This window comes from Kitasatospora sp. NPDC028055, from assembly GCF_040637885.1.
Taxonomy (GTDB): Bacteria; Actinomycetota; Actinomycetes; order Streptomycetales; family Streptomycetaceae; genus Kitasatospora.
This window is the reverse complement of the sequence record NZ_JBEZXE010000057.1, coordinates 1-47,029: the sequence shown is the minus strand read 5'-3', so window position 1 is coordinate 47,029 and position 47,029 is coordinate 1. Positions and strand designations below refer to the sequence as shown.

Below are 47,029 nucleotides of genomic sequence, written 5' to 3'. Positions count from 1 at the left end.
AGCACGACCCACCCCCACAGTCAGCCAACCCACCCAAATCAACAGGCACTTACTGTCCCACAACCACCCCAACCGACTTCGCCAGCAGAGTCGCCTGGCCGACTTCTCGTGCGCTTGTGGGGTGGCTGGGGTGCTGCTGCCTCCGCAGCTGTGCGTCGCACAGGAGGTCGGTCTGGCCGACTTTTCGTGTAGCAGCGCCCGGCTGTGAGGAGGTGGGGCCGCTATTCGGTCTCCTGTGCGGGGGCCGAGCGGTACGCGCTGGTCGCCGGAAGTCGGCCTGGCCGACTTCTCGAGCGCGGCGGTGGTGCCGTTCGGGCAGGGGGCCTGCCTGGGAGGCAGGGCGGGGTGCGTAGCAGAGCGCCGCGCCGCGCGGGAGTCGCCCGGTCGACTTCCCGCGCGGCGGTGTCACCGGTCAGGCCACCTCTTGGCGGCGCCAGCGGCGGTAGGCGGGTTCGAGGCCGGAGAGGATGGTGTCGAAGCGGCGGGTGCTGGTGGTGGAGTCGACCTGGAGGCGGCTGATCTGGAGGGGGTGGGAGGGGAGTCGGGGGCCGAGGCGGTGGTCGGAGAGGAAGCCGAGCTGGTAGCCGAGCTCCTGCAGGACGGTTTCAGCACGGGGGTCGTGGCCGCCGTCGGGGTAGGCGAAGGCGGTGGGGGGTTCGCCGAGCCAGTGGGTGAGGGCTTCGTGGGCGCCGGTGATCTCGGCGCGGACGGTGGCGTCGTCGCAGCGGCCGAGGCACGGGTGCCCCTGGGTGTGGTTGCCGATGGCGACCCCGCCGTCCCGCAGGGCGAGCAGGTCGGCCGGGGTGAGCTGTTCCTGGCGGGGCGGTCGGCGGTCGGCGCTGACCCGCAGTTCGTGCAGGCTGCGGCGCCGGTCCGGGTCGGGCATGGCCTTGAGCCGGGGGAGCAGCTGGGAGGGGTGGCCGCAGTCGAGTGAGCGGGCGCGGCCGCCGTGGCGGGCGAGGAAGTCGGCCTCGTGCCACCAGAACGGGCGCTCGGTGCCGATGAGTTCGGAGATGACGAAGGCGGTGGCGGGGATGCCACGGGCGTCGAGGGCGGGCAGGGCGTGGGTGAGGACGCTCCGGTCGGCGTCGTCGAAGGTGACCAGGACGCTGCGCGGCGGCAGCGGCCGCCGCTCGGTGACGGCCTGGAGGACGGCCTGCAGCGAGACCGGGGTGGCGAGCCGCCGGAGCCGGTCGAGCTGGGCGCCGAAGGAGCGGTGGTCCGTCACCCCGTGGTAGGCGAGGACGGCGAGTCGCTGGGCGGCCCGGGCCCGGAACAGCGGTTGTACGGGGGCGAACCGCAGCCATTCGCCCCGTGCGTCCTGCTGTTCCTTCGCGGAGTGCTTCGCGTCGACCTGCTCGGTCTCCAGGTGTTGGGTGTCGAGGCGTTTGGCGGCGAGCCGGGTCGAGTCGAGCAGGGTCGGGTCGAGCCGGCCCGCGTCGAACCGGGTCGGGTCGAGCAGGGTGGGCTCGACCCGGGTCTTCTCGATCCGCACCGTTTCGAGCCGGCCCGCGTCGAGCCGGCCCGCGTCGAGGCACTTGGTCTCGACGGCCGGTCGGGGTCGGCCGGCGCCGTGGTGGTCGGACGCGCAGCCGGTGGTGGGTGGGAGGGGGCGCAGGCCAGGCCGGGGCCTGGCGCGCGCTGTGGCGGTCGATGGGGTGGACTGGGTCTGCGGCAACGGTTCCCCCTTGGTCGCCGAGTGGCGTGGCGGTACCGCCGGAGGACGGAGCCCGGCCTCCGGCTCCAGGGGGCGGCGGCTCCGCTCCCTGGGTATTCCGGTTCGCGGTGGGGGTTCTCGCCCGTCCCGTGAACGGCTCCTGGATCACTCGATGCCATTGAGACCCCTGCACCGGACGGATGGTTGTACCGGGGGGACGAGGATTTTTCGTGGACTGATTGTGGAGCCCGTACACGCGTCAGCAGGCTTGGAGCACCTCCGGACGGGCGGTCGCGGAGGGTGTGCCGGCCTTCACTCCCTGCGGGCTGCCTCGGGGGCCCGCCCGGGGTACCTTGGGCTCATGGCAGATGCGGACCGTGATCACTTCCACCTGCACGGGGCGACCCGGTGGAACCGTGCGTGCAGCGGCGGAGCCCTGGTCACCCACCGGATTCCGCTGGCGGTGGCGGGTGTGGCCTGTCTGGTGCTGGGCATCGTGGTGGCCGTGATCGTTCCGGACAGTGACGGTCCGGCGTGGGCGATGGCGGTGGCCGGCTGCTTGGCGGCAGGGGTCCTGCTGCTCGGCCGGATCGCCTTCGGGGTGGTCCGGCGACGGGGTGCCGCGCTCTGACGGAGCCCTCGGGGTCACTCCGTCGGACGCCCGGTCGAACGGTCCGGTGCGGGCCGATCAACTTTTCAACAGATGTATCAACAGATAAAGCGAATTTGATCAGAACGACCGAATTTCACCTCATCAGACAATCCCGCACCCGCTTCTCCCGTAATTCCGGATGACGGTCCCCTTCCCCCCTCTCCGGTGAATGCGTTTCCCGCGGCCCCGAGCGCCCCGACCGTCCCGGGTGGCCGGTGGCGGTGACCGCCGGAGGCCCGCGCGGCGGGCTGGATAGGCTGCGTCGCATGGCGATCCCTCCCTTCCTCCTCGAACTCCGCTCCCTCGTGGGCCACCGTCCGCTCTGGCTGAGCGCCGTCGCCGCCGTCGTCGTGGACGACCGGGGACGGGTGCTGCTCGCCCGCCGGGCCGACGACGGCCGGTGGGCGTCGGTCGGCGGCATCCTCGACCCCGGCGAGCAGCCCGCCGACGGTGTGGTGCGCGAGTGCCTGGAGGAGACCGGCGTGGAGGTGGTGCCCGAGCTGCTCGCCTCGACCACGGTCAGCCGTCCGGTCCACTACCCGAACGGCGATGTGACCCAGTACCTGGAGCTGACCTTCCGCTGCCGGGCGGTCGGCGGCGAGGCCCGGGTGAACGACGACGAGTCGCTGGAGGTGGGCTGGTTCGGGCTGGACGAGCTGCCGCCGATGCTCGACTTCGAGCACGACCGGCTGCGCCACGCGCTGGAGTGCCGGGGCCCGGCGGTGTTCAGCTGGGAGGGCCGGGAGCACCCGTAGCGGGCCCGGCGGGTTTCAGCGCCTTTGCGACGGGCCTCAGCCCTTAAGGCGGACCTCAACCCGTGTGACGGGCCTCAGCCCTTGTGCTGCCGGTAGGCCTCCTCCGCGGCGTCCAGCACCGCGGCCAGGTCCCCGCCCGCCGTGGCGGTCGCGGTGGCGGCCACCGCGCCCTCCACGAACGGCGCGTTCGCGAAGCGGACCGGGAACGGCAGGCCGTGCTCGTCGGCGTCCGAGAGCAGCGCCCGCACGGTGGTGACGGCTCCGCCCAGGTCGGCGAGCACCACCACGCCGTGGCCCTGGTCGACCCGCCGGGTGGCGGCGGCCACCAGGACCGCGCTGATGCCCGGTCCGTCCGCCGGGTCGCCGCCCGTCGCGGCGACCGGCGCGGGGGAGTCGGATCCGGTCAGCGCGAGCGCCAGGGAGCGTACGGCGGTGGCCAGTTCCTGGCTGTGCGAGACCAGCACGATCCCGACCCGGCCGTGCGTGGCGGGCCGCGCCGGGGTGGGGCGGGGCAGCGGGGTGGGCGAGGGCGGGGTGCGGGGGGCCGGCGGGTGGGCCGAGGGAGCGTCGGAGATGGGGATGACGTCGGCGCGGGTGCCGTCCCGGCGGCTCATCGGCTGCTCCCTGGGTCGAGGTGGCGGGCGGGGTGGTGGGCGGGGCGCGGGCGGGACCGTACGCGCCCTGGCAGCACTCTGGCAGCTGCCCGCGGCCCGGTCCGGCGGGACACGCCCCACCGGGCCCCGACCGCTCCTCCGCCGGCCCTCCGCCCCGCGCGGCGGGAGACGTGGCGCGGACGAGACGCGGACGTGGCGCAGGCGCGGCGCCGGCGTCGGGGGCGACCTCGCCAACCCGCTGACCGGGGCCGCTGGCTGTGGTTAGGCTGGCGCTGGAATGCCGTCGGGAGGAGATCGGTCAGTGGCAGTCAACAGCGGTACGGACACGGACACCGGGGCGAACACCGGGACGGTCGGCGCCGAGCCGGAGCTCGCGCGGAACGGGAAGCCGAAGGTGGACTTCACCGGGGCCGAGTGGCTGTGCAGCAGCCAGGGCGTCGGGGACGTCCAGATCGCGTTCGTGGACGGGTACATCGGGATGCGGGACGGTCGTCAGGAGGACGGGCCGGTCCTGGTCTTCACCCCGGCCGAGTGGCGGGCCTTCGTACTCGGCGCCCGCGACGGGGAGTTCGACCTCACCTGATCGTCCGCGCCGTCCGGGCGCACCCGCGGAGCGGTCCGAGCTGCAGGAAGAGGTGCGGCGTCCGGGTCCGCTCCGTCGGTGTGTCCGGGCCAGCCGGGTCGGCGTCCGGGCCATCCGGGCCAGCCGGGTCGGCCTGGGACGGCCTGGTCGGCCCGGGTCGGTCGGGTCGCTGATTCCGGTACCGAACATACCGAACATCACAACTGACGATCTTTTGAGCGTGCCCCGTCAGAATTTCTGTTGACTGTTAGACAAACGCAGCTCAGAGTATGAGCACAGGCAGACGCCGTGCCCACCGCCCCCACGCGGCCAGACACGGCGCCTGCTGTTGCGGCCCGGCAGCACTGCCAGGCCATACCTCCCAGTCATCCCCTGCGCACCGGGGTGCGTCGGCCGGTCCCGGCCCACGAGGGGCCGGCAGTCGCCGGGAGGCTGGCGCCACCGCCGAGAGCGACTCGGCTGACGGCACCGTTTGCTCGGGACCCGCACGCCCCCACGCGGCGGCGTCCCGAGCAGATCCACGGGAGCGACGGGCCGGGGCCCCGCGGATCTGGCTCTTGTTGCACGGAACTGCGATGGAACTGTTGGCTTGTGTGTTTGTGCTGTGTGCGACGACGAAGCTGGGTGCTCGGCAGTTCGGCACGACAGGTGCACAGTGAGGGATACGCGTGTAGGGCCGCGTTGCGACATGCCGTCCCCCCGGAGGGTGAAACCCAGAACGGCTGTCGTGCTGAACCGAACGTAGCCCGGACGGTTGCTCAGAGTCAACATTGGTCTCTGAGCGTCGACCTCCCGCCCGTCCCCCGTCGGTGCCCCACCCGCCTCGCGAGTGTGGTGTGCCGGACACGTACGATGTTCCCATGTCTTTTCTCCGCCGTCGCTCCGGACAGCCCGCCGGCCCGGACTTCGACGTGCTCGCGATGGACCCGGGTGACTGGCCCGGCGACTTCGGTGCGGCCATGATGACCGGCCCGGACGGCTCCTGCCAGGGGATTTTCCTGCGCTACGACCTGTTCGGCGGCAGAGGCCCGGCGATGTTCATCGGCAACCTCCCCGAGGGGTCGCCCGCCCGGGACACCGGCGACGAGGTGCCCTTCGAGGTGCGGCAGCTGCTCGCGGCGCTGGAGAATGACGAGCCGGTCGAGTTCACCTCGGCCGAGGACTTCCCGGTGATGCTCGGGGACGACCTGCTGATCGTGAAGAAGGTCAAGGTCAGCGAGGAGCGCGTGTTCTGCGCCCAGTTCGGCCGCAGTGACGGGGTGCTGGTCACCATCGCGTCCTGGGACCGACCGATTTCGGACGACCTGTATCAGCTGTTGAAGCCGCTGCCGGCCGACATGTTCCAGCAGGGCTGACCGACACCGCCCCCGGCCTGCCCGCGGCCCGGTCGGGGCCCGGGGTCGGGGCCCGGCCAGGGCTCGGACGCTGCTTGACGGTATCGATCACCGGTTCGTACAGTCGCGAACATGCCGTGCCGTCTCCCGCTGTTGACCCGTCGCAGGCATCTGGACCTGTGCCGGACCGCCGGCGGGGTGTGTCCGGGCCACTGAGGGGGGATCTCGCCCCCGTGGCGGCGGGCGGCCGACCGGATTGGGTCGGCGCCGAGACCGGGGGGTGGGCCGCGGGCCGGCCTCCGGGGCCGCCGGCCCGTCCGCGCGCCCGTACGGCGTGCCGTCCGCACCCGCTGAGCCCATGCTGCCGCCCGGAGGCACCAGTCCCATGACGACCATCGCCGCCGACGATCGTTCACCGAACGATCGTCCCCGAACCGAGCCGTCGGATTCCGGCCATCCCGCACCCTCCGCCCCGCCCGCGCGTCCGGCGGCCCCCGCCCGCCCCGCCCGGCCGGCGGCACCCGTCCCGCCCGCACCCGCCGCACCTGCCGCATCCGGTGCCGCCTCCGGTGCCGCGTCCGGACCGGCGACGGCCACCGGCGCCGCCGCGGCCACCGAGTCCGACCGCTCGGCGGTCGAGGCCGCCCTGGCCGGCCTGCCCCGGGTGGTCGACCTGCTCGCCGCCCGCGCCGAGGAGCACGACCGCGACGCGACCTTCCCGTACCAGGGCATCGAGGCCGTCCACGAGGCCGGGCTGCTCACCCTGACGGTCTCCCAGCGGTACGGCGGACCGGGCGGGACGCTCGCCGACACCGTCCGGGTGCTGGCCCAACTCGGGCGCGGGGACGCCTCGGTGGCCGTGGTCACCGCCTTCACCCTGCTCCAGCACGCCGAGCAGGCCCGCCGCGCGAGCTGGCCGGCGGCCGGCTACCGGCGGCTGCTGACCGAGTCCCGGCGCGGGCCCGCGCTGGTCAACACGCTGCGGGCGGAGCCCGGCGGCCGGTCGGACGAGCCGCTCGGGACGGTGGCCCGACGGGACGACGAGGGCTGGCTGCTGACCGGTCGCAAGACGTACTGCACCGGCGCCGAGGCGCTGGCCTGGATGGCCGTCACCGCGCGGACCGACGAACCCGAGCCGCGGGTCGGCACCTTCCTGGTCCGGGGTGAGAGCGAGGGCCTGGAGATCGACCCCACCTGGGACCAGCTCGGCCTGCGGGCCAGCGCCAGCCACGACGTCGTCCTCGACGCGGTGCGGGTCCCGTTCGAACTGGGGCTCGGGCTGCGCACGCCCGACCGGGAGGACGCGCAGGAGGCCGAACTCGCCCGCGCCTGGCACGATCTGGCCCTCGCAGCGGTGGCGGTCGGGGTCGCCCGGGCCGCCGAGGCCTGGCTGGTCCGCTTCCTGAACCAGCGCACTCCGGCCAATCTCACCGAGCCGCTCGGCACCCTGCCGCGCTACCGCGCCGCCCTCGGCGAGATCGACGCCCAGCTGATCGGTGCCGAGGAGCTGCTGCACGGGCTGGCCCCCCGGGTGGACCGGGGCGAGCCGGACGCCGTGGCCCGGACCGGGCCGGCCCACCTGCTGGCCACCCGGGCCGCCACCGCGGCCGTCCAGCAGGCCGTCGCGCTCACCGGCAACCCGGGACTGAGCCGGCGTCACCCGCTGGAGCGCTACCTGCGGGACGTGCTCAGCAGCCGGGTGCACCTGGCGTCCGAGGAGGCCGTGCTGGACGCCGCCGGCCTGGCCGCCCTGGCGCACGGCGCCAGGGCGTAGCGTCACCGGCCGCGGCGCGGTGCGCCAGGGCCGGTGACGGGGGGCAGCGGAGCCGGCAGGGCCGGCGGGGCTTCGACGGAGGCGTCAGCGGGTGCCGACCGCCGCCCGGACCGCGCGGCGGGCCAGCGCGGCGTCGTCGTAGAGCCGGCGGATCATGATCCGCTGCTCCTCGCCGGCGCCCGGCACGTCGTACAGCCGGAGCTCCCGCATCAGCACCAGCACCAGGTTCACCAGGAACGCGTCCCGGGCCAGGGTGCCGCCGCTCTGGGCGAGTTGGCTGATCTGGCGGCGGGCGGCGGTGTCGCCGGAGAGCACGCTCCAGAGCACCGCCAGGTCGTAGCCCGGCAGGTACCAGCCGGCCTGCTCCCAGTCGACCAGCACCGGCCCGGACGGCGCCAGCAGCATGTTGCTGAGCAGCGCGTCGCCGTGGCACAGCTGCAGCGGGGTGTTGCCCAGCCCGTGCAGCAGGCCGCGCAGGTCGCCGGCGTCCCGGTCGGTGAGCTGGCCCACCGAGTGGTAGCGGGAGATCTCCAACTGGTAGTCCAGGCGCGGCTGGAACACGTCGCTCGGCGGCCGCCAGAGGTTCAGCGTCCGGACGGCGCCGAGCAGGGCGCGGACCTCGCCCGGGGTGGGCGCGTTGACCGGGTGGCGCTCCCGGGCGGCCGGGCGGCCGGGGACCCGCTCCATGACCAGCACGCACCGGTCGTGGTCGGCCGCGACCAGCCGGGGCAGCCGCACCGGCGGGCGGTGCCGGACGAACGCCCGGTAGACCGCGACCTCGTGGTGGAAGTCGGCCACCAGCTGCTCGAAGTACTCACTCCGCACCGCCTGCGGCGCCAGGCACTTGGCGACCACCGGCGCCCGCCCGATGGTGCCCGCCACCAGGATGTGGCGGCTGCCCTCGCGCAGGACCTGGCGCGGGGTGAACGCCGGACATATCCGCGCGATGCTCCCCAGCGCGGCCCGTACCGAGGGGGTCTGCAGCGCCGCCGGGTCGATCCGCTCGGGCCCGACCGGCTGGCCGGGCCGCCGGGTGCGCAGCACCTGGCCGTCGGCCTGCCGGGCCAGCGGGAGGCGGTGGCCGGCCGCCGGCGGGGCGGCCTCGGGGGTGCGCAGTCCCAGCGCCGTGCGGCCGACCGGGACCCGGGCGTCCGCGGCCCGGCCCTCGGTGCCCCGCGGGGCCACCGGACGGCTCGCCGGGGGCACCTGCCTGGGCCCCGGACGGCCGGTGGCTGCGGTGGGGGGGCGCAGCGCGGTGCGGCTCGCGGTCGGCGTGGGGGTCGTCGCTGAGGAGTACATGGGCTGAGGGTGGTCCCTTCCGGTCCGTCTGCGGGTTCGCCCCGCGGGGCGGGGAGGGCTGGTGCCGCGTGCTTCCTGGCGTGACGGCGGCCCTGCTTCGGTCGGTGGGTGGTGCGCGGGCGCCGGGCACGGACGAGGGGTCGGAAACCCCTGTTCGACGGCGTCCCGGTCGTCCGCACCCTGGGGAATGCGGTCGCCCGGACTGCCGTGGCCGTGCCCGGCGCCCCCGCGCCACCCGGCCGCGCCACCCCCTCGGGTGATGACCGGGAGCGTCCCGTGCCACGGTCGGGGGACCGCCCCGACGCTGGTGGGACGCCGCCCGACCCGAGGGGCGGGGTGGCGCATCCCTACAACACACCCGTCGGGCACTGGCTTAGTAGTCTGGCGGGCCCTGGCGAACGGTGGCGAATGCTCGCCTGGCACTTGCCGGAGCCTCTAGCCTCGGAGGTGCCGAGGAACCTGGGGGCTTCATTTGAGCAGGGAACCCAACACCCGACTCGCCGATCTGTTCGTCCTGACCGGATGGTCCAAGGGCGAACTGGCCCGGCTGGTCAACCGTCGGGGTGCCGCGATGGGTCAGCAGCAGCTGTCCACCGACACGTCGAGGGTACGGCGGTGGATCGAGCAGGGGGAGATCCCGCGCGATCCGGTGCCGAGGGTGCTGGCGGCCGTGTTCACGGAGCGGCTCGGACGTGTCGTCACCACTGAGGACCTCGGTCTGGAACGACACCGGCCCACCAGGTCCGGAGCGGAGCCGTCCGCAGCAGTCCCGTGGTCGCCGGATCGAACAGCCGCGGTCCTCACCGAGTTCACGGGAATGGACCTCATGCTGAACCGACGTGGATTGGTGGGCGCCGGAGCCGCGCTCACGGCCGGGGCGGTCGTCGCCGACTCCCTCAAGGGCTGGCTGGGCGGGGACGCGGTCGCGTACGCGGCCTCCCTGCCGGGCCCGCGCCAGGTGGTCACCGGGGGCGGCGCGCGCCCGGTGGTCGACGTGTACGACGCGGGCCCGGTCGGGCTCGACGAGGTGGAGTCGCTGGAGCGCTCCGTGCAGGTGTTCCGGGCCTGGGACGCCGCGCGCGGCGGCGGGCTCCAGCGCAAGGCGGTGGTCGGCCAACTCAACGAGGTCGGCGGCCTGTTGACGCACCGGCACGCGCCGGTGGTGGCGCAGCGGCTGTGGCTGGTCGCGGCCGACCTGGCGGTGCTGGCCGGCTGGATGTCGCACGACGTGGGCCTGGAGCCCACCGCCCAGAAGTACTTCATGATGGCGGCCGAGGCCGCCAAGGAGGCCGGCGACCGGCCGCGGGCCGGCGAGGCGATCTCCCGGGCGGCCCGGCAGATGGTGCACCTCGGCCGGGCCGACGACGCGATCGAACTGATGTCGGCGGCCAAGGCGGGCGGCGGCCTGCTGCTGCCCAGAACGCAGGCGATGTTCAACACCGTCGAGGCCTGGGCGCACGCCTCGATCGGGCACTCCCAGGACACCTACCGGCTGCTCGGCGAGGCGGAGGACCTCTTCACCGAGGACGCGCCGGCGCCGCCGCCGACCTGGATGCAGGTCTTCGACGAGGCCGAACTGCGCGGCATGCAGGCGCTGGTGCTGCGCACCCTGGCCGAGCACGACCCGGCGGCGGCCCCGCCGGCGCGGCGGCACGCGGAGCGGGTGATCACCCTGCGGGAGGGCACCGGGCAGCTGCGTTCGGCGCTGTTCGACCGGATCACCCTGGCCTCGGTGCACTGGATCACCGGGGAGCCGGACGCGGCGGAGTTCCAGGCCAAGATGGTGATGAACCTGATCGGCCAGAACTCCTCGCACCGCACCTGGGACCGGCTGCGCGAGATGTACCGGCTGACCGCCCGGTACCGGGGGCTGCCGGTGGTGGACGAGCTGCGGGCCCAGCTGGGGCGGGAGTTGCGGGCGGCGGACGCGAAGAACCGGCCGCGGCCGTCGTGAGACGGGCGGCCGGTCCGGGGGCGAAGCGGGGCGGAGCCGGTCGGGAAGGGCCCGGGGTTCAGGTCGGCAGGGCCGGCCCGGACGGCGCGGGCCGGGCGGAGTCCGGGCGGGACGGGCCCGGGGTTCAGGTCGGCAGGGCCGGCCCGGACGGCGCGGGCCGGGCGGAGTCCGGGCGGGACGGGCCCGGGGTTCAGGTCGGCGGGGCCGGCCGGAGCAGCATCCGCAGCGCGGTGACGGTGCCGTCGGCGTCGAGCACGGGCTCGCCCGCGCACTCGACGTGGTCGTGCCGTCCGCCGGGGCGGCGGATCCGCAGGGTGCCGGCGGCCGGACGGCCGTGCACCAGGGCGTCGGTCATCATCCGGCGCAGCAGCGGCCGGTCCGCCTCGGGGAGGCGGTCGGGCAGCCGGTCCAGGCTGAGCGGGCCGTGGCCCGGGTCGCAGCCGAGGAGGAGGTAGGTCGCCTGGTCCCAGCGGACTCCGTCGGTCAGCAGGTCCCACTCGGCCGAGCCGACGGGCCGGTCCTCGCCGGTGCCGCCGCCGAGGTAGGGCCCGGACGGCTCCTGCGCCGTGCCGTCCACTCTGCCGTCCGTTCCGCTGTCGGAGCCGTCGTCGGCGCCGCCGTCCGCGCCCGCCCGGGCGCCGTCCACCGTGGCGGTGTCCGGCGGGCGGGCGGTGCCTAAGGGCATGTTCATGACGGGTCCATCGCTCGGTGTGTCCCCCCGTGTGCGGGGCGTCGTGGTGGTGAGAAGACTGTCGCACAGCGGCCCGGGCGGTGTGGGCGGTTTGGACAGAACGCAGGCAAAATTCCCCTGGCATATGCCACTGTGGCAGTGGCCTCTGTCGCCCTGTGTGCGGAAGGGGATCCGAGGCGGTAACCTTCGGTGATTCCGGCGCCCGGGCGCCCACCGCAGTACCGACCAGAGACCCCGGCGACGGAAATCCCGTTGCCACTACGACCGCCGCAACGGATGCTGACCTCATGTTCGAGCCAGTGATAGCACCTAGCGCCAGCCTCCTTGGCCTCCTGCAACGAGGCCGTGGTGACGGGCAGCTCCATGCGCTGGCTGCCGACCGTGCCGAGGCCATCGCCGCGCTGGAGGAATGCGTCACCAGGGATCCGCGGGCCGACTGGCAGGTCGAGAGCCGCTCCCTCTACTACGCCCGCCTCTACATGGAGCTGGAGGCCTCCCTCGAGGGCATCGAGGACCACCTCCACTCCGCCGAGGACCTCGTCAGCGACGACGAGAGCCGCACCGGCCTCGCCCTCTCCGTCCTGGGCCACCTCGCCGCCTACGGCCGGCGCGACGCGCTGCTGATGCTGCGCGAGTACGCCGCCACGGGCGCCAACTGGGCCTGGGCCCTCGACGAACTCGCCCTGCGCGACGACGACCGGGGCCTGCTGCTGCTCGGGACGGCCGTGCTGGACCGGTTCCCGCCGGGCCCGGAGGGCGACGCCGAGCTGCGCGACTTCATCCGCAACGCCTACGAACCCAGGCCCTGGCGGCTCTGGGCGGCCTACCACCCGAGAGTGGCCGCCGCCGCCGAGCAGTCACCCTTCGACCTCTGGCAGCGCCAGCTCAACCGCGGCGGCGTCACCCCGGGCTGGTCCACCGCCGACGTCCTGGCCTGGGCCGATCAGGGCCAGCTGGGCGACCTCGGCGCCGGCGCCTTCCTGAGCCGCCCCGAGCCGGTGCGTACCGACGAGGACCGCTCCGGCCCCGACGCCGTGGACCGCCGGGCCGCCGCGGCCGCCCGCTGTCTGACCGCCGTGGTCCGCCCCGAGGACCGTCCGGTCCTGCTGGAGGCCGCCCGTGGCGGCCTGCCCGGCGCCCGGCGGGCCGCCCTGCGCTACCTGGTCGACCAGCGCGACCCGGCCGCCCTCGAACTGATCGAGGCCGCCGCAGCTGACGTGGACGACCGGATCGTCCGGGCCGCGTTGGAGCTGCTCGGCCGGATGCGCGGCCCCGAGGTGCTGGCGCAGGCCCGCCGCTGGGCCGATCCGGCCAGCGGGGGCGCCGACAGCGCGCTCGGCGAGACCGCCGTGCGCCTGCTCGCCGACGCGGGCGAGCCGGCCGACGCACCGCTGGTGGTCGCCGGTCTGCGCCGCTGGATCTCCGTGCACGGGGTAAGCGGTACAGGGCTGGGGTCCCTGGTCGACGGTGCGGGGCGGCTGGCCGCCGCCGACGCCGTCCCGGTCCTGCGCCACGTCTACGGGGAGGCCGCCTCCTCCGAACTGCGCGGCCGCGCCGCCCGGGCGCTCGCCGTGACCGATGTGCACTTCCCCGAGGGGCCCGCCGTCGAGTGCCTCTGGGACTGCGAGGAGTCCACCCGCGAGCTCGCCGCGCGCCATGTCGCCACCACCGGCGACGCGCGTGTGCTGGAGCGACTGCGCAGGCTCGCCGCCGACCCGGCCGAGGAGGCCGAGGTCCACGCCGCCGTACGCGGCCGGCTGACCGCCCGGGAGCCCGGGCGGTAGGTCGGCATCGGGTGGGCCGGGGCACCGTGTCGGTGCCCCGGCCCGCCGTCCTTCCCGGGCCGTTCCGGCCCCTGGTGGAACGGCGTTCTACTTGACCGGGCCCGCGTCCGGGGCCAGCACGCCGCCCGCCACCAGGCCGATGATCAGAACGCCGAGCAGTACCCGGTAGACCACGAACGGCAGGAAACTGTTGTTCGAGATGTACTTGAGGAACCAGGCGATCGCCGCGTAGCCGACCGCGAAGGCGATCAGGGTGGCCAGGATCGTCGGACCCCAGGCCGGCGCCGGGCCCTCGCCGATCTTGAACAGCTCCAGCGTCCCCGAGGCGAGCACCGCCGGGATCGCGAGCAGGAACGAGTAGCGGGCCGCCGCCTCCCGGCTGTAGCCGAGCAGCAGGCCCGCGCTGATCGTGCCGCCGGAGCGGGAGACCCCGGGGATCAGCGCCAGCGCCTGGGCGAAGCCGTAGGCGGCCGCGTGCGGCAGGGTCAGGTCGGTGATCGGACGGGCGTGGCGGACGGCGCGGGTGCGGTCCGCGAGGGCCAGCACGAGGCCGAACACGATCAGCGTGGTGCCGATGATCCGCAGGTCGCGCAGGTGGGTCTCGATGGAGTCCTGGAACAGCTTGCCGAGGACGCCGATCGGCAGCGTCCCGATGATCACGAACCAGCCCATCCGGGCGTCCGGGTCGGAGCGCAGCGCCGGGCGGACCAGCGACAGCGCCCAGGTGCGGACGATCGAGGCGATGTCCCGGCGGAAGTAGATCAGCACGGCGGCCTCGGTGCCGAGCTGGGTGACGGCGGTGAAGGCGGCGCCCGGGTCGTCCCAGCCCAACAGAGCCGAGAACACCCGTAGATGGGCGCTGGAGGAGACGGGCAGGAACTCGGTGAGCCCCTGGATCAGGCCGAGAACGGCCCCGTGGAACCAGTCGATCACCGAACACCCGCCGGGGGTATCGGGCGGGCGTGGCGGGGGTGCGGCATGGGCGGGTCCTCGCGGGTCGGTGCGGGCGTGCGGACGACCGCGACCCGCGCGACCCCGGGCCGCGCACGGGCCCGGCGCGCGGCCGATGGTACGGGGTGAAGGTGACAGTTCTTTGTTCACCCTTTAATCAGGCTTTGCGCATCGGGGTGGCGTCGGGTTCCGCACCCGGGCCCGCGCCGGGCTAGTCGGCCGGCCGGGCCCGGACCCAGGTGCGGTCCTCCGTCAGGTACGTCTCGACCCGCAGCCCCGCGTCCGCCAGGGCCTCCTCGAAGGCCGCCGTCGAGAGCGGGCGGGACAGGAAGGTGTGGGTCCAGGTGCCGTCCGGGAAGACGTACTCCGCCCGGACCGAATTCACCCCGGCACCGACCGGTGTCGCCGAGACGATCCGGACCACCCCGTCCGTCCCGGCGATCCGGCTCTCCCGCGGCACGTTCCGGTGCCAGTCCTCGCCTTCGCGCTGCACCAGCACGCAGCCGTCCCCGGCGACGTGGCGGCGGCAGGTCTCCAGCAGGCCCTGGCGGACGGCCGGATCGCCGGCGTGCACCAGGAAGGAGGCGAGCAGCACGACGTCGAAGCGCTCGCCGAGGTCCAGCCGTTCGATCGGGCTGCGCACCGTACGGACCTGCGGGCTCACCCGGGCGAGCATCTCGGCGGACTCGTCCACCGCCGTCACGGTGAAGCCGCGCTCGACCAGCGGGTGGGTCATCCGGCCGACGCCGCAACCCAGTTCGAGGATCCGGGCGCCGGGTGGGGCGGCCGCCTCGATCACGTCCGGGGCGTCACCCACCGGGAGGCGGGTCCACACCTCCACCGCGCAGCCGTCCGGGGTGATCGCGCCCGCGCCCGTGCCGTCGTAGCCCTCGCGCCGCCCGTCCTGCTGGTGCGCGTTGCCGGTCTCGTGCAAGTCGTTGCCCATGGGGTCATCGGAACACGCGCGGGGTGGGGAGGGAAGGCGGTTCCGATGGCTTTCGGTCAACCCGTCGGGAGCTCCAGCTCGGCCAGGGTGGCGCGCAGCCAGGCGAGTTCGGCCTCGGTGGTGGCCCGGGCGGTCAGCAGCAGGCCGCGCCGGAACGGGTCGGTGAACTCCTCGGCGCTGCGCGGGCGGTCGCCCTCGTAGAAGAAGCTGGCCGGCTCGGACAGGAAGGCCAGTCGGCGGCGGAGCACGGCGGCCTGGGCGGCCGGGTCGTCGAGGTGGCGTAGGAAGGAGACCACGGTGGTCCAGCGGTTGCCGTCGCTGATGTCGAGCGGCTCGGGCTCGCGCAGCCGGTCGAGCAGCGCGGCGCGGCCGGCTCCGGTCAGGTGGAGGGTGTGCCGGGGCGCGGCGGCGCTGCCGGGCTCGGTCTCGCGCACCAGCAGGCCGTCGGCCTCCAGTCGCTTGATCGCGGGGTAGAGCGAGCCGTCGCTGATCGGGCGGATGTGACCAGCGAGCGCGGCGAGGTGGCGGCGCAGTTCGTAGCCGTGCAGCGGGCGGTCGTACAGGAAGCCGAGGATCGCGAGCTTGAGCATGAGGTCACTCTCCCAGATCCGTGTCTCGGTGCGCCGGTATATCGGTTCCGGTATACCTCGCTTTCGAGGTATGGTCTGGCCTCGACAGTACCGAGCCGCAGCACCGAACCGCAGCCATCGAGCGACCCGACCCAGGAGCGTGTGCACGTGCGCGAGACCCCCGTCACCCCGAACGGCGACCGCATCCGCTGGGTCGAGCTGCCCGGCGCCGAGCCCGCCCGGCTCTACCTGCACGGCCTCGGCGCCAGCTCGCCGGTCTACTTCGCGGCCGCCGCCGCCCACCCGCTGCTCGCCGGGCGCCGCGCGCTGCTGCTCGACCTGCTCGGCTTCGGGATCAGCGACCGGCCCGCCGACTTCGGCTACACCCTGGAGCAGCACGCCGACGCGGTCGCCAAGGCCGTCGCGGCGGCCGGGCTCCGGCAGGTCGAGGTGGTCGCCCACAGCATGGGCGGCGCGATCGCGATCGTCCTGGCGCACCGCCACCCCGGGCTGGTCTCCCGGCTGGTCCTGGTGGACGCCAACCTCGACCCGGTCGCGCCCGATCGCGAGCGGATCGGCAGCAGCGGGATCGCCGGCTACACCGAGGCCGAGTTCCTGGCCGGCGGCCGGGCGGAGGTCGCCGGTCGGGTCGGCCCGTTCTGGTGGTCCACCATGCGGCTGGCCGGGCCCGAGGCCCTCCACCGCAGCGCCGTGCACCTCGCCCGGGGCAGCGAGCCGGCCATGCGCGCCCTGCTGCTCGGACTCGACCTCCCGCGCACCTTCCTCCACCCGGCGGCGGACGCCCCCGCGGACGCCGACGGCCTGCGCGCGGCAGGGGTCCGGGTGGTGGAGGTGCCGGACTGCGGGCACAACATCATGCTCGACAACCCGGACGGCTTCGCGGCGGCCGCCGCCACCGCGCTCGGGGAGTCGGCGCAGGCTCCCAACTAGGCTGGACGGCACCGTCGGAGAGGAGCCCGTACCATGTCCGTCCTCGTCCCGCCCGCACTGGCCGCCTCACTGGCCGAGTACCTCGGTGCGCGGGGGCGCGCCTGGGCGGCCCGACTCCCCTCCCTGGCAGCCGAGTTGACCGAGCACTGGGAGCTGCGCCCGGACGGGCCGGTGGCCCACGGCGTGGTCGCGCTGGTGCTGCCGGTGCGCCGCGCCGACGGTACGCCCGCGGCGCTCAAGCTCCAGCCGGTGGACGAGGAGACGGTGGGCGAGCCGCTCGCCCTCCGGGCCTGGGGCGGTCGCGGCGCCGTCCGGCTGCTCGACCACCAACCGGCCACCGGCGCCATGCTGTTGGAGCGCCTGGACCCGTCCCGCTCGCTGCTGACGGTGGCCGACGACCTCGCGGCGGTACGGGTGATCGCCGATCTGCTACGGGAGTTGACGTTCCATCAGGCACCGCCCGGCCTGCGCACCTTGGCCGATCTCGCGGACGGCCTGCTGCTGCGCGCCCCGGCCGCGGCCGCCGCCCACACCGACCCGGACGAGCGGCGCCTGCTCGCCGACTGCGCGGCCGCCCTCCGTGCCGTCCGCGCCGAGCCGGGCGACCGGCTGCTGCACTGGGACCTCCACTACGGCAACGTCCTCGCCCCGCTGCCGGGCGCCGACCGGGCGCCCTGGCTGGCCATCGACCCCAAGCCGCTGGCCGGGCACCCCGGCTTCGAACTGCTGCCCGCGCTGCGCAACCGCTGGGCGGACGTCACGGCCGACGGCAGTCCGGCCCGGGCGCTGCGGCGCCGCTTCGACCTGCTGGTGGAGGCGCTGGAGGTGGACCGGGAGGTGGCGGCCGCCTGGACGCTCGCCCGGGTGCTGCAGTACGCGGTCTGGGCGGTCGAGGAGGGGGAGACGGCGCTCGACCCGGCCCAACGCGTCATCGCGGAGCTGTTGTCGGGCCGGGGCTGACGGGCGCCCGGCGCCTCCTCCGGGCGTGGGCTCGGCCCCGCTCGGCCCCCGCTCCGCTCCGCCCGCCCCGCCGCTACGCCCGTACCGCCGTGAACCGGACCCGCACCCCCGGCGCCAGCAGGGCCGCCGGTTCCCGGGCCGGATCCCAGAGCGCCAGCGCCGTCCGCCCGATCAGCTGCCAGCCGCCGGGTGACGGGCTCGGGTAGACGCCGGTGTACGTGCCGGCCAGGGCCACCGAGCCGGTCGGGACGGCGCTGCGCGGGGTGGCCCGGCGCGGCACCCCGTACTGCGGCGGCAGTCCGGTGAGGTAGCCGAAGCCGGGGGCGAAGCCGCAGAAGGCGACCACGTACTCGGGCTCGGTGTGGATCCGTACGGCCGCCTCGGCGGAGACGCCCCAGAGCGCCGCGACCTCCGCGAGGTCGGCGCCGTCGTACACGGTCGGGACCTCCACCAGCGGCCCGTCCGCCGCGGTGGCCGCCGCCGGACGGGCGGTGCGCAGCAGCGCGGCCACCGCGGCGACGTCCGCGACCTCGTCCAGCAGGACGGTGCGGGCGGCGGGCACGATCTCGCCGACCTCGCCGAGCTCCCCGCCGGCCTGCCGGTCGCGCAGCCAGCCGTACAGCGCGGCGACCTCGGCCGTCCCCGGGAGCTCGACCAGCAGCGCCCGCTCGCCGACCCGCCGCACCGCCGGGCCCTCGCCGGGCGGTTCCCCGCTGAGCCCCCCGCCGAGTCCGGCGCCAAGCTCCCCGCTGAGCCGCCCCCCGGCGCCGCCCGTCATGTGAACGCCTCGACCCGCACCCCGGCCGAGGCCAGCGCCCCGCGGATCCGCCAGGCGAGCTGGGCGGCGCCGGGGGTGTCGCCGTGGACGCACAGCGAGCGGGCCTCGACGGCGATCCGGTCGCCGCCGACGGCCTCCACCGCGCCGTCCCGGGCGATCCCGACCGCCCGGGTGATGACCGTCTCGGGGTCGTGCACCACCGCGTCGGGTTCGCGGCGCGGGACGAGGGTGCCGGCCCAGGTGTAGGCGCGGTCGGCGAAGGCCTCGGCGACCACCGGCAGTCCGACCCCCTCGGCGACGGCGAGCAGCCGGGAGCCGGGCAGTCCCAGGACGGGCAGCGGCCCGTCGCAGACCGCGCCGGCCCGCAGCACCCCGGCCACCACGGCCTCGGCCTGTTCGGAGTCGGAGACCACCCGGTTGTAGAGCGCGCCGTGCGGTTTGACGTAGGAGACCCGGGAGCCGGCCGCCCGGGCGAAGACCTGGAGGGCGCCGATCTGGTAGGCGATCTCGTCGGCGAGTTCCTCCGGCGGGACGTCCATGGCGCGGCGGCCGAAGCCCGCGAGGTCCCGGTAGGAGACCTGGGCGCCGATCCGGACGCCGCGTTCGGCGGCCAGGGCGCAGACCCGGCGCATCGTCGACGGGTCCCCGGCGTGGAAGCCGCAGGCGACGTTGGCGCTGGTCACCACGGAGAGCAGGGCCTCGTCGTCGGTCAGGGTCCACCGCCCGAACCCCTCGCCGAGGTCCGCATTGAGATCGATCACCGCATCGGCCACGCCCGTCCGCCTTCCAGCAGCTGTTGAGCCAGATGGTAGGGCCTGGCGGTGAAGCCCGTTGTCCGTCACCCGGATGGGCGGCGGGCCGACCGGCGCGCAGCCTTCACGTGCGCGCCCTGGAGCGGCGCCCCGGCGCGGTGGACTCAGTTCGCGGCAAGGCGCTGCTGGAAGGAACGTTCCAGCGGGCGCAGGGCGCGGAGCACGATCAGCAGCGGAATGACACCGAAGACGCCGAACGACATGTCGATGAATCGCCACGCCAGCGGGATCCCGCGCAGCGGTCCGCAGATCACCGGCTCCGGACGCACCGGCTCCCGGCCGCCCCCCCGGACGCACCCCCCCCGGACGCACCGGTGCCCGGGCGCCGAAGCGGCACCCGGGCACCGGGAGGGGGAGCGGCTACGCCGTGTACGTGAACGTCATCGGCGCGCTGGTGCCGCCCGCCGTGGTGACCGTGACGTCCACCGGCCCGGGCCCGCCGGCCGGCGGCGCGTACGCCGTGCAGTACTGCGGCCCGCAGGAGACGCGGGCGGCGGGCACCCCGCCGAACCGCACCGCGCCGTACGTCAGGTTGCGGCCCGCGATGGACACCGAGGTGCCGCCGGCCACCGGCCCGGCGGCCGGGCCGAGGTACGTGACCGTCGGCGCGGGCGGCGCCGGCGGGGCGGCACCGGTGTAGTCGAAGGCCACCGGGGCCGCGGCCGTGCCGCCCGGGGTGACCACGCTGACCGGGGCGCTGCCGGATCCGCCCGGGGTGGTCACCGTGCAGGCGGTGTCGGTGCAGCTGCCCGGCGCCGGGACGCCGCCGACCAGCACCATGCCGTGGGCCAGGTTGCCGCCGCTGACGGTGATCGGGGTGCCGCCCGCGCCCGGGCCGGTGGCGGTGTCCAGGCCGGTCACGGACGGCGCGTCCGGGACGACCGGCGCGGGGGTGCTGCCGTCCAGCGTCGCGATCGCGACGTGGCCGGTCGGGTCGGTGTCGTTCGGGTTGCCGATGGTGGCGACCAGTTGGCCGGACGCCTTGGACGGGTCGCCGTACACCTTCAGCTTCATGAACTCGGAGAACCCGACCCGCCGGGAGCCCACCAGGACGGCGTCCAGGTGGCGGCCGTCCGGCGAGACGGTCTCGGTGAAGGTGTAGTCGTACGGCGTGGAGTAGAACATCGCGCCGTCGGTGGTGAGGCCCTGCGGCAGGTCGAGGGTGATGTGGGTCGGCCCGGTGAGGTCGGCCGTGCCGGCCGAGGTCCAGCCGACCGAGAACTGGCCCGGCCCGGGCGGGGCGGTGCGCGGCAGGTAGCCGTTCAGCGAGACCGTCACGTGCTGGGCCGAGGGGCCGGGCGTACCGGTCGGCGCGGCGGCGGTGGCGGCCGTGGCGGCGGTGGCGCCTGCGACGAGGGTGGTCACGGACAGCGCGGTGGCGAGGCCGGCTTTCGCCAGTCGGGTGATCATGGGTCGATCATCACCGAACCATCGCGCTGACCTCACGCTTTTCTCGCATGCTCGTTCGAGAATGGCGGGATTCCGTCGAAATCCCGTTCCGATCCGGCCCCGTGCACCGCCGCCCAGCTGCCGCTCCGCCCGTCCACAAGGTCCGTTTCGGTCGATGTCGGTGCGAACCTCTAATCTTGTCCACCGTGACCGCCATCGCTGACCCGCCCACCGAGCCCGGCCTCCGCCCGGCCGCCGGCGCCGCCGTGCCCGCACCGCGGCCCGCGCCCGGCCCCGCCGCCGACGAGGGCCTGGCCCGCCGGCTCAAGGCGCTGGCCTGCACCGCCCCGCTGCACGACCTGGACAGCCGCAAGGTCAACCTGGCCGGCGAGTACGGCGGCTACGCGATGGCCGAGGTCGGCCTCGCCGCGATCGACCTGGTCACCCTGCACATGGACTTCGACACCGGGGCCGACCGCGAGATAGTGCTCGCCCGGATGCTGCCCCGGGTCGCCGCCCAGGCCCCGCGCCGGCCCGCCCCCGAGCACGAGCGGGTCGCCCGCTGGGTGCTGGAGTCGCTGATCAACGTCGGCAGCGTGGACCGCGGCTTCCGCGCCGTCTACGGCACCTTCGGCGCCGACGGCGAGTACGTCCGCCGGGACTACGACTTCAAGCTGATCGAGGAGGTCCCCGGCCCCGACGGCGGCGTCTACCTGCGCACCACCGACGAGGCGGTCAACGTCCTGGTCGGCGCCCTCGACACCGACGTCACCTCGGCCCAGATCGCCGCCGAGGTCAAGCTGGAGGTGCTGATCCGCCGCGGCCGCCTGGCCGACGCCCAGCTCGCCGCCGAGCAGGCCCGCTACCGCACCGTCCAGTACGCCGAGACGCTGCGCCGCGCCCTCGACGCCACCCGCCGCAACGTCCGCGCGGTCGACTGGATGCAGGCCGTCCCGGACCTCATCGACGAGGCGCTGGACCACATCGCCGACCGCTACCGGCACGAGAACGCGATTCTCACCAACATCCGCAAGGCCCGCGACGAGGCCGAGGACCAGGAGCACAAGCGCCGCGCCGCCGAGCTGGTCGACATCGTCAAGGACTGCATCCGCCGCCACACCCAGCTCCAGACCCGGCTGCTGGAGGCCGGGCCGCTGTTCCGCGCCGAGCAGGACCGGCAGGCCTTCGCCACCCCCGGCGCCCGCAGCGGCATCGACCTGTACGGCCAGCTGCTCGCCCCCGTGCTGCGGCTGCCGGTGGAGCAGGCCGTCCGGCCCACCGGCGCCTTCTTCGCCCGCGGCGCCGGACTGCGCACGCCCGTCTCGGTCCGGGTCACCGACCTGGTCGACCTGCTGCTCACCCCGCCGGTCGAGCGCGAACACCTCGGCGCCGAACTGCCCGACCCGGACCTCGTCGCCACCCCGGACGACAGCCGCTTCTCCGAGGCCCAGCTGGAAGCCGCCCAGGAACTCCTCGACCTGCCCCCGGACGCCCCCCGCCGGCTCTCCGGCCTGCTCGCCGACGCCCGCAAGCAGGACCCGGAACTCCCGTACCTGGTCGCTCTGCTGGCCGTGCACGCGGCCAGCCCGCCGGTCGGCACCGCCTACCGCCAGGGCGAGGAGCGGCTGCTGTTCGCCGTGGACGACGGCACCCCGCTGCGCGACCGGGAGTTCGGCGGCGCCGACCTGATCGTCGGCAGCGCCCTGCTCGACGCGGTCGGCATGGCCGCCGACCGCAAGGACGCCGGCTGACGGCCCGGCCGCGACACCCCCAGGCACCCACGTTGACGACCCACCACCACCGCGCCACCCCAGAGGAGCACCGCCCGTGACGACCCACCACGACACGTCCTGGGCGGCCGAGACCGAACCCGCGGCTCCCGCGCCGATCACCCCGGCCGACGTCGCCGACGCCGCCCGGCTGGTCTCCTTCGGCCTCCAGGCCAAGCTGCTCCCCGCCCGCGACGCCGAGTACGCCGAACTCGTCCGCCGCCACCGCGAGGACCCGCCGTTCGCCCGCCTCGCCGACGCCGTCGCCACCGGCATGGGCCTGGTCGTCCTGGAGGTCTCGCCGCGGGCCGGGATGGCCGTCGCCGCCGCCGAGGAGTCGCTGTTCGCCGTCCGGATGGGCGACTACTCCCGCCGCGCCGCCTCCGAGTCCACCGACCGCTTCCTGCACGGACTGGCCCACCTCGCCGTCGCCGCGATGGCCTTCCCCCGCCCCGAGGACCTCGCCGACGACGGCTACCTCGGCCGGATCACCGTCAACGGCGTCGACTCCTTCGTCCGCCAGGCCTGCCGCCGCCTGGAGGAGCAGGCCGACGCCGAGGGCGCCAACACCGACCCGGCCAGCGACGCCCCCGGCCTGGAGGCCGCCTGGCGGGTCTGGGCCCGGCGCACCGCCACCGGCGCCACCAAGGACGCCCGCCGGCTCTCCGGCTCCACCATCGGCATCGTGGCCAAGGCGGTGATGTTCCTGGTCGACTCCGGCTTCCTGCAGAAGGTCTCCGACGACTCCGGCGGCACCTACCGCACCACCGCCCGCTACCAGCTCCAGGTCCGCGACCTGGCCGGCAGCGCCGCGATGGCCGAACTGCTCGACCTCGGCATCGTCCCGGTCTCCGACGGCACCGCCAGCCTGCTGCCGCCGGACACCTCCGACGAGCTGGTCGCCGACGCCGGCCTGCCGTTCCACTCGCTCTGATCGTTCTGACAACCCCATAGACGCACGGAGAACCGCCGCACATGTACGAGCTCAACCGGGTCCGCCTCTACTCGATCGGACCGGCCGGCGCCCGCTACGCCGACACGGTGCTCGACCTGCGCGGCGTCGGCGAGCCCGTCGCCGACCCGGCCCCCCAGCAGATCGGCCTGTTCGGCGAGGACACCGACGGCCCGGTCCGCCGCCCCGCCCCGGCCGGCGTGCTCTTCCTGGAGAACGGCGGCGGCAAGTCCGTCCTGCTCAAGCTGATCTTCTCGGTGATGCTCCCCGGCCACCGCAACACCCTCGGCGGCGCCAGCTCCGGCGTGCTGCGCAAGTTCCTGCTCGCCGACGACTGCGGCCACGTCGCCCTGGAGTGGCAGCACACCGTCACCGGCGAACTGATCGTGGTCGGCAAGGTCAGCGAGTGGCGCGGCCGCCAGGTCTCCTCCGACCCGCGCAAGTTCGCCGAGACCTGGTACTCCTTCCGCCCCGGCCCCGGCCTCACCCTCGACTCGCTCCCCGTCGCCGAACGGGTCAGCCTGGCCGGCGACCAGAAGGCCCGCGGCCGCCGCCGCACCATGAAGGGCTTCCGCGACGCCCTCACCGAGGCCGGCAAGGCCCACCCCCACCTCGACCTGGTCTTCGAGGACGGCCACGACCGCTGGACCGAACACCTCGGCGAACTCGGCCTCGACCCCGAACTCTTCCGCTACCAGCGCGAGATGAACGCCGACGAGGGCGAGGCGGCCGGCCTCTTCGCGGTCAAGCAGGACAAGGACTTCACCGACCTGCTGCTGCGCGCCGTCACCGACACCCGGGACACCGACGGCCTGGCCGACCTCGTCCACGGCTTCGCCGCCAAGCTCGGCCTGCGCTCCGAACTCACCGCCGAACGCGACTTCACCGCCGGCTCGCTCGACCTGCTGGAACGCATCGTCGAGGCCACCGGCGCCCGCGAGACCGTCCGCGAGGCGCACCGCACCGCCGAACGCCGCGCCCGCCGCCTCGCCCACACCCTCACCTCCCGCGCCGCCGCCGAACGCGACCGCGCCCAGGACCTCGCCATCGAGGTCGCCGCCGCCGTGAGCGCCGTCACCGCCGCCGAGGCCGACCGCACCCGGCACAGCCTGATCGCCGACGAACTCACCCACCGGCACGCCACCCTGAGCCTCGCCGCGGCCACCGCCGAGGCCGCCACCCTGCGCCGCGAACTCATCGACGCCCGCACCCTGCACTCCGCCTGGCAGGCCGCCGAGGCCGTGCTGCGCCAGCGCGCCGCCGCCGACCGGGTCGCCCGGGTCGCCGTCGCCATCCGCGAGGCCGAACTGGACGCCGCCCCGGCGCTCGCCGCCCGCGCCCGCGCCGCCGGCGCGCTCGCCCGCGCCCTGGAAGCCGCCGCCGCGGCCGCCGAGACCCGCGCCGACACCGAGGAGCAGCGCGCCAGCGAGCTCCAGGAGGACGGCGGCAAGGCCCAGACCGACGCCACCGAGGCCGCCACCGCCGCCCAGAAGGCCCGCAGTGAGGCCGAGCACCTGCGCCAGCGCCTCGCCGAGGTCGAGCAGGAGACCGAGGCCGCCGTCGAGGCCGGCTTCATCGACTCCGACGGCGACGTGGACCCGGCCCGCGCCGCCCTGCACGCCGCCGACGTGGAGCAGGCCGCCGCCGCGGCCCTCGCCCAGGCCCGGACCGTCGCGGAGGCCGGCGCCACCCGGCTGCGCGAGGCCGCCGCCGCCACCTCGCGCGCCGAACTCGCCGCCGAACGGGCCGGTGACGCCCGCAAGGACGCGGCCCGGGCGCTGGCCGCCGAGCAGCGCACCGCCGCCCTGCTCGCCACCGAGCAGCGCCTCGCCGACCTGCTCTCCCTCACCCCGTACCAGGACGGCGCCGAGGAGGACGCCGGCTTCCTCACCCCCGCCGTGCTCGACCGCAACGCCGAGTACCTGCGCGAACTCCTCGACGAGGCCATCGCCACCGCCGAACGCACCCTGTTCGACCTGCGCACCGCCGCCGCCGACGACTCCCGCATCCTCGCCGCCCTCGGTGACGGCGGCCTGCTGCCGCCCGGCCCCGACGTGCTGGCCACCGTCGAGTACCTCGCCGAGCACGGCATCCCCGCCCTGCCCGGCTGGCGCTACCTCGCCCAGTCCGTCGACCCCGCCGACCACGAGGCGATCCTCGCCGCCCGCCCCGAACTGGTGGACGGCGTGGTCGTCACCGACCCGGCCTCGCTGGAGCGCGCCCGCGAGGCCCTCCAGGCCGCCGCCCTGCTGCCGCGCTCCACCGTCGCCGTCGGCGCCGCCGCCTCGCTGATCGCCCCGATCACCGACGAGCCCGCCTTCTTCCTGGTGCCGCCGAACCCGGCCATGCACGACGAGTCCGCCGCCGACGGCGAGCGCCGCGAACTGCGCGCCCGCGCCGCCGCCCGCGAGGAGCACATCCGCGAACTCGCCGGCCGGCTCGGCGCCGACCGCGCCCTCGCCGCCCGGCTCGCCTCCTGGCACGCCAGCTGCCCGCCCGGCACCCTCGCCGAACTCGCCGCCGCCGCCGAGGCCGCCCGCGAGCACGCCGAGCAGGCCGCCGCCGCCCTGGCCACCCTGCGCGCCGACCACGACGAGGCCGAGACCGACCACGCGGCCGCCGCCTCCGCCCACGAGGAGCACCGGGAGGCCGCCCAGCGCGCCCGCCGCCGTGCCGACGCCCTCTCCGGCCTCGCCTTCCGGCTGCGCGAGCGCGCCAACTGGGCCCGCCGCCAGCGCGAACTCGCCGAGGACGCGGCCGAGTGCGACCGCCGCCAGGCCGTCTGCGCCGAACGCGCCCGCACCTGCGACGAGGACCGCCGCGCCGCCCAGCGCGCCGCCGACGACGCCCGCCGCACCGCGCGCGCGCTGCGCGCCGAACGCGCCGAGATCCCCGCCGCCGAGCAGGCCGACGAGCCCGCCGAGCAGACCGCCCCCGCCGCGCTGCCGGCCCTGCGCGAGGCCTACCGGGCCGCCGCCCAGCTGTACGAGAAGGTGGGCGTCGGCGCCGACCTGCGCGCCGAGCAGGCCCGCGCCGAAGGTGACGAGGCCGCCGCCGCGGCCGAGCTGGACCGCCTCACCAACAAGGTCCGCACCCGCGCCGAGGAACTCCTCGGCAGCCCCGACGGCGCCGACGGCCCCGCCCGCCAGGCCGCCGCCGCCCGCGCCGAGGAACTGGTCGCCACCATCGAGGCCCGCTCCGCCGCCGCCAGCGAGCAGCTCGGCCGGCTGCGCGGCGAGGTCGAGCGCTCCGCCCCCGCCGACGGCGAGGCGCACACCGAGCTGCCCGAGGAGCTCGTCCCCACCGACCCCGAGCACGCCCAGGTGCTGCTGCGTACGGCCACCAGCCGGCTCGCCGAGTGCCGCGAGGCCGTCGACACCGCCCGTACCGCGCACGCCGACCTCCAGCGCACCTTCGACGCCGCCCAGTCGGCCGCCGCCGACTTCGACGAGCTGGCCGGCCAGCTGCGCGACGGCCTGCGCGAGCAGCCGGAGGAGGACGGCCAGCCGGTCGAGCCCTACCTCGGCCCGCTGCCCGAGGCCCGCAACGCCTCCACCGAGGCCCGCCGCGCCCTGCGCACGGCCGTCGGCGAGCTGTCCTCCGCCGAACTCGCCGTCCGGGACGCCTCCGACGCGCTGGTCCGGCACGCCAACGCGGCCCGCTACGAGGCCGTCCGCACGCCCGCCCGCCAGCAGATCCGCGAACTGCCCGCGTCCGCGCTGCCCGAGCACGCGGCCGCCTGGGCCGCCGCCTTCGCCCCCCGGCTGCGGGTGCTCACCGATGAGCTCACCCAGCTGGAGAAGAACCGCGGCTCGATCGTCGACCGGCTGCGCGGACTGGTCGAGTCCTCGCTCACCACGCTGCGCGCCGCCCAGCGGCTGTCCCGGCTGCCCGAGGGCCTGGGGGAGTGGTCCGGCCAGGAGTTCCTGCGGATCCGCTTCGAGGACCCGGACCACGCCACCCTGGTCGAGCGCCTCGGCGAGGTCATCGACGAGGCCACCCGCGCCGCCGTCCGGAAGAACAGCGACCTGCGCCGCGACGGCATGTCCCTGCTGCTGCGCGGCGTCGCCGCCGCGATCGGCCCCAAGGGCGTCAGCGTCGAGATCCTCAAGCCCGACGCGGTGCTGCGCGCCGAGCGGGTGAGCGTCGGCCAGATGTCCGACGTCTTCTCCGGCGGCCAGCTGCTCACCGCCGCCATCGCGCTCTACTGCACGATGGCCGCGCTGCGCGCCAACGACCGCGGCCAGTCCCAACTGCGGCACGCCGGGACGCTGTTCCTCGACAACCCGATCGGCCGCGCCAACGCCACGTACCTGTTGGAGCTCCAGCGCGCGGTGGCGGACGCGCTCGGCGTCCAGCTGATCTACACCACCGGCCTGTTCGACACCACGGCGCTCGCCGAGTTCCCGCTGGTGATCCGGCTGCGCAACGACGCCGACCTGCGGGCCGGCCTCAAGTACATCTCGGTGGAGGAGCACCTGCGCCCGGGCCTGCCCGCCCCGCAGGACCCGGACGGCCCGACCATCCACGGCGAGATCACCGCCACCCGGATGTTCAAGCGCCCGGCGGAGGTTCCCGCCCAGCCGTGAACTGATTAGCGTGATCGCCATGTTGACGATCGCGCACCTCAGTGACATCCACCTCGGCCAGGTCCACCGTCGGGACGGCGGCAAGCGCGCCCGGCGGCGGGCCGAGCAGGTGATGGCGTACCTCGACGCCCTGCCCGGCCCGCTGGACGCGGTGCTGGTCACCGGCGACCTCGCCGACCACGGCTCGCCCGAGGAGTACCGCCAGGTCGCCGAGGTACTGGAGTCCCGGCACCCGGTGCTCACCTGCCCCGGCAACCACGACGTCCGGGAGCCGTACCGGGAGGTGCTGCTCGGCGAGGCGCCGTCGACGGGCCCGGTCAACCGGCTGCACCGGCTGCCCGGCGTCGACGTGCTGATGCTCGACTCCTCGATACCCGGGCAGCACGACGGCCTGCTGGCGGACGCCACCCTCGACTGGCTGGAGGCCCAACTCGGCTCCGGCCGCCAGGAGTCGCCGGCCCTGGTGGCCTTCCACCACCCGCCGGTCGAGCTGCACATCCCGAGCGTCGACCGGATCCGCCAGTTCGGCGAGGCCCGGCTGGCGGAGGTGCTGCGCCGGCACCCCCGGGTGGCCGCGCTGCTCTGCGGCCACTCCCACACGCCCGCCGCGTCCACCTTCGCGGGCCTGCCGGTGCTGGTCGCCCCCGGGGTGGTCTCCACCACCACGCTGCCCTGCGAGGGCGGGAGGGGCATCACCTTCGACCACCCGCCGATGCTCGCCTTCCACGTCCTGGACGACGACCGCCGGCTCACCACCCACTACCGGATCGTGATCTGACGCACCGTCGTTCACCGCCCGGCCAGAGCGCCCGGCCAGAGCGCCCGGCCAGAGCGCCCGGCCGCAGCGCCCGGCCACAGCGCCCGGTCAGGTGGTCGGCAACTGCGGCGGCTGCTGCGACTGGCCCCGGTACGGAGCTTGGCCGGGCCGCCCGGCCTGCGGCTGCGGCTGCTGAGCCTGCGGCGGCTGCGGGCGGTAGGACGGCTGCGGGCGGTAGGACTGCTGCGGCGCGCTGCCCGGCCCCGGCCGGGGGAACGGGCGGGGCGCCAGCGGTTCGGGGGCGACCCGGCTGCCCGCCATCGGGTGCGCGGAGTTCGGCCCGCGCATCCGCTGGGCGGCGACCTGGCGGGAGATCAGGATCTCCAGCAGGCACCACATCGTGCCGAACACCCCCAGCCCCATCGCCAACAGCGCGGGCGTCAGCAGCCAACTGCCCGCGTACGAGGCCAGGGTCGCGACGACCACGCCCACCAGCGTGAAGGAGAAGCAGAGCACCGCCCGGACTGCGGCGGAGCGCACCTCGTCGGGCAGGCGGCGGCGACGGCGTGGCGCGGACATCGGGCGACCCCCAGGCGCGGATCCGGTGCTGGAACGGGGAACGGGCGCACACGAATTGCGCCCCCTTCACTCACTCTGCCCCCGCCGAACCCGGACCATGCGTCCGAATCCACCGAACTGCCGTCAAAACGTGCCATCCGGGCAGGCGGCGGGAGCGGAGCTCACCCCAACTGCTGGTTGAGCTCCTCCAGGGCGCCGGTGACGATCGTCCGCATCGCCCGCTCGGCGTGCGCGGCGTCGCCGCCGCAGATCGCGTCGGCGACCTCCCGGTGCAGTCTGATCGCGTACGGCTCGGGCTGATGGGGCATCAGATGGTACTCGGTCCGGCCGGTGAGCACCGCCCCGACGGTGTCGCCGAGGTGGGCGAACATCTCGTTCCCGGAGGCACGCAGGACGAGGGCGTGGAAGGCGATGTCGTACCCGAGGAAGGTGGTGAGGTCGGCCTCCCGGGCGGCGACCGTCAACTCCACCGCCAGCGAGCTGAGTTCACGCCGGTCGTCGTCGCTGGCGTGGCGCGCGGCGAGCGCGGCCGCGGCCGGTTCGACGGCCACCCGCAGGGAGCCGAGCGAGCGCAGCTGGGCGGGCCGGTCGGCGCCGGCCAGTCGCCAGCGGATCACCATGGGGTCGAAGACGTCCCAGAGCGACTTCGGCTGGACGGTGATCCCGACCCGCCGCCGGGACGCCACCAGGCGCATCCCCTCCAGGATGCGCACCGCCTCCCGGACGACCGTCCGGGACACCCCGAACCGCTCCTCCAGGTCCTCCCCGCGCAGCACCGCGCCCTCGGGGATCTCCCCGGACGCGATCGCCGGCCCGAGTTCGTCAAGCAGCCGGCCGGGCAGCCCCTGGATCTCCATCCGCCCAGGGTAGTCGGCCGCCCCCGCGCGGTGCGCATCGCCCTGCGACCTACCCCACATCCCAAAAGTATGACGATTTGGTTTCCGGCACTTGAATACGTCATATCTTTGAAGCGATAGTGGCGGCCTGCAACGAAGGAGCACCACCGATGGCTCTCAACGTCGAGAACCGCGCCCTCCCGGGCACCCCCCTCACCGTCGTGGTGATGGGCGTCTCCGGTGTCGGCAAGACCACCCTGGCCCGCCTCCTGGCCGACCGCCTCGATCTCCCCTTCGCCGAGGCGGACGAGTTCCACCCGCCGGCCAACATCGCCAAGATGTCCGCCGGCACCCCGCTGGACGACCAGGACCGGGAACCCTGGCTGCGCGCCATCGGCGCCTGGCTCAAGGAGCACACCGAGTCCGGCACCGGCGGCGTGGTCACCTGCTCGGCGTTGAAGCACGGCTACCGCGACATCCTGCGCGCGGCCGCCCCGGGCGCCTTCTTCCTGCACCTCAGCGGTGGTCACGAGCTGGTCGAGGACCGGCTCTCGCACCGCACCGGCCACTTCATGCCGTCGTCGCTGCTCGGATCCCAGTACGCCACCCTGGAGCCCCTGGGTGCGGACGAGCGCGGCGCCGTCCTGGACGTGGGCCCGTCCCCCGAAGAACTCGTCGAGATGGCCGTGGCGCTGCTGCGGCCCGTCAATGGAGACCTCGCGTGAGTATTGCCCCCACCCTCGCCCCGACCCTCCTGGCGGCCGCCCCACCGGCCCTGCCGCACACCGGCAGTGACTCCCAGTTGCTCCTCGCGGTGCTGCTCAGCATCGGCGCGATCGTGCTGCTGATCACCAAGCTGAAGCTGCACCCCTTCCTCGCCCTCACGCTCGGTTCCGGCCTGCTGGCGGCCGTCGCGGGCGCCCCCTTCGACAAGCTGCTGAGCAGCTTCTCCACGGGCTTCGGATCCACCGTGGCCAGTGTCGGCCTGCTGATCGGCCTGGGCGCGATGCTCGGCAAGCTGCTCGCGGACTCGGGCGGCGCCAACATCATCGCGGACACCGTGCTGTCCCGGACCGGCAACAGGGCGCTGCCCTGGGCGATGGCGCTGATCGCCGCGGTGCTCGGCCTGCCGCTGTTCTTCGAGGTCGGCGTCGTCCTGCTGATCCCGATCGTGCTGCTGGTCGCCCGCCGCGGCAACGTGCCGCTGATGCGGGTCGGCATCCCGGCGCTGGCCGGCCTGTCGGTGCTGCACGGCCTGGTGCCCCCGCACCCGGGCCCGCTGGTCGCCGTCGACGCGCTCAAGGCCGACCTCGGCATCACCCTGGCGCTCGGCCTGCTGATCGCCGTCCCGACGCTGATCATCGCCGGCCCGCTGTTCGCCCGGGTCGCCGAGCGCTGGGTGGGCCCGCTGGAGATCCCGGCCGCCACGGCCCCCGAGGAGACCGCCGAGTCCGAGCGCACCCCGTCGTTCGGCGCGGTGCTGGCGACCATCCTGCTGCCGGTCGTGCTGATGCTCGGCAAGGCCCTGGCCGACGTGGTGATCGACGACCCGAAGGCGGTCGGCCAGCGGGTCTTCGACTTCATCGGCTCCCCGCTGATCGCCCTGCTCGCCGCGACCCTGCTGGCCATGCTGACCCTCGGCAGGGCGGCCGGCTTCGACAAGGCCCGGATCTCCGACACCGTCGGCAAGGCGCTCGGCCCGATCGCCGGCATCGTGTTCATCGTCGGCGCCGGCGGCGGCTTCAAGCAGACCCTGATCGACGTGGGCGTCGGCAACGCGGTGAGCTCGTGGTCCGGCAAGTGGCACATCTCCGCACTGCTGCTGGGCTGGCTGATCGCGGTGCTGATCCGCCTGGCCACCGGCTCGGCGACGGTCGCCACCATCACCGCGGCCGGCATCGTGTCGCCGCTCGCCGCGAACATGTCCTCGACCCACGCGGCCCTGCTGGTGCTCGCGATCGGGGCCGGCTCGCTGTTCCTGTCGCACGTCAACGACGCCGGCTTCTGGCTGGTGAAGGAGTACTTCGGGATGAGCGTCGGGCAGACGCTCAAGTCCTGGTCGGTGATGGAGACGGTGATCTCGGTGGTCGCGATCGCCCTGATCATGCCGCTGAGCCTGATCATCTAGCGCCTGGCGCGCCTTCGCCCGCAGGGGCGGCACCCGTACCGTACGGGTGCCGCCCCTGCGGCGTTGCGGTCAGTTCCCGAGCAGTCCGGAGAGCACCGCCGTGGTGGCCGCCAGCAGCTCCTCGGCCGCCGCGCCGCCGGCCGCCGTACGGGCCAGCAGCCCCTCGCGCGCCGCCAGCACGACCGCCGCCGTCCGCCCGGCCCCGGCCCCGGCCGGCACCAGCTCGGGCAGCACCCGCTCCAGGACGTCCGCCAGCGCCCGTGCCACCGTCCGGTCGTGCTCGGCGAGCTGCTCGGCCAGGGTCGCGGACCGGGCCGCCACCAGCCGGAACTCCAGGAACAGCAGGATCCACCCGCTCTCCGCCGGCTCGACCCGCAGCAGCGCCTCGACCAGCAGCCGGGCCCGCTCCGGCGGCGCGAGCGCCTCGCAGGCCGCGGCGAGCCGCTCCAGCTCGGCCATCCGCCGGGCGGCCTGGTCGTCGAAGAGCGCCAGCAGCAGGTCCTCCTTGCTGCCGAAGTTCGAGTAGAAGGCCCCGCGGGTGTACCCGGCGGCGGCGCAGACGTCCTCGATGCTCGTCCGGGCGAAGCCGATCGAGAGGAACAGCTCGCTCGCCGCGGCCAGCAGTCGGGCCCGGGTGTGGACGCGCCGCCGGGGTGGTCGGGGAGCGGCGGCTTCGGTGGGGGGTGGGTTCACAGCAGCACGATACATGGTGTATTCAGTACGGACCGTATTCAATACGTGCCGTACTGAACCATGCGCGCCCGAAGGAGCCGGACATGACCCGCCTGCTGATCACCAACGCCCACCTGCTCCACCCCGAGGACAGCACCCGCACCGAACCGGGCTGGCTGGAGGCCGCCGACGGCCGGATCACCGCCACCGGCACCGGCCGCCCGCCGGCCGCCACCGAGACGGTCCGGGTCCTGGACGCGCAGGGCGCCACCGTGCTGCCCGGCCTGATCGACGCCCACGTCCACCTGCTGGTCACCTCGCTCGACCTGCGCGACGTCGCGAACTGGACGCCCGGCTACGCCACCGTCCGGGCCCTGGCCGAGGCCGAACGCATGCTGCGCCGCGGCTTCACCACCGTCCGCGACGTCGGCGGCGCCGACCACGGCATGGCCCGCGCCCTGGCCGAGGGCCTCGTCCCCGGCCCGCGCCTGCTGCACGGCGGCAAGGCGCTCTCCCAGACCGGCGGCCACGGCGACCTGCGCCCGCTCGGGGACGACTCGCTGCCCTGCTGCGAGGCCCGCCCCCACTTCGGCCGGATCGCCGACGGCGTGGACGCGGTGCGCGCCGCCGCCCGGGACGAGTTCCGCAAGGGCGCCCGGCACCTCAAGGTGCTGCTCTCCGGCGGCGTCGCCTCCCCGCACGACGAGATCGCCGCGGTCCAGTACAGCGAGGAGGAGATCCGGGCGGCCGTCCAGGAGGCCGAGAACCACAACCGCTACGTCACCGTGCACGCCTACCACCCGCGCGCGATCGACCGCGCCCTGCGGGCCGGCGTGCGCTGCGTCGAACACGGCAACCTGCTGGACGACACCACCGTCAAGCTGCTGCTGGAGAAGGACGCCTTCCTGGTCCCCACCCTGGTCGCCTACGAGCGGACCGCGAAGCTCGGCGCCGCCTCCGGCCTGCCGCCGGCCTCCCTGGCCAAGCTCGCCGAGGTCCGCGACCGCGGCCTGGAGGCCCTGGAGCTCGCCCACCGCGCGGGCGTCAACCTGGTCTACGGCAGCGACCTGCTCGGACCGCTGCACCACGCCCAGCTGGAGGAGTTCACCCTGCGCGCCCAGGTCCAGCCGGCCCTCGACGTGCTCCGCTCGGCGACCACCACGGCGGCCCGGCTGCTCGGCCTGGCGGGGGAGATCGGCACCCTCGCCCCGGGCGCGCACGCGGACCTGCTGGTCGTCGACGGCGACCCGCTGGCTGACCTCACCGTGCTGACCCGCCCGGAACAGCACCTCCGGCACGTGGTCAAGGCGGGCGCCGTGGTGTGAAAAAGCCGGCGGGCGTCCGGGAAACCCCGAACGCCCGCCCGCCGTACCGCAGTTACTTACTTGTTCCCACGCTTCGCGAGGAAGGCCTCGACCTCGTCCCGGATCTCCGGGGTGTCCAGCCCGCGCACCGTCATGGTGGTGCGGCGGCGCAGCACGTCGTCCGCCGTGTACGCCCACTCGTTCTCGGCCGCGTAGGCGACCTGCGCCCAGACGTCCGGGCCGTCCTCGTGGATCGGCCGGCCGAGCTCCGGGTTCTCGTCGATCATGCGGGCGATGTCGAAGGACAGGGTGCCGTAGTGGCTGGCCAGGTGCTTGGCGACCAGCGGCTCCATCCGCGAGCCCGGCTCGCGGTCGATCAGCAGGCGGTGCGCGACGGCGTTCGGCGCGCCGACGCCCGGCAGCGGGACGGTCGGGGCGATCGGGGACATGTCCTCGGCGAGGCCGGTGCCGGGCACGTGCGCCAGCTTCTCCAGCACCGCGCGGCCGATGTGCCGGTAGGTGGTCCACTTGCCGCCGGAGACCGACAGCATGCCGCCGCGGCCCTCGGTGACGACGGTCTCGCGCTTGGCGGCGGCGGTGTCACCCGGGCCGCCGGGCAGCACGCGCAGGCCGGCGAAGGAGTAGGTGATCAGGTCGCGGTCGAGGTGCTCGTCGCGGATCGCGTGCGCGGCCTCGCCCATGATCTGGTCGATGTCCGCCTCGGTGGCCCGGACGTCCTTCGGGTCGCCGGTGTACTCCTCGTCGGTGGTGCCGAGGAGGACGTGGTCCTCCCACGGGATGGCGAAGGAGACGCGGTACTTGTCGATCGGGATGGTCAGCGCGGCGCGCCACGGCGAGCGGCGCTTGACGACGACGTGGGCGCCCTTGGAGAGGCGGATCGACGGCGCGGCGCCGGCGTCCTCCATGGTGCGCAGGTGGTCGACCCACGGGCCGGTGGCGTTGAGCACCAGGCGGGCGTTCACGCCGAACTCGCTGCCGTCCAGGCGGTCGCGCAGCTCGGCGCCGGTGACCCGGCCGCCGGTGAAGCGCAGGCCGGTGACCTCGGCGTGGTTGAGCACCACGGCGCCGGCGTCGACGGCGGCGCGCACGGTCATCACCGCGACGCGCGAGTCGTTCATCTGGTGGTCGCCGTAGACGGCCACCGAGCGCAGGCCCTCGGTGCGCAGCGCGGGCACCTGCTGGGCGGCGTGCGCGGCGGTGGAGACCCGGCCCATGCCGTCGCGGAAGGCGGACAGCGCGGAGTACAGGAACACGCCGGCGCCGAGCTTGGCCGCGCCGTGCGGGCCGCCCTTGTAGACCGGCACGAAGAAGGTCAGCGGGTTGACCAGGTGCGGGGCCACGTCGGTGGAGAGCGCGCGGCGCTCCTTGTGGTTCTCGGCGACCAGCTTGACCGCGCCGGTCTGCAGGTAGCGCAGACCGCCGTGGACGAGCTTGGAGGAGGCGCTGGAGGTGGCACCGGCGAAGTCGCCGGCGTCGACCATGGCGACCTTCAGGCCGGCCTGGGACGCGGTCCAGGCGACGGCCGTGCCGAGGATGCCGCCCCCGATCACCAGCAGGTCGTAGGTGGCCTTGCCGAGCAGCTCACGGGTCTCGGCACGGGAAGCGGTGCGGCCGGCGGTGCGCTCGGCGCCCAGGGTCGGGATGGTTGCCATGGTGGTTGTGTACGGCGCGCTGTTCCGGCTGCGCCGTTACTCCTCTCGGGTGCGGTGCGGCCCCTGCTGGAGAGGCCGGTCGGCCCGGTGCGGCGGGCCGGTGAAACACGGTTGCGCCCGTTGCCGGAACAGCGGGCGGCCGGCCGGGGCACGGGGCCCCGACCGGCGGGTCGGTCAGTTGGTCTCTTCCTCCTCCACCCAGCCCATGGTGCGCTCCACGGCCTTGAGCCACTTCTTGTACTCGCGCTCCCGGGTGTCCTCGTCCATGCGCGGGGTCCACTCGGCGGCGCGGTGCCAGTTGGCCCGCAGGGTGTCGAGGTCGTTCCAGAAGCCGACGGCGAGACCGGCCGCGTAGGCGGCGCCGAGGGCGGTGGTCTCGGCCACGTACGGGCGCTCGACCGGGGCGTTCAGGACGTCGGCGATGTTCTGCATGAGCAGGTTGTTGCTGGTCATGCCGCCGTCGACCTTGAGGGCGGTGAGCTCGACCCCGGAGTCCTTCTGCATGGCGTCGACGACCTCGCGGGTCTGCCAGGCGGTGGCCTCCAGGACGGCCCGGGCCAGGTGGCCCTTGGTGACGTACCGGGTCAGACCGGCGATCACACCGCGGGCGTCGGAGCGCCAGTACGGGGCGAACAGGCCGGAGAAGGCCGGGACGAAGTAGGCGCCGCCGTTGTCCTCGACGGTGTTGGCGAGGGTCTCGATCTCGGCGGCGGTGGAGATGATGCCGAGCTGGTCGCGCAGCCACTGGACGAGCGAGCCGGTGACGGCGATCGAGCCCTCCAGCGCGTAGACCGGGGCCTGGTCGCCGATCCGGTAGCCGACCGTGGTCAGCAGGCCGTGGTACGAGTTGACGATCTTCTCGCCGGTGTTCAGCAGCAGGAAGGTGCCGGTGCCGTAGGTCGACTTGGCCTCGCCCTCGTTGAAGCAGGTCTGGCCGAACAGCGCGGCCTGCTGGTCGCCGAGCGCGGAGGCGACCGGGACGCCGGCCAGGTCGCCGACGGCCTCGCCGTAGACCTCGGCGGAGGAGCGGATCTCCGGGAGGACGGCCATCGGCACGCCCATCGACTCGGCGATGCTCTCGTCCCAGGCGAGGGTCTTGAGGTTCATCAGCATGGTGCGGCTGGCGTTGGTGACGTCGGTGACGTGCTTGCCGCCGTTGACACCACCGGTGAGGTTCCAGATCACCCAGGTGTCCATGGTGCCGAACAGGATGTCGCCGGCCTCGGCGCGCTCGCGCAGGCCCTCGACGTTGTCCAGCAGCCAGCGGATCTTCGGGCCGGCGAAGTAGCTGGCCAGCGGGAGGCCGGTCTCGCGGCGGAAGCGGTCCTGGCCGACGTTGCGGCCCAGCTCGCGGCAGAGGCCCTCGGTGCGGGTGTCCTGCCACACCAGCGCGTTGTGCACCGGCTCACCGGTGTTCCTGTCCCACAGGACGGTGGTCTCGCGCTGGTTGGTGATGCCGATCGCGCGGATGTCGTCCTTGGTCAGGCCGGCCTTCTCCAGCGCGCCGCGGACGACCGACTGCACCCGGGTCCAGATCTCGGCGGCGTCGTGCTCGACGTAGCCGGGCTGGGGGAAGATCTGCCGGTGCTCCTGCTGGTCGACGGCGACGATCCGGCCGTCGGCGCCGAAGATGATGCAGCGGCTGGAGGTGGTGCCCTGGTCGATCGCGGCGATGTAGTTGCCAGTGGAGGTCATGTGGAGGGTCCTCGGCTCAAGTTCGGGGGTTACGGGGTGGGTGGGCCTGACACGGACGTTCGTTACCCGTACGTCCGGTCAGTCCCCGTGCTCGGCGGTTTCCAACCGGGCCTTTAGAACAGGGCGTTGTACACGCCGCCGGCCGCGAGGCCGCCCAGGAGCGGGCCGACGACCGGGATCCAGGCGTACGACCAGTCCGAGCCGCCCTTGTTCGGGATCGGCAGGAAGGTGTGGGCGATGCGCGGGCCGAGGTCGCGGGCCGGGTTGATCGCGTAGCCGGTCGGGCCACCGAGGGAGAGGCCGATGCCGACGACGGTGAGGGCGACGATCAGGGTGCCCATGCCGCTGTCGCCCAGGCCCTTGGTGGTGCCGAGGGTGAGGATCGCCATGCAGAGCACGAAGGTGCCGATGACCTCGGTGATCACGTTCTGGAGCGGGTTCCGGATCTCGGGCCCGGTCGAGAAGATGCCGAGGGTCGGCTCCGTGTTGGCCTGGAACTGGCCGAGGTAGGCGAGCCAGACCATGACGGCGCCGATGATCGCGCCGAGCAGCTGGGAGCCGATGTACAGCGGCACCTGGCTCCACTCGCCGGTCTTGACGGCGATGGCGACGGTGACGGCCGGGTTGAGGTGGGCGCCGGACTTGGCCCCGGTCATGTAGGCGGCGATGAGGACCGCGAAGCCCCAGCCGAAGGTGATCGCCAGCCAGCCGGCGTTGAAGGCCTTCGACTTCTTGAGGGTCACGGCGGCACAGACGCCGCCGCCGAGGAGTATCAGGGCGGCGGTGCCGAGGGTTTCGCCGACGAAGACGTCGCCGTTGGAGATGGCGGACACAAAGACTCCCTTGTCATGGCCCGAAGTGCGGGTGGGGGCAGGCGGCCGGTCGATCCCTGTGCGGGTGAGCGCGCTGTGGGAGTGATCTTCCCGGCCATCGTTCGACAATGTCGACCGTCATGCGGAAGCTTCCTCCCCTGGTCGGCCCCGCGTCAAGGCGGGGTTACGCAGCTGTGACCCTTCCCTCGGAAGGTCCCCCGAAGTTACCCAGCGCAGTGCCCCGAATCGGGGCAAAACGCCAAGGCGCGGACAGGCTCACCGCCCGTCCGCGCCTCAGCGTGACGAATCGACCGCGTTGCTCAGAACCGCCCGGCGCCCAGATCGCGGGAGATCGCCCGCGCCGCGCTGCGCACCGACGCCACCAGCGAGGGCTTCACGAAGCCGTCCTCGCAGACCCGCTCCACCGGCCCGTTGATGCACACCGCGCCCACCGGGTTGCGCCGCCGGTCCTGGATCAGCGCCGCGATCGAGGCCACGCCCTCCCAGGTCTCCTCGATCGAGTCCGCCCAGCCGCGCTCGCGGATCAGCGCGCACTCGGCGTCCAGGTCGCTCGCCTCGGTCAGCGTCCGCACGGTGTACGACTCGTACGGTCCCTCGCCCAACTCCCCGCGCGCGACCGGGTCGTAGGCCACCAGGACCTTGCCGATCGCGGTGCTGTGCAGCGGCTGCATCGAGCCGACCTCCAGCACTTGCCGGGTGTCGTCGGGCCGGAACACGTGGTGCACGATCAGCACGCCCTGCTGGTGCAGCACCCCCAGGTAGACGGTCTCCCCGGCCGCCCGGGCCAGGTCGTCCGCCCACACCAGCGCCCGCGCCCGCAGCTCGTGCACGTCCAGGTAGCTCTGCCCCAGCCGCAGCAGCTCGGCGCCCAGCTGGTACTTGCCGCTCTCCGGGTCCTGCTCGACGAAGCCCTCCTGCTGCAGCGTGCGCAGGATCCCGTGCGCGGTGCCCTTGGCGAGGTCCAGTGCCGTCGCGACCTCGGACAGCCCCAGGCGGCGCTCGCCGCCGGCCAGCAGGCGCATGATCGCGGCGGCCCGGGAGAGCGACTGGATCGGGCCGGGCATGGATACCTCCGGGCTGACAGGCGGTCGACATTGTCGACCGCGGGGGTGACGGGACGAGTCTGCCAGGCCGCCGTCCGTCCGTGCACCTTCCCCCTCGGTAACCCGTGCTCGACCCGGTGTTAACCTTCCGCGCCCGGCCCGTGCGCTACCCTTCCACCCCGCTGAGCAGCCCGCGCCGCACCGACACCTCGGCCGCCAGCGCGGCGATCCCGTCGGTGCCGACCCGGCAGCAGCCGCCGACCAGCCGCGCGCCGTCCGCCAGCCAGCCGCCCACCCGCGCCGAGCGGAAGGTCGACTCCCCGCGCCAGTCCCGGCGGTCCGGGTCCCACTGCTCCCCGCTGTTCGGATAGACCACCACCGGCTTCCCGGTCACCTCCGCGGCCACCGCCACCGCCAGGTCCGCGTCCTGCGGAGTGCAGCAGTTGACGCCCACCGCCAGCACCTCGTCCACCTCCGCCGCCAGCGCGAACGCCTCCGCCAGCGGCTGCCCGGCCCTGGTCCGGCCGTCCGCCACGCTGTACGACAACCAGGCCGGCACCCCCAGCCCGCGCACCAGCTCCAGCAGCGCCCGTGCCTCGTCCGCGTCCGGCACCGTCTCCAGCGCCAGCACGTCCGGCCGGGCCGCCGCCAGCACCTCCAGCCGCGGCCGGTGGAAGGCCGTCAGCTCCGCGTGGTCCAGGCCGTACCGGCCCCGGTACTCCGAACCGTCCGCCAGCACCGCCCCGTACGGGCCGACCGAGGCCGCCACCCAGCGCCGCCGGCCGCCCGGCTCGGCCCGCGCCGCCTCCCGGGCCAGCTCCACGCTGCTCGCCAGCAGCCGGGCCGCCGCCGCGTGCCCCACCCCGCGCCGGGCGAAGCCCTCGAAGCTCGCCTGGTAGCTCGCCGTGATCGCGACGTCGGCCCCCGCCGCGAAGTACGCCCGGTGCGCCGCCACCACCGCGTCCGGATCGTCCGCGAGCAGCCGCGCCGACCACAGCGCGTCCGAGAGGTCGTGCCCCGCGGCGGCCAACTGGTTGGACATCCCGCCGTCCAGGACCAGCGGGCCGGCCGCCAGCGCCGTGGCGAAGTCCGGCGGGGGAGCAGTGGGCATCTCGGCCTCCTCGGGCGCGGTCGTTCCTGGTCACAGCCTAGAAGCCGGAGCCCGCCGCCGACCGGGAAAACCGTTTGCCGCCGGGGAACGGAGTCGTTACGTTGTGCTCATCCCGAGAACGACAGCACCAGGTGCCCCAGGGGCGCGGAGAGGAGCCGGTGATGGCAGCGGACGACGCGTCCCCCCAGCCCGCCGCCGGGCCCGCGGCCGAGCAGGAGTGGCTCGCCGCGTACGACCCGCGCGCCTACGCCCCGATCGCCGTCACCGTCGACGTGGTGGCCCTGACGCTGCGCAGCGGCCGGCTGCACGTGCTGCTGGTCGAACGCGGCGCCCCGCCCTACCAGGGCTGCTGGGCACTGCCCGGCGGCTTCCTGCGGGCGGGGGAGGAGGGCCTCGACGAGGCCGCCGCCCGCGAGCTCGCCGAGGAGACCGGCCTCCAGGGCGTCTCCGAGGCCGAGGCCGCGCTCTGCCGCCTGCACCTCGAACAGCTCGGCACCTACGGCGCCCCCGATCGGGACCCACGGATGCACGTCGTCTCCGTCGCCTACCTGGCCTTCGCCCCGGACCTGCCCGACCCGCAGGCTGGCACGGACGCCGCGGCCGCCGCCTGGCACCCGGTGGCCGACCTCGACCCGGCCCCGCGGTCCCCGGACCGCACACCAGCCGCCGGTGTGCCCGCCGACACCCACGGGGGTGGCGTCGACGGGCACACCGGCCCCCCGCCGGCCGCACCGCACCCGATCCGGCTCGCCTTCGACCACGCCCGCATCCTGGCCGACGGCCTCGACCGGGTGCGCGCCAAGCTGGAGTACAGCCCGCTCGCCACCGCCTTCCTGCCCCACGACTTCACCATCCCCGACCTCCGCGCCGTCTACGAGGCCGTCTGGGACGAGAAGCTCCACCCCGGGAACTTCCACCGCAAGGTGCTCTCCGTCCCCGGCTTCGTCGAGAGCACCGGCACCACCACCGAGCGCGGCGGCGCCCGCGGCGGCCCCCGCGCCCGCACCTACCACGCCGGGGGCGCCCAGCTGCTGCACCCCGCCCTGCTCCGCCCCGCCCGCGAGGACGGCCAGGGCGGCGGAGCCCCCACCGCCCCCGACCACCCGCGCTGAGCCCCGGGCTACCATCCGCCCATGACCACCGACGAAGCGACCCGCACCACCCACCGGCCGTTCTCCCACTGCCACTTCTGCGGCACGCCGTACCCGCCCGGCACCGAGGCCTGGCCCCGCACCTGCCCCGGCTGCGCCGAGATCAGCTACCGCAACCCGCTGCCGGTCGCCGTCACCGTCCTGCCCGTCACCCGGCCCGACGCCGACCCGGCCCTGGTCGTCATCCGCCGCACCATCGAACCCGGCTACGGCGGACTCGCCTTCCCCGGCGGCTACATGGACTTCGGCGAGAGCTGGCAGCAGGCCTGCGTGCGCGAACTCGCCGAGGAGACCGGCATCCTGGCCGACGCCGCCGACGTCCGCCTGATCCACACCGCCTCCGACCCCAACGGCCGCTTCATCATGCTCTGCGGACTCCTCCCCGCCCGCCCGCTCGCCGAACTCCCGCCCTCCCTCCCCACCGACGAGACCGAGGGCTGGCTGCTCGCCACCGCCGACACCGCACTGGTCTGGGACTTCCACAACGGCATCCTGCGCCGCTGGTTCGACGGCGAGTTCACCCCCCGCTGAGGGGTGGCGCAACCCCCGGCCGACCCTGGCGCAGCGGCCGCTCGCATGGCATGGTCTGCACCGACAGCCCAACCGGACGGGTTGGCCACGAGCTCACCCGTCCCCACCACCGGCCGGGAGACCACCACCGTGAGCACCCCTTCCCAGGACCAGCCGCTCTGGCGCCCCAACCCCGCTCGCGCCGCCGCCACCAGCCTGGTCGCCTTCCAGGCCTGGGCCGCCGAGCACCACGGAGCCCCGGCCGCCCCGCTCGCCCCGGCCGCCGACGACCAGCAGGCCGCCCAGCGCTACGCGGACCTGCACGCCTGGTCCACCGCCGACCTCGACCGCTTCTGGACGGCGGTCACCCAGTGGTTCGACGTCCGCTTCACCGAGGCCCCCGAGGCCGTCCTCGCCGACCCGGCCATGCCCGGCGCCCGCTGGTTCCCCGGCGCCCGCCTCAACTACGCCGAGCACGCCCTGCGCGCCGCCGAGGACCCCGCCAACGCGGACCGCCCGGCCATCCTCCACCTGGACGAGACCACCGAGCAGCCGGCCGCCCTCAGCTGGTCCGAGCTGCGCCGCCAGGTCGGCTCGCTGGCCGCCGCCCTGCGCGCCCGCGGCGTCCGCCCCGGCGACCGGGTCAGCGCCTACCTGCCCAACATCCCGCAGGCCGCCGTCGCACTGCTCGCCACCGCCGCCGTCGGCGCGATCTGGACCAGCTGCGCCCCCGACTTCGGCGCCCGCAGCGTCCTCGACCGCCTCCAGCAGATCGAACCCGCGGTCCTCTTCGCCGTCGACGGCTACCACTACGGCGGCAAGGACCACGACCGCACCGAGGTCGTCGCCGAGCTGCGCCGCGAACTCCCCAGCCTGCACACCGTGGTGCACGTCCCGCTGCTCGGCGCCCCGGCCCCCGAGGGCGCCCTCCAGTGGGACGACCTGGTCGCCGACGACGTGGCGCCGGTGTTCGAGCCGGTCCCCTTCGACCACCCGCTCTGGGTCCTCTACTCCTCCGGCACCACCGGCCTGCCCAAGGCCATCGTCCAGAGCCAGGGCGGCATCCTGGTCGAACACCTCAAGCAGGCCGGCCTCCACCTCGACCTCGGCCCCCAGGACCGCTTCCTCTGGTACACCTCCACCGGCTGGATGATGTGGAACTTCCTGCTGGCCGGCCTCCTGGTCGGGGCCACGATCGTCACCTACGACGGCAGCCCCGGCCACCCCGACACCGGCGCCCTGTGGTCCGTCGCCGCCCGCACCCGCGCCACCGTCCTCGGCACCTCCGCCGCGTACGTCATCGCCAGCCGCAAGGCCGAGCTGCACCCCGGCCGCGAACTCGACCTCTCCGCCGTCCGCTGCATCGGCACCACCGGCTCCCCGCTCCCGCCGGACGGCTTCCGCTGGATCTACGACGAGGTCAAGCAGGACGTCTGGCTCGCCTCGGTCAGCGGCGGCACCGACGTCTGCTCCTGCTTCGTCGGCGGCGTCCCCACCCTGCCGGTACACCTCGGCGAGATCCAGGCCCCCTGCCTGGGCGCCGCCGTCGAGTCCTGGGACGTCCAGGGCCACCCGCACACCGACACCGTCGGCGAACTCGTCGTCACCAAGCCGATCCCGTCGATGCCCACCGGCTTCTGGAACGACCCCGAGGGCACCCGGTACCACGACAGCTACTTCGACACCTACCCCGGCATCTGGCGCCACGGCGACTGGATCACCGTCACCTCCCGGGGCACCGTCGTCATCCACGGCCGCTCCGACTCCACCCTCAACCGCCAGGGCGTCCGGATGGGCTCCTCGGACATCTACGAGGTGGTCGAGCGCCTCCCCGAGATCGCCGAGTCCCTGGTCATCGGCCTGGAGGAGCCCGACGGCGGCTACTGGATGCCGCTGTTCGTCGTCCTCGCCCCCGGCGTCGAACTCGACGAGGACCTCATCGGCCGCATCCGCACCTCGCTGCGCACCGAGCTCTCCCCGCGCCACGTCCCGGACGAGGTGATCGCCGTCCGCGGCCTGCCGCACACGCTGACCGGCAAGCGCATCGAGGTCCCGGTCAAGCGGATCCTCTCCGGCACCCCGCTGGAGCAGGCCGTCAATCCCGGTTCGGTCGACAACCTCGACCACCTGCGCTTCTTCGAGCAGCTCCGGGTCGACCGCCAGGCCTGACCGCCGGACCTGACCGACCTGGGCCAACGTTGAAGGGGCGCCCCCACCAGTTGTGGTGGGGGCGCCCCTTCAACGTTTCCCGGGTCCTACTCGCCGGAGAGCACCTGCTGCGCGGCGGCCCGCGCATCCTCGGCGCTGTCCGCGGCCCGGGCCGCCTCGGCCGCCCGGCGGCACTGCGCCAGCGTGTACTTCGCCAGCGTGCTCCGCACGTAGGGGATCGAGGCCGAGCCCATGGAGAGGCTGGTGACGCCCAGACCGGTCAGCACCACGGCCAGCAGCGGGTCGGACGCGGCCTCACCGCACACGCCGCAGCTCTTGCCGGTCGCCTGCGCGGCCTCGGCGGCCGCGGCGACCAGGTCCAGCAGCGCCGGCTGCCACGGGTCCTGCAGCCGGGCCAGCGCACCGACCTGACGGTCGGCGGCGAAGGTGTACTGGGCCAGGTCGTTGGTCCCCAGCGACAGGAACTCGACCTCCTGGAGGATCGACCGGGCCCGCAGCGCGGCCGACGGGATCTCCACCATCGCACCGAACTTGGCGTCCAGCCCGGCCTCGCGGCACGCGGCGGCGAAGGCCGCGGCGTCCTTGCGGTCGGCCACCATCGGGGCCATCACCTCGAGGTGCACCGGCAGGCCCGCGGCCGCCGTGGCCAGCGCCCGCAGCTGGGTGCGCAGCACCTCCGGGTGCTCCAGCAGGGTGCGCAGACCGCGCACGCCCAGCGCGGGGTTCGGCTCGTCGGCCGGGGTCAGGAAGTCCAGCGGCTTGTCCGCGCCCGCGTCCAGCACCCGGACCACGACCCGGCCCTCCGGGAAGGCCTCCAGCACCTTGCGGTACGCCTCGACCTGCTTCTCCTCGCCGGGAGCCTTCGCCGAGTCGTCCAGGAACAGGAACTCGGTACGGAACAGGCCGACGCCCTCCGCACCGTTCTCCAGCGCGGCCGGCACGTCCGCCGGGCCGCCGACGTTGGCCAGCAGCGGTACCCGGTGCCCGTCCGAGGTCTGCCCCGGGCCGGAGGAGGCGGCCAGCGCGGCCTTGCGCTCGGCGGCGACGGCCCGCAGCTCGTCCTGCTTCTGCTGCGACGGGTCCAGCAACACGTCGCCCGAGCTGCCGTCCACCGCGACGACGGTGCCCTCGGCGACGTCCGTCGCCCCCGACAGCGCGACCACGGCCGGCACGCCCATCGCCCGCGCCAGGATGGCGCTGTGGCTGGTCGGCCCGCCCTCCTCGGTCACGAAGCCGAGCACCAGCGTCGGGTCCAGCAGCGCGGTGTCGGCCGGCGCCAGGTCCCGCGCGAACAGCACGTACGGTTCGTCGCTGTCCGGCACGCCCGGCATCGGCACGCCCAGCAGGCGGGCCACGATGCGGTTGCGCACGTCGTCCAGGTCGGCGACCCGCCCGGCCAGGTACTCCCCGGCGGAGGCCAGCAGCGCCCGGTAGGCCGCGAAGGCGTCGTACACGCCGCGCTCGGCACTGCTGCCGACGGCGATCCGACGGGACACGTCGGCCATCAGCTCCGGGTCCTGCGCCATCAGCGCCTGGGCCTCCAGCACGGCCTGCGCCTCACCGCCGGCCAGGTTGCCGCGCGCGATCAGGTCGGCCGCGACCGCCTCGACGGCCGCCTGGGCACGAGCCTGCTCGCGGGGGGCGTCCTCGGTCGGGATCTGGGTGGCCGGGGGCTCCAGGACCGCCGTGCCCATGTGCCGCACCTGGCCGATCGCGACCCCGTGGCTGACACCCACGCCGCGCAGTGTCTTCTCCATGTACCTGTTTCTCCGCTGAGAGGAGCGGCCCCGCCGGGAACCGCTGAGTGCCGGGTCGCCCCGTCAACTCCTGCGGGGCGGGTGTGTGTCGGTGGTTGAGGGGTCAGCTCCAGCTGAACAGGTGGTCGTCCGCCTGGACCTCGCCGGACTCGACCAGGTCACCCAGGGAGTCGGGGGCGGCCTCCAGCGCCACGACCGGCGAGATCGGCGACTTGCCCGCGGCCTCGACCGCGGCCGGGTCCCACCGGATCACGGCCTGACCACGGGTCACCGTGTCGCCCTTGTTGACGAGCAGTTCGAAGCCCTCGCCGTTCAGCTGCACCGTGTCGATGCCCAGATGGGTCAGCACACCGTGCCCGTCCGCGTCCACCACCACGAAGGCGTGCGGGTGCATGGAGACCACGACGCCGTCCACCGGAGCGACCGCCTCGGTGGGCTCGCGCACCGGGTCGATCGCGGTGCCCGGACCGACCATCGCGCCCGCGAACACCGGGTCGGGCACGTTGGCAAGCCCGACAGCCCGGCCGGTCAGCGGCGACGTCACAATGGTCATGGTTGTGCCTCCCAAGTGCGCAATACAGCGAGCGGCCGCGAGGTGCGGCACACAATCAACTGAAGCCTAAATCATGTCAACTTCGGACATCTGTTGACGTTCCCGGGCGAAGACCCACGCCCCGCCCGTCTACCGACCGGCGTCACATCGACTCGCGACTGGTCTAGTCCTCTTGGTCGATGTGCCGCACTCTACAGGCATCTTGGCGAATCAGGACCATTGCTGTATATGCTCGCGAGAGCAACAAATCATGCCGCCGTCCGGGTGACCCACGGCGGGCCCCGATTCGCGCTCCGGCAACCGACCCGCTATGGTTGGGCGAGTCGCCGCAAGTCGGCGGGTTAACGCCAGATTTCAGATGCAAAAAGCCCCGGTAAACGGAGCGGAAAGCATCTGGTAGGCTGGAAACACGAAAGAACGAAGCGCCCGGAGGGCCCGCTGGAAGGCGGTCCGAAGGAAGCGTCCGTTCCTTGAGAACTCAACAGCGTGCCAAAA

The 47,029-nt window shown here is 74.5% G+C and carries 41 protein-coding genes; 20 read left to right on the top strand and 21 right to left on the bottom strand.

The window, feature by feature from the left end:
• Positions 1-412: 412 nt before the first annotated feature.
• The gene (locus tag AB0F71_RS35055; RefSeq protein ID WP_360243576.1) at positions 413-1,678 is read right to left on the bottom strand and encodes a polysaccharide deacetylase family protein; all 1,266 of its coding nucleotides are present in this window, start codon (positions 1,676-1,678) and stop codon (positions 413-415) included.
• Between the two features lie 340 nt (positions 1,679-2,018).
• On the opposite strand from AB0F71_RS35055, the gene AB0F71_RS35050 reads away from it, so the two are divergent.
• Positions 2,019-2,288: a hypothetical protein gene (locus AB0F71_RS35050; protein ID WP_360243573.1), complete on the top strand. Its 270-nt coding sequence runs from the start codon at positions 2,019-2,021 to the stop codon at positions 2,286-2,288.
• Positions 2,289-2,575: 287 nt separating this feature from the next.
• Positions 2,576-3,064 carry an NUDIX domain-containing protein gene (locus tag AB0F71_RS35045; RefSeq protein WP_360243570.1) on the top strand — a complete coding sequence of 163 codons (489 nt, stop codon included), beginning with the start codon at positions 2,576-2,578 and terminating at the stop codon, positions 3,062-3,064.
• A 74-nt stretch (positions 3,065-3,138) separates the two neighbouring features.
• On the opposite strand, the gene AB0F71_RS35040 is transcribed toward AB0F71_RS35045, so the two are convergent.
• Positions 3,139-3,678, bottom strand: a complete 540-nt coding sequence (locus AB0F71_RS35040) for a PTS fructose transporter subunit IIA (protein ID WP_360243567.1) — start codon at positions 3,676-3,678, stop codon at positions 3,139-3,141.
• Between the two features lie 394 nt (positions 3,679-4,072).
• Here AB0F71_RS35040 and AB0F71_RS35035 point away from each other — a divergent pair, with 394 nt between their 5' ends.
• The 4 genes from AB0F71_RS35035 (at position 4,073) to AB0F71_RS35020 (ending at position 7,369) form a co-directional block, all read left to right on the top strand.
• Positions 4,073-4,261, top strand: a complete 189-nt coding sequence (locus AB0F71_RS35035) for a DUF397 domain-containing protein (protein ID WP_360243590.1) — start codon at positions 4,073-4,075, stop codon at positions 4,259-4,261.
• 860 nt (positions 4,262-5,121) lie between these two features.
• Positions 5,122-5,616, top strand: coding sequence for a hypothetical protein (locus AB0F71_RS35030; RefSeq protein WP_360243564.1), 495 nt, complete (start codon positions 5,122-5,124; stop codon positions 5,614-5,616).
• A gap of 111 nt (positions 5,617-5,727) precedes the next feature.
• Complete coding sequence (locus AB0F71_RS35025) at positions 5,728-5,811, top strand: putative leader peptide (protein WP_360243587.1); 84 nt, start codon at positions 5,728-5,730, stop codon at positions 5,809-5,811.
• Between the two features lie 169 nt (positions 5,812-5,980).
• Positions 5,981-7,369: an acyl-CoA dehydrogenase family protein gene (locus AB0F71_RS35020; RefSeq protein WP_360243562.1), complete on the top strand. Its 1,389-nt coding sequence runs from the start codon at positions 5,981-5,983 to the stop codon at positions 7,367-7,369.
• Between the two features lie 84 nt (positions 7,370-7,453).
• On the opposite strand, the gene AB0F71_RS35015 is transcribed toward AB0F71_RS35020, so the two are convergent.
• Positions 7,454-8,668, bottom strand: coding sequence for a phosphotransferase (locus AB0F71_RS35015; protein ID WP_360243559.1), 1,215 nt, complete (start codon positions 8,666-8,668; stop codon positions 7,454-7,456).
• Positions 8,669-9,140: 472 nt separating this feature from the next.
• Between AB0F71_RS35015 and AB0F71_RS35010 the strand changes: the two genes are divergently transcribed.
• On the top strand, positions 9,141-10,622 hold the full coding sequence (locus AB0F71_RS35010) for a hypothetical protein (RefSeq protein WP_360243556.1): 1,482 nt from the start codon (positions 9,141-9,143) through the stop codon (positions 10,620-10,622).
• 190 nt (positions 10,623-10,812) lie between these two features.
• On the opposite strand, the gene AB0F71_RS35005 is transcribed toward AB0F71_RS35010, so the two are convergent.
• Complete coding sequence (locus tag AB0F71_RS35005; RefSeq protein WP_360243554.1) at positions 10,813-11,313, bottom strand: PAS domain-containing protein; 501 nt, start codon at positions 11,311-11,313, stop codon at positions 10,813-10,815.
• A gap of 287 nt (positions 11,314-11,600) precedes the next feature.
• On the opposite strand from AB0F71_RS35005, the gene AB0F71_RS35000 reads away from it, so the two are divergent.
• Positions 11,601-13,097, top strand: a complete 1,497-nt coding sequence (locus AB0F71_RS35000; protein ID WP_360243551.1) for a HEAT repeat domain-containing protein — start codon at positions 11,601-11,603, stop codon at positions 13,095-13,097.
• 87 nt (positions 13,098-13,184) lie between these two features.
• On the opposite strand, the gene AB0F71_RS34995 is transcribed toward AB0F71_RS35000, so the two are convergent.
• The 3 genes from AB0F71_RS34995 to AB0F71_RS34985 all read right to left on the bottom strand — a co-directional run bounded on the left by AB0F71_RS34995 (position 13,185) and on the right by AB0F71_RS34985 (position 15,584).
• On the bottom strand, positions 13,185-14,030 hold the full coding sequence (locus AB0F71_RS34995) for an undecaprenyl-diphosphate phosphatase (protein ID WP_360243548.1): 846 nt from the start codon (positions 14,028-14,030) through the stop codon (positions 13,185-13,187).
• Between the two features lie 229 nt (positions 14,031-14,259).
• The gene (locus AB0F71_RS34990) at positions 14,260-14,994 is read right to left on the bottom strand and encodes a methyltransferase domain-containing protein (RefSeq protein ID WP_360243545.1); all 735 of its coding nucleotides are present in this window, start codon (positions 14,992-14,994) and stop codon (positions 14,260-14,262) included.
• Positions 14,995-15,050: 56 nt separating this feature from the next.
• Entirely contained in the window at positions 15,051-15,584 is a 534-nt protein-coding gene (locus tag AB0F71_RS34985) for a PadR family transcriptional regulator (protein ID WP_360243542.1), read from the bottom strand.
• A gap of 147 nt (positions 15,585-15,731) precedes the next feature.
• On the opposite strand from AB0F71_RS34985, the gene AB0F71_RS34980 reads away from it, so the two are divergent.
• On the top strand, positions 15,732-16,514 hold the full coding sequence (locus AB0F71_RS34980; RefSeq protein WP_360243539.1) for an alpha/beta hydrolase: 783 nt from the start codon (positions 15,732-15,734) through the stop codon (positions 16,512-16,514).
• 33 nt (positions 16,515-16,547) lie between these two features.
• Entirely contained in the window at positions 16,548-17,474 is a 927-nt protein-coding gene (locus AB0F71_RS34975) for an aminoglycoside phosphotransferase family protein (RefSeq protein WP_360243536.1), read from the top strand.
• 73 nt (positions 17,475-17,547) lie between these two features.
• Here AB0F71_RS34975 and pxpB read toward each other — a convergent pair whose 3' ends face one another.
• From pxpB to AB0F71_RS34955, 4 genes are all read right to left on the bottom strand, one after another.
• A complete protein-coding gene (pxpB, locus tag AB0F71_RS34970; RefSeq protein WP_360243533.1) occupies positions 17,548-18,252 on the bottom strand; it encodes a 5-oxoprolinase subunit PxpB in 705 nt (234 codons plus the stop codon).
• Complete coding sequence (locus AB0F71_RS34965) at positions 18,249-19,025, bottom strand: 5-oxoprolinase subunit PxpA (RefSeq protein WP_360243531.1); 777 nt, start codon at positions 19,023-19,025, stop codon at positions 18,249-18,251. The genes pxpB and AB0F71_RS34965 overlap by 4 nt, the downstream gene beginning before the upstream one ends.
• A gap of 143 nt (positions 19,026-19,168) precedes the next feature.
• Complete coding sequence (locus AB0F71_RS34960) at positions 19,169-19,333, bottom strand: hypothetical protein (RefSeq protein WP_360243593.1); 165 nt, start codon at positions 19,331-19,333, stop codon at positions 19,169-19,171.
• Positions 19,334-19,424: 91 nt separating this feature from the next.
• Entirely contained in the window at positions 19,425-20,474 is a 1,050-nt protein-coding gene (locus AB0F71_RS34955; protein ID WP_360243528.1) for an IPT/TIG domain-containing protein, read from the bottom strand.
• Positions 20,475-20,719: 245 nt separating this feature from the next.
• On the opposite strand from AB0F71_RS34955, the gene AB0F71_RS34950 reads away from it, so the two are divergent.
• The 4 genes from AB0F71_RS34950 to AB0F71_RS34935 all read left to right on the top strand — a co-directional run bounded on the left by AB0F71_RS34950 (position 20,720) and on the right by AB0F71_RS34935 (position 28,541).
• A complete protein-coding gene (locus AB0F71_RS34950; protein ID WP_360243584.1) occupies positions 20,720-22,204 on the top strand; it encodes a hypothetical protein in 1,485 nt (494 codons plus the stop codon).
• Between the two features lie 76 nt (positions 22,205-22,280).
• The gene (locus tag AB0F71_RS34945; protein WP_360243525.1) at positions 22,281-23,156 is read left to right on the top strand and encodes a hypothetical protein; all 876 of its coding nucleotides are present in this window, start codon (positions 22,281-22,283) and stop codon (positions 23,154-23,156) included.
• A gap of 41 nt (positions 23,157-23,197) precedes the next feature.
• Complete coding sequence (locus AB0F71_RS34940; RefSeq protein WP_360243522.1) at positions 23,198-27,763, top strand: hypothetical protein; 4,566 nt, start codon at positions 23,198-23,200, stop codon at positions 27,761-27,763.
• A gap of 19 nt (positions 27,764-27,782) precedes the next feature.
• Positions 27,783-28,541 carry a phosphodiesterase gene (locus AB0F71_RS34935; RefSeq protein WP_360243519.1) on the top strand — a complete coding sequence of 253 codons (759 nt, stop codon included), beginning with the start codon at positions 27,783-27,785 and terminating at the stop codon, positions 28,539-28,541.
• A gap of 87 nt (positions 28,542-28,628) precedes the next feature.
• Here AB0F71_RS34935 and AB0F71_RS34930 read toward each other — a convergent pair whose 3' ends face one another.
• Entirely contained in the window at positions 28,629-29,099 is a 471-nt protein-coding gene (locus AB0F71_RS34930) for a hypothetical protein (RefSeq protein WP_360243516.1), read from the bottom strand.
• Between the two features lie 161 nt (positions 29,100-29,260).
• The gene (locus tag AB0F71_RS34925; RefSeq protein WP_360243513.1) at positions 29,261-29,956 is read right to left on the bottom strand and encodes an FCD domain-containing protein; all 696 of its coding nucleotides are present in this window, start codon (positions 29,954-29,956) and stop codon (positions 29,261-29,263) included.
• 149 nt (positions 29,957-30,105) lie between these two features.
• Here AB0F71_RS34925 and AB0F71_RS34920 point away from each other — a divergent pair, with 149 nt between their 5' ends.
• Both AB0F71_RS34920 and AB0F71_RS34915 read left to right on the top strand, forming a co-directional pair.
• Positions 30,106-30,660: a gluconokinase gene (locus AB0F71_RS34920; protein ID WP_360243510.1), complete on the top strand. Its 555-nt coding sequence runs from the start codon at positions 30,106-30,108 to the stop codon at positions 30,658-30,660.
• Positions 30,661-30,689: 29 nt separating this feature from the next.
• Positions 30,690-32,063 carry a gluconate:H+ symporter gene (locus tag AB0F71_RS34915; protein ID WP_360243581.1) on the top strand — a complete coding sequence of 458 codons (1,374 nt, stop codon included), beginning with the start codon at positions 30,690-30,692 and terminating at the stop codon, positions 32,061-32,063.
• Between the two features lie 69 nt (positions 32,064-32,132).
• On the opposite strand, the gene AB0F71_RS34910 is transcribed toward AB0F71_RS34915, so the two are convergent.
• On the bottom strand, positions 32,133-32,756 hold the full coding sequence (locus AB0F71_RS34910) for a helix-turn-helix domain-containing protein (RefSeq protein WP_360243507.1): 624 nt from the start codon (positions 32,754-32,756) through the stop codon (positions 32,133-32,135).
• Positions 32,757-32,839: 83 nt separating this feature from the next.
• Between AB0F71_RS34910 and AB0F71_RS34905 the strand changes: the two genes are divergently transcribed.
• Entirely contained in the window at positions 32,840-34,060 is a 1,221-nt protein-coding gene (locus AB0F71_RS34905; RefSeq protein WP_360243504.1) for an amidohydrolase family protein, read from the top strand.
• Between the two features lie 56 nt (positions 34,061-34,116).
• Here the strand turns inward: AB0F71_RS34905 and AB0F71_RS34900 are convergent, their stop codons facing one another.
• The 5 genes from AB0F71_RS34900 to mmuM form a co-directional block, all read right to left on the bottom strand.
• Complete coding sequence (locus tag AB0F71_RS34900) at positions 34,117-35,712, bottom strand: glycerol-3-phosphate dehydrogenase/oxidase (protein WP_360243501.1); 1,596 nt, start codon at positions 35,710-35,712, stop codon at positions 34,117-34,119.
• 174 nt (positions 35,713-35,886) lie between these two features.
• A complete protein-coding gene (gene glpK, locus AB0F71_RS34895) occupies positions 35,887-37,407 on the bottom strand; it encodes a glycerol kinase GlpK (RefSeq protein ID WP_360243498.1) in 1,521 nt (506 codons plus the stop codon).
• A 113-nt stretch (positions 37,408-37,520) separates the two neighbouring features.
• The gene (locus AB0F71_RS34890) at positions 37,521-38,231 is read right to left on the bottom strand and encodes an MIP/aquaporin family protein (RefSeq protein WP_360243578.1); all 711 of its coding nucleotides are present in this window, start codon (positions 38,229-38,231) and stop codon (positions 37,521-37,523) included.
• Positions 38,232-38,539: 308 nt separating this feature from the next.
• Positions 38,540-39,304: an IclR family transcriptional regulator gene (locus tag AB0F71_RS34885; protein WP_360243495.1), complete on the bottom strand. Its 765-nt coding sequence runs from the start codon at positions 39,302-39,304 to the stop codon at positions 38,540-38,542.
• Between the two features lie 145 nt (positions 39,305-39,449).
• The gene (gene mmuM / locus AB0F71_RS34880; RefSeq protein WP_360243492.1) at positions 39,450-40,394 is read right to left on the bottom strand and encodes a homocysteine S-methyltransferase; all 945 of its coding nucleotides are present in this window, start codon (positions 40,392-40,394) and stop codon (positions 39,450-39,452) included.
• 161 nt (positions 40,395-40,555) lie between these two features.
• On the opposite strand from mmuM, the gene AB0F71_RS34875 reads away from it, so the two are divergent.
• The 3 genes from AB0F71_RS34875 to AB0F71_RS34865 all read left to right on the top strand — a co-directional run bounded on the left by AB0F71_RS34875 (position 40,556) and on the right by AB0F71_RS34865 (position 44,224).
• Positions 40,556-41,506: an NUDIX domain-containing protein gene (locus AB0F71_RS34875; RefSeq protein ID WP_360243489.1), complete on the top strand. Its 951-nt coding sequence runs from the start codon at positions 40,556-40,558 to the stop codon at positions 41,504-41,506.
• 21 nt (positions 41,507-41,527) lie between these two features.
• On the top strand, positions 41,528-42,076 hold the full coding sequence (locus tag AB0F71_RS34870; RefSeq protein ID WP_360243486.1) for an NUDIX domain-containing protein: 549 nt from the start codon (positions 41,528-41,530) through the stop codon (positions 42,074-42,076).
• A 129-nt stretch (positions 42,077-42,205) separates the two neighbouring features.
• On the top strand, positions 42,206-44,224 hold the full coding sequence (locus AB0F71_RS34865; RefSeq protein ID WP_360243483.1) for an acetoacetate--CoA ligase: 2,019 nt from the start codon (positions 42,206-42,208) through the stop codon (positions 44,222-44,224).
• Positions 44,225-44,310: 86 nt separating this feature from the next.
• Here AB0F71_RS34865 and ptsP read toward each other — a convergent pair whose 3' ends face one another.
• A complete protein-coding gene (gene ptsP / locus AB0F71_RS34860; RefSeq protein ID WP_360243480.1) occupies positions 44,311-45,981 on the bottom strand; it encodes a phosphoenolpyruvate--protein phosphotransferase in 1,671 nt (556 codons plus the stop codon).
• Between the two features lie 103 nt (positions 45,982-46,084).
• Entirely contained in the window at positions 46,085-46,534 is a 450-nt protein-coding gene (locus AB0F71_RS34855; protein ID WP_360243477.1) for a PTS glucose transporter subunit IIA, read from the bottom strand.
• Positions 46,535-47,029: the final 495 nt, after the last annotated feature.

Bases quoted from the DNA above. Each gene is read 5' to 3' on its own strand.
- glpK (WP_360243498.1), bottom strand. From the start codon at position 37,407: ATGACCTCCACTGGCAACTACATCGCCGCGATCGACCAGGGCACCACC.
- mmuM (WP_360243492.1), bottom strand. From the start codon at position 40,394: ATGCCCACTGCTCCCCCGCCGGACTTCGCCACGGCGCTGGCGGCCGGC.
- ptsP (WP_360243480.1), bottom strand. From the start codon at position 45,981: ATGGAGAAGACACTGCGCGGCGTGGGTGTCAGCCACGGGGTCGCGATC.
- AB0F71_RS34900 (WP_360243501.1), bottom strand. From the start codon at position 35,712: ATGGCAACCATCCCGACCCTGGGCGCCGAGCGCACCGCCGGCCGCACC.
- AB0F71_RS34975 (WP_360243536.1), top strand. From the start codon at position 16,548: ATGTCCGTCCTCGTCCCGCCCGCACTGGCCGCCTCACTGGCCGAGTAC.
- AB0F71_RS35015 (WP_360243559.1), bottom strand. From the start codon at position 8,668: ATGTACTCCTCAGCGACGACCCCCACGCCGACCGCGAGCCGCACCGCG.
- AB0F71_RS35040 (WP_360243567.1), bottom strand. From the start codon at position 3,678: ATGAGCCGCCGGGACGGCACCCGCGCCGACGTCATCCCCATCTCCGAC.
- AB0F71_RS35020 (WP_360243562.1), top strand. From the start codon at position 5,981: ATGACGACCATCGCCGCCGACGATCGTTCACCGAACGATCGTCCCCGA.
- AB0F71_RS34905 (WP_360243504.1), top strand. From the start codon at position 32,840: ATGACCCGCCTGCTGATCACCAACGCCCACCTGCTCCACCCCGAGGAC.
- AB0F71_RS34870 (WP_360243486.1), top strand. From the start codon at position 41,528: ATGACCACCGACGAAGCGACCCGCACCACCCACCGGCCGTTCTCCCAC.
- AB0F71_RS34920 (WP_360243510.1), top strand. From the start codon at position 30,106: ATGGCTCTCAACGTCGAGAACCGCGCCCTCCCGGGCACCCCCCTCACC.
- AB0F71_RS34955 (WP_360243528.1), bottom strand. From the start codon at position 20,474: ATGATCACCCGACTGGCGAAAGCCGGCCTCGCCACCGCGCTGTCCGTG.
- AB0F71_RS35005 (WP_360243554.1), bottom strand. From the start codon at position 11,313: ATGAACATGCCCTTAGGCACCGCCCGCCCGCCGGACACCGCCACGGTG.
- AB0F71_RS35030 (WP_360243564.1), top strand. From the start codon at position 5,122: ATGTCTTTTCTCCGCCGTCGCTCCGGACAGCCCGCCGGCCCGGACTTC.
- AB0F71_RS35025 (WP_360243587.1), top strand. From the start codon at position 5,728: ATGCCGTGCCGTCTCCCGCTGTTGACCCGTCGCAGGCATCTGGACCTG.
- AB0F71_RS34885 (WP_360243495.1), bottom strand. From the start codon at position 39,304: ATGCCCGGCCCGATCCAGTCGCTCTCCCGGGCCGCCGCGATCATGCGC.
- AB0F71_RS35045 (WP_360243570.1), top strand. From the start codon at position 2,576: ATGGCGATCCCTCCCTTCCTCCTCGAACTCCGCTCCCTCGTGGGCCAC.
- AB0F71_RS34925 (WP_360243513.1), bottom strand. From the start codon at position 29,956: ATGGAGATCCAGGGGCTGCCCGGCCGGCTGCTTGACGAACTCGGGCCG.
- AB0F71_RS35050 (WP_360243573.1), top strand. From the start codon at position 2,019: ATGGCAGATGCGGACCGTGATCACTTCCACCTGCACGGGGCGACCCGG.
- AB0F71_RS34985 (WP_360243542.1), bottom strand. From the start codon at position 15,584: ATGCTCAAGCTCGCGATCCTCGGCTTCCTGTACGACCGCCCGCTGCAC.
- AB0F71_RS34875 (WP_360243489.1), top strand. From the start codon at position 40,556: ATGGCAGCGGACGACGCGTCCCCCCAGCCCGCCGCCGGGCCCGCGGCC.
- AB0F71_RS34935 (WP_360243519.1), top strand. From the start codon at position 27,783: ATGTTGACGATCGCGCACCTCAGTGACATCCACCTCGGCCAGGTCCAC.
- AB0F71_RS34930 (WP_360243516.1), bottom strand. From the start codon at position 29,099: ATGTCCGCGCCACGCCGTCGCCGCCGCCTGCCCGACGAGGTGCGCTCC.
- AB0F71_RS34855 (WP_360243477.1), bottom strand. From the start codon at position 46,534: ATGACCATTGTGACGTCGCCGCTGACCGGCCGGGCTGTCGGGCTTGCC.
- AB0F71_RS34940 (WP_360243522.1), top strand. From the start codon at position 23,198: ATGTACGAGCTCAACCGGGTCCGCCTCTACTCGATCGGACCGGCCGGC.
- AB0F71_RS34990 (WP_360243545.1), bottom strand. From the start codon at position 14,994: ATGGGCAACGACTTGCACGAGACCGGCAACGCGCACCAGCAGGACGGG.
- AB0F71_RS35000 (WP_360243551.1), top strand. From the start codon at position 11,601: ATGTTCGAGCCAGTGATAGCACCTAGCGCCAGCCTCCTTGGCCTCCTG.
- pxpB (WP_360243533.1), bottom strand. From the start codon at position 18,252: ATGACGGGCGGCGCCGGGGGGCGGCTCAGCGGGGAGCTTGGCGCCGGA.